We start from the raw sequence: 47,757 nt of genomic DNA on the forward strand, positions 1-47,757 counted from the left end.
GATAAGTGCTGAAAGCATCTAAGCATGAAGCCCACCTCTAGATGAGACTTCCCATCATTTTAAATGAGTAAGATCCCTCAGAGACGATGAGGTTGATAGGTCCGAGGTGGAAGCGTGGTGACACGTGTAGCTGACGGATACTAATAGATCGAGGACTTAACTATATATAGCAAACGGAGCGAGCATTTAGCCCGTGGAGCTAGACTGTATTGTCTTGAGACTTTCTTATCTAGTTTTCAAGGTATAATTAAAAAACACTTGCATTTTTAATGGATTTCATATATAATATATCTTGTCCTAATAAAGGATAATGTTTAGTGGCAATAGCGAAGAGGTCACACCTGTTCCCATGCCGAACACAGAAGTTAAGCTCTTCAGTGCCGATGGTAGTTGGGGCTTTGCCCCTGCGAGAGTAGGACGCCGCTAAGCTTATATAATATTCCACAGTAGCTCAGTGGTAGAGCAATCGGCTGTTAACCGATCGGTCGTAGGTTCGAATCCTACCTGTGGAGCCATTTTTATGGCCCGTTGGTCAAGTGGTTAAGACACCGCCCTTTCACGGCGGTAACACGGGTTCGAATCCCGTACGGGTCACTATTTTTTGCTAAAGTGAAAATAACTTCACTTAATATTCAACTATATAATAAACTAGCAATTAATATGGAGGATTAGCTCAGCTGGGAGAGCACTTGCCTTACAAGCAAGGGGTCGCAGGTTCGAGCCCTGCATCCTCCACCATTAAATTTTTAAACACTTTTTTATTATCGCGGGGTGGAGCAGTCTGGTAGCTCGTCGGGCTCATAACCCGAAGGTCGCAAGTTCAAATCTTGCCCCCGCAACCATTTTTTGTCTAACTACAATGGGGTTACTTTTTAGCTAGATAATAATTTGCTTTTAAATTATAAGTTTCAACTTTTTTGGTCCGGTAGTTCAGTTGGTTAGAATGCCTGCCTGTCACGCAGGAGGTCGCGGGTTCGAGTCCCGTCCGGACCGCCATATAATAAGCCGGCCTAGCTCAACTGGTAGAGAAACCGTAAACCTCTTTGAATAAGCATCATTGTAGGTTTTGCGAGGAGCGTAAACTTCTCCGATAAATCATGCAACGTGACGAGCACAATACATCTATTGATTTAACTTCTTGCTCAATTAAAATAATAATGTAAATATTTTATTAGCCGGCCTAGCTCAACTGGTAGAGCAACTGACTTGTAATCAGTAGGTTGGGGGTTCAAGTCCTCTGGCCGGCACCATTATTCATGTGAAAAAGAAAGTGAATTTATGAACTAATTTAAATTATATATGAGATATTAGCTCAGTTGGTAGAAAAATCGTAAATCTCATGGAATAACATCAGTGTAGGTTTAGCGAGGAGCGTAAACATCGCCGAATATGCTTCATTCTATTACTAGTATTTATACAAAATACTGCGAATGAATAAAACTAAATGATATTGCGAGCCATTAGCTCAGTTGGTAGAGCATCTGACTTTTAATCAGAGGGTCGGAGGTTCGAATCCTCCATGGCTCATCAAGGATGTTATGGTTATGGATTCTCACCCACGGTTCCCCTTGTTTCGTTAAATTTTAGTGGAAACAAGGACTAGCCTACGGCGTCGGAATCCTCCATGGCTCATCACTCAATCAAGCGGGTGTGGCGGAATTGGCAGACGCGCTAGACTTAGGATCTAGTGTCTTCGGACGTGGGGGTTCGACTCCCTCCACCCGCATCCTAAGGAACTTTGACTAAGATCGGTCACCTCCCATGACCGACGTTAAAGTCATTATATTCTGCACAAGTGCGGAAGTAGTTCAGTGGTAGAACACCACCTTGCCAAGGTGGGGGTCGCGGGTTCGAATCCCGTCTTCCGCTCCAATCAAATCATCAGCCATGCCGGGGTGGCGGAATTGGCAGACGCACAGGACTTAAAATCCTGCGATAGGTGACTATCGTGCCGGTTCGAGTCCGGCCCTCGGCACCATAAGCGCCCGTAGCTCAATTGGATAGAGCGTTTGACTACGGATCAAGAGGTTAGGGGTTCGACTCCTCTCGGGCGCGCCATTTGCGGGAAGTAGCTCAGCTTGGTAGAGCACTTGGTTTGGGACCAAGGGGTCGCAGGTTCGAATCCTGTCTTCCCGACCATTTAAAAATTATTATTATGGGGCCTTAGCTCAGCTGGGAGAGCGCCTGCTTTGCACGCAGGAGGTCAGCGGTTCGATCCCGCTAGGCTCCATTTTATTATTGTGGCGGCGTAGCTCAGCTGGCGAGAGCGTACGGTTCATACCCGTGAGGTCGTGGGTTCGATCCCCTCCGCCGCTATAATAGAGTTTTCATTAAATTAGATAAACAATTAATTAATGTTTTGTACTATTAGCAAAACGGAGGAGTACCCAAGTCTGGCTGAAGGGAGCGGTCTTGAAAACCGCCAGGGGCTTCACGGCTCGCGGGGGTTCGAATCCCTCCTCCTCCGCCATTTAAATATATAATGGCTCGGTAGCTCAGTCGGTAGAGAAACCGTAAACCTCAGTGGAATAACATCTATGTAGGTTTTGCGAGGAGCGTAGGCATCGCCGAATAAACAAGCAACGTGACGAGCACAGAGCATTATTGAAAAAACATCGAAGTAAGATGGAGAGCGAGAAAAAAACAAGAAAAAATTATACAGAATAAGGCTCGGTAGCTCAGTCGGTAGAGCAACGGACTGAAAATCCGTGTGTCGGCGGTTCGATTCCGTCCCGAGCCACCACTTTAAAATAGTGGAGGGATAGCGAAGTTGGCCAAACGCGGCGGACTGTAAATCCGCTCCCATCGGGTTCGTAGGTTCGAGTCCTACTCCCTCCACCATTTATTTACATAGGGGTATAGTTTAATGGTAAAACGAAGGTCTCCAAAACCTTTGATGTGGGTTCGATTCCTACTACCCCTGCTCTAATAAAACATGGCGGTCATGGCGAAGTGGTTAACGCACCGGATTGTGGTTCCGGCATGCGTGGGTTCGATCCCCACTGGCCGCCCCATACTATTTGTATAGGGATGAGTGACGAGCATTGTTTAAACGTGAATGATAATAAGATGAAAAAACAATTGTATATGCGGGTGTAGTTTAGTGGTAAAACCTCAGCCACGAGCAAAACTTCACCGAAATAACGACGAGTTGCGAGGAGCGTCTGCTTCGCCGAAATAACTTGCAACGAGACGAGCATGTCTGAACGTGAATGATAATAAGATGAAAAAACAATTGTATATGCGGGTGTAGTTTAGTGGTAAAACCTCAGCCTTCCAAGCTGATGTCGAGGGTTCGATTCCCTTCACCCGCTCCATTATTTAATATGGGCCTGTAGCTCAGTTGGTTAGAGCGCACGCCTGATAAGCGTGAGGTCGGTGGTTCAAGTCCACTCAGGCCCATCGGAAAAGTTACTTTTAGTAGCTTTTTTTCTCATATAAAAAAATTAGTGATTTGTAATAGTCTCTTTGTTTTTGATTAATACTACTGAATGGAATAAATTATATTGGATTATTATTCCACCGTAGCTCAGTGGTAGAGCAATCGGCTGTTAACCGATCGGTCGTAGGTTCGAATCCTACCGGTGGAGCCATGGAGAAGTACCCAAGTGGCTGAAGGGGCGCCCCTGCTAAGGGTGTAGGTCGCGTAAGCGGCGCGAGGGTTCAAATCCCTCCTTCTCCGCCATTATTGGGCTATAGCCAAGCGGTAAGGCAACGGTTTTTGGTACCGTCATGCGCTGGTTCGAATCCAGCTAGCCCAGCCATTTTTATTGTAATTTAAGGGGCCTTAGCTCAGCTGGGAGAGCGCCTGCTTTGCACGCAGGAGGTCAGCGGTTCGATCCCGCTAGGCTCCATATCAATTTAGCTTTACTCCAAAAAAGGTTGTACTTAATTATTATTAAGTACAACCTTTTTTTGTACTGATAAGAAAACATAATTTCGTCGTGGTTTTTTTTGGGGGAATCAGTCTAGTTATTTGCGCTAAAGTCGTTTGTCTTGTTGATGTCAAGTTTTTTTGAAAAGAAATGAATCTATAAAAATTCACAATAAATAATTCCTTTTTAGGAAAAGCCCAAGTCTAGGTTTTAAGGCAAATCTTTGTAGCAAAAGGCACTATGCCGAAGCTTGGTGGGATGACCAAGATGCTGTATGATTGGGTGATAACTTGCGAGAAATCCCCTGTCAACTAAAATGAATTGCATGATCACTTTTATGTCTCATCATAAATCTTAACAAAATGATCGTCCAAATAAATGGCGGTCCGGATGTAAGTCCAAGAATTATAATGACGTAGTCCATATACAATAAACTAATAATTATCCCTAATACACCAAGTAAACTACTCCAAACACCTGATAAACGGAACCATTTCGGAAACTTTTCTTTTTGTAGTGCTAAACTGTAAAGTAGTACTCCAATCCATGTGAAAATAAAGGCGAAATATCCAGCCAGTAATCCAAACCCAAATATAACAAACCAGAAAGTTAGTAATACTTCTGATTGGTGTTGTTCGATGGCATGTACTAGCATTGGTATGATTCCTATTTCAAATGTCATAATAATGATCCAAATACCAAGGGACAACAGAAACATTGATGACCCTACAGTTTTTAAGATACCATGTTCATGAATGACAACTTTAGCAGCAGAAAGTCCAACTAACCAGAAAACAAGACCAATTGTAATAAATATATGATCGATAACCCAAAATGAGTGATGGGAAACTTTTTCAAAAGTATCTGTCGAATTCCAAGGATTGAATGTAGGTGGGTGTAATATGGTGAAAAGTACAAATAACACACTTCCAATGATTCCTATGACCCCAAGTAATTTAATTTGTAAATGTCCCTTCATATATACCACCTCTACATTGGAATTTAATTGTTATGTTTTCCATTTAATGGATAGTTCAAACATCGTTATAAGTTTTTAAGTAATAGTTGAAAAAATATAAAATTTTTTCAATAAAATGATACAATAAGATAAGTAAAAGAGTTAGAGGTGAAGATATGGATCCGAACAAGATTATTAATCGGGTGAAAAATCATACGCCGACGATTTTAGGCATAGAGCATTTTTCAAAATCAGCTGTACTGATACCACTTGTTCAACAAAACGATGAGGTTCATGTATTGTTTGAAGTCCGTTCACAAGAGCTAAGACGGCAACCTGGTGAAATATGTTTTCCAGGTGGGAGGATTGACGAAGAAGATCCGTCAGAACAAGAAGCGGCGATACGGGAAACAATGGAGGAACTAAGGATTAGGAGAACAGAAATTTCAGATGTTTATCCGTTAGATTATATGATCTCCCCATTTGAGATGATCATTTATCCATATGTAGGGATCATTCACAATATCGATAAGATTGAACCTAATCCTGCTGAGGTTGAGGAAGTGTTTGTAGTGCCACTAACTTTTTTTCAGCAAACCAAACCGCAAATTCATCAAGTAAGTATAGATGTTCGACCTGAAGATGACTTTCCGTTTGAATTGATTATAGGTGGCGAGAATTATAATTGGCGCCAAAGAAAAATGGATGAATATTTTTATATTTATGAAGATAAAGTGATTTGGGGGTTAACAGCAAAAATCATGTCACATTTTGTTCAGATGATTTAGATAAGAAAACACCCAAAAGCTTTTCGACTGATGAGAAACATATTTTGAATGTTTGATTTTGCATATTATTTACTATTTATACTGACTCAGTGCAAGCAAATCATTGATAGGAGGTAGAGGTTATCATCATGACGCCTTTTACCGAGCAAGTAATAGGGATCATTCGAGCTATCCCACAAGGTAAGGTTATGACATATGGACAAATTGCTAAACTTGCTGGAAGCCCAAGGGGGGCACGGCAAGTTGTTCGTATTCTACATTCGATGAGTAAAAAATACCAGCTTCCGTGGCATCGAGTCATCAATGCAAAGGGACAGATTGCTATTCAAGATGATGCGGTGTATCAGGAGCAACTATTAAGTTTACAGGCAGAAGGGATAAGAGTAGATCGAAATGGTTCGGTTCATTTAGCTACTTATCAGTGGTATCCAAATCCCGAATAGAAATGGAAGCATGATTTATTGGATAAGGTGTGTGTAAAGATGTCAACGGAAAAATTATATTATCAAGATACCTATATGTGTAAGTTTACAGCTAAAGTGAACAAACGTGATATAGATGAAAAAGGCCAGTATGTTGTGTTGGAACAAACCGCTTTCTATCCAACTGGTGGTGGTCAACCATATGACACAGGAAACATCAGTGGTGTTAAGGTTTATGATGTGGAGGAAGTGGATGGTGAAATTCGTCATTACATTGAAAGTCCACTAGAACTGGGGGAAATCTATAGTGGAAAAATTGATTGGGACCGACGTTTCGATCATATGCAACAACATGCAGGTCAACATATCTTATCTGCAGCATTTGAAGACCATTTTGGATATAAAACGGTTAGCTTTCATCTGGGGAAAGAGGTATGTTCGATAGACCTAGCGATTGATAGCTTAAATGATAGAGAAGCTAATCAAGTGGAATCAATTGCAAATCAAATCACGATGGAAAACCGTTCAATAGAAACAAAGTGGGTATCTGAACAAGAGGCTGCCAATTATCCATTAAGAAAAGATCTTTCTGTGAATGAAAATATTCGATTAGTGATCATACCAAACTTTGATTATAATGGCTGTGGTGGCACACATCCAAATGCAACAGGACAGGTAGGTGCCATAAAAATATTAAATTGGGAAAAGCAAAAAAAGAAACTAAGGCTTTACTTTGTTTGTGGGAACCGCGTAATGCAGCAACTTGACCAAAACCATAAAGTGATGAGGCAGTTAACAGATCTGTTTAATGCCCCGCAGAAACAGTTAGTTGAGGTAGGAAGACAAACTCTACAACAAACGAAGGATCTAGAAAAATCAATTGATGAATTAAAGGCGCAGTTAATGGAACATGAAGCAGATGAGTTAATCAATGATGCAAAATCATACCCCCAATATCAATTAGTTCAAGCTATTTTTCAACAGCGACCAATGACTGAAGTCCAATATTTGGCAAAAACAGTGGCGATGAAGATGAAAGATTGCATCGTTACGATGGTTAATCAGACAGATCAAAAAACACAAATCGTATGTGCAACTAGTGAAGAAGTAACGATAGATGCCAATGTACTACTAAAAAATGTGTTACCACTGATTGAAGGTAAAGGTGGAGGAACAGCATCATTTGCTCAGGGTGGAGGTAATAAAAAAGTTTCATCTGAACAAATGCTACAAGCTTTTGCTGATCACCTTAGGGAAATGTAGTAGATTATCCCGGTGCAACCGTTCGTAAGACTCCCACTTTAAACATCAAATGAAATGGAGGTGTTTAAGTGGGAGTTAACTGTCGCTTTCAACCCGCATGGTTCAAGGGTCTGCTAGTCTCTCCTTGTGGTACTTACACTAGTGTGGGAGACCAAAAATCCCACTAAGTGAGGTTTCACTTTATAATGGTCAAACGCTCAGAATTATTCTGAGCGTTATTTTTATTGTTCTTTCACTAAATCTTGAATCGTTGTTCCTTTGGGAAGGGGAGCTAATGATAGGTTACCATCTTTACCAAGTTCAGCCGTTTTTTGACAACTAAGGTCAGGTTTTCCATTAATCATCATCATACAAGTAGTACATAACCCTGTACGACATGAATATCGATAGGCAATGGTTTCATCATGGTGGCGATAGATTTGTTCTAAAATATTAAGAACTGTCATTCCTTGATGATAGTCAACCTGATAGGTACTAACAGTATTATCCGTTCTCGTAATGTTAACATTTATCTTTTTCATGTAGGGCCTCCTTTGACAGGCTGAGATCGTGCTATAAGCTTACCACCCTTATTGTTGATAAACGTGTGCTGAATGGTTTCAGATTGTTGTGGAAAATCTTCAATATAATGAGCACCACGACTTTCCTGTCTTTGTAAGGAAGCTTTAATTATTGCTTTAGCTGTACGCAGCATGTGGCGTACTTCTATGGCATCGAGTAGTTCACGAGAATAAACATTTGTATTGGTAATCTTGATAGAAGCTAAGTTGTGTTCTACTCTTTTTAGTTGTTTTTCAGCTGTTTCCAGTCCTTCTGTGGTGCGAATTACACTAGCATGTTGTCCCATAATCGCTTGGATCTCGTCTTTTAATTGGAAGGGACGCACACGACCATTAGTTGCTGAAAAAAGGTGTGAAATATATTCACTAGATGCTTTCCACAATGATGGATCAACAGAAAGTATGGTTGCACGTTCTGCCTCTTTTACGGCATTCATTCCCGCAATTGCTCCAAATACAATACATTCCGATAAGGCGTTATTGCCTAGTCGGTTACCTCCATGCAAACCACCAGCTGTTTCCCCTGCAACATAAAGACCTGGAACAGAAGTGGCTGCTTCTTGATTGATCTGAATGCCTCCCATCATAAAATGGGCAGCAGGTCCGATTTCAGCTCGATCTATTGCTAGATTAACACCACGATCGTTACATACCTTATATTCATGTGGAAATTCTCTTTTCACTTGTTCTATAGCATCACGAGCATCAATCCAAACGGCTTGGTTGGGAGTTCCGTTGCCTTTTGCTATTTCTGAGGCAATCGCAATCGATAACTTATCCCGAGTTGAATCTTCTAACGTATCTGGTTGGTAGATTTCCATAAATCGTTGTTCCTTGTTATTAAATAGTTTTGCATAGTGATAAAAACTAATACAAAAACCAGCAATTGCTTGCGGTGCTATAATGCTGACAGGATAAAACTGTATTTGCTCCATGTCAATTAATCTTGCACCTACGCTTAACCCAAGTGAAAAACCATCACTTGTGGCTTGAACAGGGTTACTTGTAATAGGGAATAATTGACCAATCCCACCAGTGGTAAGAACGACCGCTTTGCTTTGGATAAAATAAGTTTTGTTGGTTGTTAAATCGAAGACAACAGCACCGATAACTCGTTCAGAAGCTTTAATTAAATCGACTGTGATGACATCACTCCAAGTTTGGATATGGGGAGAGTTCGTAGCTTTTTTTCTTAGGGTATGGGTAATGCCTAGACCAGTTTTTCCTTTTTTGGCACTCAAGGAACGTGGAACGGAATGTCCCGAGGTATGGGAGATCGCAACCTGTTTATGTTCGTCTTTGTCGAGTTTTAATCCCCAGTCAATCAGTTGTTTTAAACGTGGTTCAATATCTTCTGCTAATCTTGTTGTTAACTGTGGGTCACTTAGGCCACGGCCACTTACATTGATATCGTTTAGGTAGCTTTGTTTGTGATCGCCTGGGTCTGACCATTCACCTAATCCTGCAATTTGAACTGCCCCGGTTGATGATCCACTTCTTCCGATTACGCCCTTATCCAGGATTAATACATCTTTATTAGATTGTGCGGCATAAACAGCAGCTGATAATCCTGCTGCCCCAGAGCCAATAATTAATACATCTGTGGTTAACGTTTCCAAAAGTAACAGCCCCCTTTCTATATGAATGCAGTGGAAATGATGAGTTAGAGGTATTATACAATGCTATTGATTAGGATTAAAGGGGGATTTAAAAAATTCTAACGATTGTTAAATGAAATGAATATACTACAACAACCTGATGTAGAAAAAATTGTAATTATTATTGACACTAGTTTAGACTATCCCCTAGAATAAATTAAAAATTCAGAAAAATATATAGCGCCTTAAGTTGGAGGGATAGGAATGAAACAAAAGGATCAAATTATAAAAGTAGGGTTTTTGTACCCTGGTCATGCTGCAGAAGATGATTATCCACGCATAGGAAAAATGGTACAACCAGAAGTAGGCGTGGAGCTCGTTCATACTGACTTTAATCAAGATGCACATACAGTGGAAGCACTTAGTGAAATGGGGAGTGTACCACGTATTATCGACGGTACCAAACATTTGCAAGATCTAGGGATCAAGTCGGTATTATGGACATCTACAAGTGCAAGTTTTGTGCAAGGTATCAATGGAATAAAAAAGCAAATAAAAACGTTAGAGGAACAACTACATGTACCAGCTTCAACAACTGCAATGGCATTTGTCCGAGCAGCGCAAGCGATTGAGGTTAGTAGGGTAGCGATCGCAGCAACGTATCCAAAAGATATTGCGCTTTTATTTAAAAACTTTTTAGAAAGCTTTGGTATTGAAGTCGTTCAATATGCTAGTAAAGGGATTATAACGGCTGCAGAAGTAGGCACCTTGAAAAAGCAAGAAGTGCTTCAATTTGCAGTGGAGAATGATTGTGCCGGGGCAGATGCACTGTTCATTCCTGATACAGCTCTACATTCAGTTGAATGGATAGAGGAGCTAGAAAAGGCAGTTAATAAGCCTGTCTTAACGGCGAACCAAGTTAGTTTTTGGGAAGCGTTAAGGTTGACTGGTCACTATCAAGTACAACCAGGCCTTGGCACATTATTTAAACGACAGGCACCAACAGAAAGGGGATTAGCGGGTGATAATAAAAGCTAATAAAGGCCAAGTTAGCTATGGAGAGTCAGTTGGTATTTTGATGTTAGAAACCTTTACCCCATTTATTCCAGGGGATGTCGGTAATGCAACGACTTATTCTTTCCCGGTTCGTTTCCAGCGGGTAAAAGGTTTTACCTTTGATAAACTACTTCAAAAAGATGAGTCAATGCTCGAACCCATTTTAGAAGCTGGTCATGATCTTGTTCGCGAAGGGGTGAGGGCGGTGACAGGTGATTGTGGTTACATGCTGAAATATCAAGAGCAAATAGCAAATGAACTACAAGTACCTGTGTTTATGTCGAGTCTTCTTCAACTTCCATTTATTAAAACGATGCTTCGTACAGATGAGAAAGTCGGTATCATTTGTAGTAAGGCCACTGATTTTGATGACGATCTACTTGAAATAATCGGCATCAATTCTACCTCTGATTATTGTGTTCGTGGAATGGAAACCCAAGAACATTTTCGTAAAGCAGCACATCAAGAAATAGGTGAGATTGATCCAGATCTTGTCGAGCAAGAAGTTGTATCCGTTGCACAACAACTTGTAATTGATCACCCCGAAGTAAAAATACTCTTATTAGAATGCAGCAGTCTACCACCGTATGCGAAAGCGATACAAGCTGCCGTAAACCTACCAGTATTTGACTATATTACCATGATAAATTATGTCCATTCAGCCTTAGTTGCGAAACGTTACGATGGGTTTATGTAAGAGAGTGATAAATAAGTAACAGAACTTTAGAGGATATTAGTGAACGAAGTGGAAAGTAGTAAAAGTGTCTACTAATTTTTGCCTCTCACCTCACAAATATCCTCCGAAAGGAAACGAATGATGTTATTGAAACTCAGAAAAAACTTAAACAGTTCTGAATAAACTAGGAACAACGAAAGCAACAATCGTATTATTGCAGATGCTTATTGTTGGTGAGTTTCGTATGTTAAATCTCCCCCGAAAAAAAACTGCTGTTACAAGTGGGCGAGGGTTCTCTAATTAAAATATTAACAGAATTGTTAAATAAATAATCTTCGTTTAAATATGTAAGGGGTTACAATAAAAGGAAAGGAAAACTATTTTGGGGAGGTTTGGGTGATGAAATATGCTTTTATACTGTTGGTGTCGGTTCATGGACTTATTCATCTATTAGGTTTTGTTAAAGCGTTTAAACTCGTTGAGGTTAATCAACTTAAAGTAGAAATTTCAAAGTCTATTGGCCTGATTTGGTTAGTCACTACTTTTTTATTTATTGCTATTGGTCTTTTACTATTATTGAATAATAACTTGTGGTGGTTACCGGCCATTATCACAGTGGCATTTTCACAAACTGTTATCTTTTTTTCATGGCAAGACGCAAAGTTTGGAACAGTTGTAAACGTTATTATTTTAGTTGTAGCCTTTGTTGCAATGGGGGCGTGGCAATTAAGAACGGAAGCGAATCAAGATATTGAACAATTGTTAACAGAAGCTCAAACAGAACAATCCGTCGTTCCTACAAAATCAAGGTTAGCATCTGTGCCCCCAATCATTCGGCAATGGTTACAACAAAATAAGGTAATCGAAACGGAACCAATTGTGACAGTATCGTTTAAACAAAAGGGACAGATGAAACTTAAGCCAGATCAAAAAAAGTGGTACAAGGCAGAAGCGGAACAATATGTGTCAGTGAAACGACCAGGATTTGTTTGGAATGCATCGGTGGAAATGATGCCACTTATTCACGTTGCTGGAAAAGATGTTTTCCATGATGGGGATGGCAGGATGCAAATGGAACTATTGTCGATACTCCCTGTAGTTCACATAGCAAATAATAATAAGGTAGACCAATCAACGATGCAACGTTTTCTATTAGAATTACCATGGTACCCTTCGGCTGCGCTTGAGCCATATATAACATGGGAATCGTTAAATCCCACAACAGCGCAAGCAACAATGTCTTATAAAGGTAAAACCGGTTCTGCAATCTATTATTTTGATGAGGATGGTAACCTCGATAAGGTTAGTGCGATGCGTTATAAGGATCATGATGACAATGCAGAACCATTGGAATGCATTGGGGAAGTAAAAGAAATGAAAATGGTGGATGGTAAAATGATTCCAACCAAAATGGATGTTTCTTGGCTGGTTAAAGGAGAAAAATTTACCTGGTACCAACTAGAAATATATGATGTCGTGTATACAAGAGGGACAAGAAGGTTACAAGTAGTCAGTTAATGTCATATTGTGTCAAAAAATATTACTTCTTGCGCTTTCCTGGGAAATGATTGTGTGGTTAAATACAGGTGATAGGTATCCGCTTAGGTCTTGATCGAGTACCTACCACGATGCAGATTTTCAGTTGATTACTTAGCAACTTTCACTTGCTCGCCGTCAATCACAAACAGAAAATGGTTATTGGTATTTTCGATCATTTGTACATTACCATAATGTAGTTGGCGGTGGTGATTCGCGCAAACAGTTATGAGGTTATGTTGAGCTAAATACTTGGTCGCTCCGTTCGGTTTCGGCATGATATGATGGACTTCTGCATAATAGTCACCATTTGGTTGTTGGAATGTAACAACCTGTTTACCTTGTGCGTCACAAATTTGGCAAGAACAATTTAAACGTTGTTTATATTGTTGAGCAATTGGACTATGTTCAATCCACTTGCTCAGTCTTTCTTTAACTTCAGGTACAGCATGTTGGTATTTCTGTTCTATAACATGAAGCGAATTATCGTTTGTTAGATCAATCTTTTCTAACATTAGATCTGGTAATGGACCGATTTTCTGTATAATGGACTGAAAGGTTGTACGAGCTACTGGTATGGATGGTTGGATATTACTTTTTACTAGGTTGTCTATAAAAGTATCTGACAAAAAAATGTCGTTATCCTCTATACTCTTTATATAATTGATCGGAACTTGATAGTTATTTTCGTTTTTGCAATCAGTAGGTGTGTCTATTATTTCGATAAGTGCATGGATGGTAGGATTGTCTGCTTGTATAGATTGTTGGTCTATGTGAACGAGAGCACCTAATTGACCTGGAGCGAACCAGTCTTTCTGCCATGAAGGAATAGATAATAAGTCTTCAGTATTATCAATCGTTGGTTGGGAAGAGTTAACGAAAAAAAGCCAATAACCAGTTGGTTTAAAGTCCCTTATAGAGTTGCCCTGCTTTGATTCTTGGAAATATTTTTCATCAGTTTTTACATTTGTTGTAAATGTATATGTAGCACCATATATTTCCCAACCTTCTCCAAAATGAATTCCATTATATACTTGGCGGAGTGGTAAATTTTTGTAGCCAACATATTGTTTCAACCATTTGGCAGCTTTTTGGATAGATGGAAATTCTTCTAATTTTTGATCATTTTTAAATATCATGACGGTTTGAGTTCGATTGTTTATTCGTCGTATATTCATTTTACATTCACCCAGTTGTTATTATAATAAATCTTGATTTAATTATTAATATGTTCGCTTGAAGGCAAATTCATGAAGGGTAAAAATAACCAGCAGTCATCCTTATTTATAAAGATTCAAAAATAAAGGATAATTGGTCTAAAAAGATACCAATTATCCTTTGTTTTCTTGTATGAAATTAATAAACTTTATCCCCATTAAAGATCGAATTTTTAACAACAACGTAATCGACATTGCGAATAGCTTCAAGCTTTTTACCGCCAGCATAGGATATGGAAGATTGAAGATCTTGTTCCATTTCATCTAAAGTATCTTGAAGCGGACCTTTGTATTCCACGTACATTTTTTTACCTTCGACATTTTTCTTTTCACCTTTTTGAAATTCAGATGCAGATCCAAAATATTCTTTATATAGCTTCTCTTCTTTAACAACCGTTTCCCCTGGTGATTCTTCATGACCTGCAAATAAGGAACCAATCATTACCATCGAAGCACCAAAACGGATCGATTTTGCGACATCTCCATGTGTACGAATACCCCCATCTGCAATAATTGGTTTACTTGCTGCCTTTGCACACCAGCGTAATGCTGCTAATTGCCAACCACCAGTGCCAAAACCAGTCTTGATTTTTGTGATGCAGACTTTACCTGGTCCAATTCCGACTTTTGTTGCGTCTGCACCGGCATTTTCTAATTCACGTACGGCTTCAGGGGTACCAACATTTCCAGCAATAACAAATGTGGTAGGAAGGTTTGTTTTTATATGTTTAATCATTTTGATCACAGCATCCGAATGACCGTGTGCAATGTCAATTGTAATGTATTCTGGAACAAGGTTTTGTTCTGCTAATTGCTCAATAAATGGATACTCATCTTCTTTTACACCAACACTTATGGATGCGATTAGATTTCGTGCATGCATATCTTTAATAAAGCCAACTCTTGCTTCTGGTTCAAACCGATGCATGATATAGAAATAACTATTTTCTGCTAAATATAATGCAATTCTTTCATCTATAATGGTTTGCATATTGGCAGGAACAACCGGAAGCTTGAATGTTCGACCACCTAGAGTTACGGTAGTATCACATTCAGAACGGCTATTAACTACACATTTTGCGGGAATTAATTGAATATCTTCGTAATCAAATACATTTTCCATAAAGCACACTCCTAAAAAACGAATATTATCGTTTAAATATTTTCCAACGTTCGTTATTTTAAATGTACATGATTTCTAGTTATCTGTCAAATTATCCTGGGTAAGAGTTTGAGTGTCGTTTCATTTCATTTAAGATATACAAATTGAATGAGTAAAAAAAGGGATTTTTGTTCGAATTAATAAAAACAACTAACTTGGATATACTACAACTATTATCTTGTAAGGTGGGAGGACGATAGTTTGACTACAAATAAAAATGCTATTTCCGTTTTTGCCTTAGGTGGTTTACATGAGATCGGGAAAAATATGTATGCAATTGAGACAGAGCGAGACATTATTGTCATTGATTGTGGAAATAAGTTTCCTGACGAGAGTTTATTGGGCATTGATTTAATCATTCCTGATATGTCCTATCTACAGGAGAGAAAGGATAAAATAAAAGGGATTATTGTAACCCATGGTCATGAAGATCATATTGGTGGGGTTCCATATTTTTTGAAACAGTTTAATGTTCCTGTATATGCGACAAATTTCACTTTAGGATTGATTGAACTAAAGTTAAGAGAACATAAAATTTTAAGAGAATCTGAATTAGTTAAAATCGATGCAAGTTCAAACATCACGCTAGGTGATACCAGTATTGAATTTTTTAGGGTGAATCATAGTATTCCTGATTGTTTAGGTATTGTTTTTCATACACCAGAAGGCAAGATTGTACATACTGGTGATTTTAAGTTCGATTTAACCCCTGCGAATAATGAACATTCAGATATTCACAAAATGGCTGAGATTGGTAAACAAGGTGTGTTGCTATTGTTGTCGGAGAGCACAAATGCGGAACGACCAGGTGCTACACCGTCAGAAAAAATGGTTGGAGAAAATGTAGTTGAGGCCTTCATGAAAGCAGAACGAAAAGTTATTTTATCAACGTTTGCCTCCAATATTAATCGAGTTCAACAAGTAGTAGAAGCAGCAAAGAAAACCAATCGCCGTCTAGCGTTACTGGGGAGAAGTATGGTCAATGTTGTTGATGTTGCAATCAAACGTGGTTATTTAGATGTTCCAGATGATATGTTGATTGAACAGGATCAAATTCATGAACTACCACCTGAGAAAGTGGCCATTCTTTGTACTGGGAGTCAAGGAGAACCATTGGCAGCACTGTCGCGATTATCTACAGGTAATTTTCGAGGAGTTGAGATCTTACCTGACGATACAGTGATTTTTGCAGCAGGTCCAATTCCGGGTAATGAAAAAGCGGTTACCAAAATTATTGATAATTTATATTCGCTACGTGCTAATGTGATTTATGGATCTGGAAGTAGCTCTGGTATGCATGTTTCAGGTCATGGTTACCAAGAAGATTTGAAAATGATGCTAACCTTAATGCAACCAGCCTATTTTATTCCAATTCATGGAGAACTGAGGATGTTACACCATCATCGGATGTTAGCTGAGTCTGTGGGGATTGATCCAGACAATACATTTATTATGGGTAATGGCGATGTTGTCGATATAGAGAATTCCAGTGCTCGACAAACGAGAAGACTACCTGCTGGAAATACGTATGTTGATGGTATGGGGATTGGTGATGTCGGGGATATTGTTTTACGTGATCGCAAGCAGTTGTCAGAAGACGGTATGCTTGTGACGGTTTTGACAATGAGCAAGTCAGAAAAGAGATTGATTTCCAATCCAGATACAGTGACTCGAGGATTTGTATATGTAAGGGATGCGGAGGAATTATTAAAAGATGTCAATCGAATTATTGCTCGAGCTGTTAGTGATGTACAAGCGAAGAATAATCGAAGTCAATGGAGCGCAATTAAACAAGAAATAAAAAAGGCTGTTGGTCAATATATCTTTAAGCATACAAAGCGTAAACCAATGATACTTCCGATTATTATCGAAGTTTAAACAATCAGACGGGAAAAAAGTATGTAGTCATATAAAATCCGAACGATGGTTCAAAATTCTACAATTAGAATACCATTCGTTCGGATTTTTTAATAGATAAGGGGGCCTGTTTCGAAATTCAAGGGTGTGATTTGGTAAAAAAAGAAATGAGAACTGCATCAAGCCTTATAAAATAAATGAATTAGTTCGAGCTGTTTGCAAATGAATTATTATACGTGACCTGTTTTCAATAGTACAATATAAGGGAATATGAACTAAAAAGGAGAAGGAAATGATGGCAAATTCAAAAGAAGAGTTACTTTTACAAGCGGTAAAAACTCAGTGGTCGATTTTACAGTTGTTAGACCATACATTACATGATACATATAATTATCAAAAAGGGCTGCCGGAAGAGGAACAAAATGAAGAATTGATAAATCTTACTGAACGAGTCCGAACGATTGTAGCCAAGAAACCAAAATTAAAAGAAGTATATCGAGTATTGGAAGAAGAATATGGTGTGAATTTATCCCGGTTCAACCGTCCGTAAGACTTCCACTTCAAAACGTGAAGTGAAACGAGATGTTTGAGTGGGAATTAACGGACGCTAACACCCCGATTGGTTCAACTAACACTCAGTGGGGGGAGAGCAAAAACCCACACTGAGTGAAGTTTCACTTTATAGAAAAGACGAGTTGTGTATGAAATGATAAGGGAGAGAGACGATGATAACACTGCGATATTTTGATCCTTCTGATTATGATCAATTAATTAAATGGATTGATTCACCATCATTGTTAGTACAATGGGGAGGATCAAGTTTTGAATTTCCATTGACGAAACAACAACTCCAAAACTATCTTTTTGACGCCAATAAGGATCAGGCTAAATTATATGCTTATAGTGTGGTGGACCAGCAAACAGGGAATGTTATTGGACATATATCGTTAGGAGATATAGACCGTAAGAATAATTCTGGGCGGATTGGGAGAGTTCTAGTAGGAGATGAGACGATTAGAGGCAAAGGAATCGGGAAACAAATGATCAAAAGCATTCTCGAAATTGCATTTAATGACATGCGTTTACATCGAGTTAGTCTAGGTGTGTTTGATTTTAATACACCGGCCATTCGTTGTTATGAAAAGGTTGGTTTTGTAAAAGAAGGTGTAAAGAGAGATGCTCAGATCTTTGGTAATACATATTGGAATTTATGGGAGATGAGTATGTTAGAAGATGAATGGAAAGCAGAACAGAAGAACGAACTAGTTGATTATACAAATCGACAAGTCAATAATAATAGGAAAACTTGATTGGAGAAGGTTAACAAATGGAGTTTATAGGTGCACTATTATTTTTACTTTCAGGTATGTTAATTATCGGTGTGTTAGCAACCAAGTTCTCCTCTCGTTTAGGGCTACCTGCTTTGGTATTATTTTTGATTGCAGGTATGTTGCTTAACCGATTCATGTTTTTTGAGGATGTACAAATGACGCAATTCATTGGAATACTAGCATTAATTATTATTTTATTTGATGGTGGAACACAAACCAAATGGCATAAAATTCGGCCGGTTCTTGTGCCAGCATTCTCGTTGGCAACAATAGGTGTCCTAATTACTGCATTCATTACAGGTTTAGCCGCCATGTACATATTAGATTTTTCTCTCTTACAGGGCTTGTTGTTAGGTGCAATTGTTAGCTCAACAGATGCAGCAGCTGTTTTCTCGGTAATTGGAAACAAAAATTTTAATAAACGATTGACTTACACACTGGAAGCAGAATCCGGTTCTAATGATCCAATGGCTGTTTTTTTAACGGTTACACTCATTCAACTTATCCAACTGCCTAATATGTCAATTTGGAGTGCAATAGGTAGTTTCTTTTTACAAATGGGACTTGGTCTTGTCTTAGGGTTGTTGCTAGGTAAACTCACTGTTGCTGTGATTAATAACATTAAACTAGATATATCTGGTCTTTACCCAGTTCTTGCCATGGGAGCGGCTGTGTTCACCTATGCTATAACAGATTTTTTGGGTGGAAGTGGATTGTTAGCAGTTTATGTCATGGCAGTGTTTGTAGGGAATAGTGATTTAACCTACCGTTTTTCGATTTTGCGCTTTAATGAAGGCTTCGCCTGGATGATGCAGATCATTATGTTTACGCTGCTTGGATTACTCGTATTTCCAAGTGAATTAACGGCAGTGTTTTGGAACGGAATTTTCATTGCATTGATCTTGATGTTTGTTGCTCGACCTGTTGCAGTTTTTATCAGTATGGTAGGAATGAAAAATACTGTGAAACAAAAACTATTTATCTCTTGGGCCGGTTTGAAGGGAGCTGTACCAATTGTGCTTGCTACCTACCCAATTGTGGCAAATCTAGAAAGTAGTCATTTAATTTTTAACACAGTGTTTTTCGTTGTTTTTATTTCTGCATTAGTACAGGGGAGTACATTATCGATGGTTGCGGAAAAGTTAGGGTTAACAGGGGAAGAGGATGAGGATAATGCGAGTATTGATCTAATAAATTTAGGAAATACAGATCGTGATATTATGAAGGTGACGATGCCTAAACATTCTTCTGCTATTGGAAAATCATTGACCACATTACAACTACCTGATGAGACATTGGTTATTGGAATTACACGTGCTAAAGATCTATTGACCCCAACTGGGAATACTGTTATTCAAAAAGGGGATACCTTATATATTTTGTGTGATCATAAACATAGAAGCGGTGTTAAGGTTGCTTTGTTAGGGAATTCAGAAAAAGAACAAGCTGTGCAGTAAGTGAGAACTTCATGCACAGCTACTGTATAGGTTAAGTTGTTTGATCGGGTGCGATTTCAATCGTATATGTTCCACGATCCGTAATGAGAGAAAAACGTTGGTTATTGTAATGATATAAGGTTGAATCTTCAAGAGGTATTTCATAATAATCTGATGGTAAGGCTTGTGTTTGGTTTTGAATGGACTCTGTCTCGATTTGTCCAGTGCCATGAAGTAGTAAGGAATGCATTGGTTCGTAATCATCCATTCTTCGTGTATCTTTCGAATAGGAAATAGAATCCAGTTTCATAAATGTTTGATCTAGGTCTTTAATTTCTTGTTTACTAATGACTATTTGGTTGCCGATCCATTGTTGTAACAAATCGTTAAATTCTTCAACGGTTAAGTATTGTTGTGTCATGATTCATCCCTCCACTTCTTATGCTTTCCAATCCCTTGATAATGATACGAAATGAATAAGAAGTCTTCCTATATATCAAGCTAAGGGGGAACAGGTTCTGTTCTTTATTTGTGAAACTAATATTAAATTCCCGTTGGAGGTGCATGGTCATGGGTAAAGACCCAAAAGTCAAATTAAAAGGCGGCGTAAGTGACGAACAAGCCGTAAGAAAAAAGTTGTCGAAGAAATTTGATCATGAATTTGCTAATGAGCCACTAACTCCAAATGAAAAAGCCAATAATAAGAAAACGAAAAAACGACAATAACAATTTCAACGGGTGTGCTACGGCAAGGCACATCCGTTTTTTTACTGGAATTTAGTAAAGTGTAGCATGAGATCCAAAAGCTTCCTATCATGGCAGGTCTTTGTACAATTAGTGTGTGTATTAATCGAGAGAAATTCACACTAAGGGTATGCATTGGTGTTGAATTTTAATGGTCGTAGAGTACTTAACATGACAAACAGAAATACACTTTTTAGGGAATAAGCCTCAAAAATGAGGAGGGCGTGTTAGAATAATGGTAAGAATACAATTTACGAAGTGAGGGGGGGAAATATATGAAACATGTGGTAGCTATATTGGTGATCATCGGTTACGGGTTTGTTGGGATAATCGCCACTGTTATTGCTGCGATATCAAGGGATGCATCGTTCTATGTCCCATTCGTTCCCATTGTTACAGTAGGTTTCATAGTGGTAACGATTCTAGCAATCTATCAGCAAATGAGGAAGAAGCCTGCGAAAATAGTAGGCATTGTTTTCTTTTTAGTTGCAGTTGTTTCTGTTGTTAGTTACGAAGGCTATCAAGCATATCTGAAACGTCTTGAGATTGTTAGCACACAAGATTTTGATTTATCAGCATATCGCCCATTTACCGAAAATACCAAGGCTGTTAAATTAGATGAGGAATCAACCTATAAGATTGAAGATAACTTACCAAAATTAGACGGTGCAACAGCATTATATCCTGTTTATAGTGGATTTGTGCAAGCGGTATATCCAATAAAAGAATATCCGTTGCAGGAGAGTGAAGTGGTGTCCACGCAAACCGATACATCGTTTCATCGTTTAGTCAATGGGGATGTGGATATGACTTTTATGGCACACCCCTCAAAAGCGCAAATGAGAAGCGCTGAACGTCACGATTTAGAACTAACCCTTACCCCAATTGGGCGGGAGGCTTTTGTCTTTTTTGTTCATGCGAATAACCCTGTTTCATCGCTTACGACGGAACAGATTCAAAAAATCTATTCTGGTGACATAACAAACTGGCAAGAGGTGGGTGGAAAGGATGAAGAAATTCGTGCTTTTCAACGACCAGACGGTAGTGGTAGTCAAACAGCTTTGGTTAATGTGATGGACGGTAAAGCCTTGATGGATCCACCTTCAGAAGAAATTGTGTCAGGTATGGGGGGGATTATTCGCGAGACTTCTAATTATAAGAATAGAAGCAATGCTATCGGGTTTTCTTTTCGCCACTTTTCTAACGAAATGGTGAAAAATGGCAAGATAAAGCATATCGCAATCGACGGTTTCGAGCCAACTAAAGAAAACATTCAAAATGAAAGTTATCCATTTGTGGATCAGTTTTTTGCGATTACAGCAGGTAGTAATAACCCGCATGTTGATCCGTTTCTAGATTGGATGCAATCTGAGCAGGGCCAAGAAATAGTGAACCTAACAGGGTATGTCCCAGTAAAGTAACTGGGACTTGTATTAGTGTGAGCGGGATTTTGTTTTGGCAGTTTTATGGAAGAAAAATTGTATAAGTTTGTTAATAAGGATCTTACTCGATGAATAAATAATGTACGATAACGATGATAAAAACAAGAATGAAATCCCTATATTGATTAAGTTATTGGCTGGAAATGACATAGCAATAGCGAATAGAAGTATATTGGAAATGGCAATAAAGGATACTTTATCAATAAAGTTCCAGTTAGGGAATGAATGAATTTTTTTACATTGCTTAAAGTAAAAGCGAAACATGCTGATCACCTCATTAGTTTGTTAAGTATAGATTTTCCTATTTTTTGGTTGTTATACAAAAAAGATTGTTGGTTTTCACAATAAACATAGAATCTGACTTAACATTCAGGCTGAAGGAAAGTGGAATGAAATCCCGCTTCCACCCCACGGACAAAGTTATGTCGGAGTTTCTATTAAATCGTAAGTTTGGAAAAGCTATAAAACATACGAAAGTGTTCTGCTCTTAGGATAGTAAACAATATATTTTTCATAAAATGTAGAAGATTATATACTTAGGTTATTGAATGAAATACAATCATCAACAAAACATAAGTGAAATTACTGAAGGAGATGTTAATATGGATTTAAATATTAAATGGAATGGAGATATGGCTTTTTCTAATGTTACGCCATCTGGTCATGATATTAAAATGGATGCAGCGGAAGCAGTTGGTGGAAAAAATACTGGGGCAAGACCTACAGAACTATTACTTAACGCTGTTGCTGGTTGTACAGGAATTGATATCATTTCTATCTTGACAAAAATGCGCTTAGAACCTACGGATTTCCAAATGGATGTGTCCGGGGAACGTGCCGATGAGCATCCAAAACGTTTTACAACCATTTCCATTCATTATGCATTGGATGGAGATTTACCTGAGGATAAAGTAGTTCGTGCGATCAAGCTTTCTAAAGATAAATATTGTTCTGTTTCCCATACTTTAAATGCTGATATTTCTGTTAGCTATTCGATCAATGGTGTGAAGGGTGAACAAGAGCTATAAGACTCTAAGATATTTTTATAAAAAGCAAACGCATCCGCTCTTCTATGTAGCGGATGCGTTAATTTTTGTTCGTCCTTTCCGTAACTTAGTCGAAGGGATTTTTAATTGGTTGCGATATTTAGCAACTGTTCGCCGAGAAATTAGGATATCCTGTTCTTTTAGTATATTGGCTATTTTTTGATCGGAAAGTGGTACGTTTTTGTCTTCTTGTTCAATTAATTTGGCAATCAAATGCTTAATTTTATTGGAAGAAGTTGCTTTTCCATTGGCTAATGGAATTGAGGATGTGAAGAAATATTTTAATTCATATAAGCCAAATGGTGTCTGTACATATTTACTCGTTGTTGCTCGACTAATCGTTGATACATGCAGCTGACATTCGTTTGCGATTTGTTTTAATGTTAATGGCTGAAGGTGGGAAGGCCCTTTATAAAAAAAGTCAGATTGATGTGCTGCAATTGCCTGCATCACTTGTTGTAATGTGAGGTGACGATGGGCAATCGTTCGTTGCAACCACTTCAATCGCTTATATTTTTCACGTAAAAACTGACTTGTTTCCTGATCTACTTCTCCCTTCAATAAAGGTAAATAATCATCCGACAGCTGTACATTTGGTATGAGTTGATCATTTATTGCTACTGTAATATCATTTGTTTCCACATAAACAAATAAATCAGGTGTTACATAGTCACGCTCAGTCGGTGGATCTAATGCATTGGCAGGTTTAGGGTTAAGAGATTGGATAGAGGTCAATACCTGTTTAACCTTTCCCTCTGTAATATTTAAAATCTCAGCAATCACATCAAATTGACCTGAAGAGAGCGCTTCCAAATGATCTAACACTATTTGTTGAGCGACTAGATTATCTGGATCATTCCGAGCAATCTGGATGTACAGACATTCTTGTAAACTAGTTGCGGCAATACCAGCTGGTTCCAATTGTTGAATGGTTCTTACAGCCTGTTCCACCTGTTCGACTGTTACCTGTAACTGTTCCGCGACATCATCGAAAGGTTCTTTGAAATAGCCGTTATCATCTAACATTAAGATGATATAGTTGATCATCTTTTGTTGCTGTTCATTAAGGTGGAGGTGGATAACTTGTTCATGTAAATAGTCATAGAGATGATCCCCTTCAGACTGAACAAAATCTAATGCACCTGCTCCATCTGTCACATCGTTAGTAGCCAGGTTCTGATCATAATCGTTTGTTTCTAATTCTAATAATGGATTTTCTAAAGCTTCATTTTCAATGAAACCAACTAAATCAGTAGTCGAATAGTTTAATAGGGAAAGGGCCTGCCGCATTTCAGGTGTGATGTTTAGTTTTATTGTTTGTTCGGTCCTCATATCTAAGTGAATCATGTTCGTAAACCGCCTTCCATGTGCTGCAGTTAAAAGAAACCTACAATTATTATCTATGATTATGATTATTAGCTATTTTGATGAAAGTTCAGAATTTTAACATTTTAAACTAATATCTATTATAATGCAAATTTGATATAATTTGTAAAAATATGTTTCAGTTAAAGGTCTTGATAAGGGCCTGGAAAATGCAATGAAGAGGAGCTCGTAGATCATGTATGACTTATTACAGCATAGTTCTGAACGTTTTAATACGACATTTGATTTAAAAGTTTCACGTTGGATGTTGCCTAATCCATATTGTATAAAAGGAACTACATCGATAAAAAAAGCTGCTACGATGTTGCAACGTGTTCAAATAGATTGTTTGCCTGTCGTTGACGATGACATGTATCCAATAGGAGTGGTAACATTACGAACATTACTTGGGCGAATGTTGGATGGGAACCCAGATGAATCTGTGATTACCTATGCTACAATCAAAGCAGCTACCATCCATGCAGAACAGTCTATCTTAGATATCTTATCAACGGCACATACAAATTTTTCTGTGACGAATGATCAAGGAAAATTAGTTGGTATTCTATCCAAAAGTGAAGTCATGGATGGTTTTTCTCATTATATTCGATCGATGAACCATAGAGAAAATGTAGCAGAAACATTGAGTACTATTTTAGAAAGCGCATACGAAGGAGTAGCTGTCGTAGATGAAAATGCAGTTATTTTAGAATTTAACCAAGCTTACAGTAGATTTACAGGAATTGATCGCCAAGATGCGATCGGTAAACATGTTCAAGAGGTAATTGATAATACGAAATTACATCATACGATTAGGACAGGGATACCAGAACGAGGGGTAGTCCAATATATTCAAGGTCAGGCAATGATTGTTCATCGTATCCCTATATGGAATAATGATCGAGTTGTCGGGGCAATTGGTATGCTCATTTTTGAAGGCGTGTCGGAAGTGTATCAAATCTATGAACGTTTACAAGGTAATCCTAATCAAATGGAGCAGTATTCCTCGACTACAGTTCAAGATCAAACAAATACAACAACATTAGACCTAATTATTGGAAGTAGTGAAAGTATAGCAAATACGAAACGAATGGCGAGAAAAGTTGCGAAAACAAATGCAACCGTTTTAATTACTGGTCAAAGTGGCGCTGGTAAAGAATTGTTTGCTAAAAGCATTCATCATTTAAGTTTACAAGCGCAAGGTCCGTTTGTAAGTGTCAATTGTGGGGCGATACCTGAACACTTATTTGAATCAGAATTATTCGGCTATGAGCAAGGTGCATTTACAGGAGCGAAAAAGGATGGGAAACCTGGTAAATTTGAGATGGCACAACACGGGACCTTATTTTTAGACGAAATTGGCGAAATGCCACTGATGATGCAAACAAAATTGTTGCGTGTATTGGAGGAGCGCCAGGTGGAGCGTGTCGGTGGTTTGCAGAAGTATGATGTCAACGCACGTATTGTGGCAGCAACCAATCGGGATTTGAAGAAAATGGTGGAAGAAGGTAATTTTCGAGAGGACTTATATTATCGGATTAATGTAATCGAATTACCTATTCCACCATTAAGGGAACGATCCGAGGATATTCCGGCACTTGTTGCCCAGTACACAAAATCAATATGCGCCAAACATGCTTTGCCCGATAAAGGATTAACGTCTGAGGCGATGACAGTGTTTTTACAGTATGATTGGCCTGGGAATATTCGTGAACTTGTTAATACGTTAGAGCGATTAATCGTATTAGTGGATAAAGATTTGATTGGAGTAGAGGATTTACCTGATGATATGACAAATATGTTAACAAACGATGCAGAACAAACAGAAGGATTTGCACCGATAAAACAACTACACGTTCAAGGTAACGATAAAGAAAGACAATTAATTCAACATGTACTGAAGCAAGTTAATGGAAATAAATCGAAAGCTGCAAAACAACTTGGTATTCATCGTACCACGTTGTATCAAAAAATGAAAAAGTATCATTTATATTAAGGCTCTTTTCTAAGATATTGACGCTCTTCGCTTTTGGGCAGTTAGAAAGGCAAACGCTGATAGGTGAATGAATTTACCAAATTAGCGTTTGCCTTTACAAAAAAACTTTTTCAAAAGCAACCATGTTTACGAAACCAGCCTAATTAAACAATCTTAAAAAAAGTGTAGTGATAACACTACAAAATGACGTGTTTTAATGTAGTGATCACGCTACATAACAACAATCTTGTGAACGAATAGTACAAGGGATTAGAGTTGGCACGGTTTTTGCATGTATAAGGGTGAGAGATAAAAAAAGGGGTGAGCTAGATGGAGAATTACGCAGTATTTCAAATGCCGCAGACAATTAATTATGGTCGCCATGCTTTTAAAAAGTTAGGGGAAGAGGCTGCTACAAGAGGAAAAAAGGCGCTTGTTGTTAGCGATAAAGTGATGGATAGTCTCGGCTATGTCAAGAAGGGACTTGATTATTTACATGAAGCTGGAGTTGAAGGCGCTGTTTACTTAGGGGTAGAGTCAGAACCAACCGACGTGTATGTAGACGAAGCGATGAAGTTATTCGAACAAGAATCATGTGATTTGGTCATTTCCATCGGTGGAGGGAGCTGTCTTGATACAGCGAAGACAATTGCTGTCCTTCAAACGAATGGTGGATATATCGGGGATTACATGGGGAATCAAAAAATAGCAACAAAAGCTGCAATTCCTCATATTGCCGTTCCGACAACAGCTGGTACTGGATCAGAGGCTACAGATGTAACCGTCATCACGAATACGTCAAATGATGTCAAAATGATGATAAAACAGCCTGCGTTTTTACCTGAGGTAGCAATTGTAGATCCACTCTTAACCATTTCGTCGCCAAAACATGTAACCGCTGCCACTGGAGTGGATGCATTGAGTCATGCGGTGGAAGCTTACATTTCTAAGAAAGCACAACCGATGACAGATATGATGGCACTATCCGCAATGGAGTTAATTGTGAAGAATTTACAAACAGCTTATCAAGATGGGGATGATGTTGATGCGAGGGAAGGAATGTCCCTAGCAGCATTACAAGCGGGTGTGGCATTCTCAAACGCGTCAGTATGTTTGGTTCACGGCATGTCAAGACCTATCGGTGCAATGTTCCATGTCCCACATGGTTATTCAAATGCGATGCTACTACCTGCAGTATTAGAATATAGCAAAGATTATGCTTTAGAAAGGTTAGCAGATTTAGGAAGGTTTTTCTCGGCAGAAGCAGAAAATTATTCGCACAAAGAAGCAGCAGACTTCGCTGTTCAATCTGTTAAAAAATTGTGTCTTGATTTAAATATTCCGAACTTACAAGGGTGGGGTATTGACAAGCAAGAATTTGACATCGCAATCCCCAAAATGGCAAAGGATGCATTAGCGAGTGGTAGTCCAGGTAACAATCCACGCGTTCCTACTCAAGCAGAAGTAGAAGAATTATATCGAATTTGTTATTCCTATGATTTTACAACCGATGTTTCGACTAAAGAATCAAAGGTAAGATAAAGGGGAGTATAGGGAGGAAGTAACATGGACGTCATTGGTATGCTAGGGCTTATTGCATCGTTGATTCTACTAATCTATTTAACAATGAGAGGTACCAATATCATTATCGCAGCCATTTTGAGTTCGATTTTGGTGGCGGTCACAGGAGGGCTTAACCTCGAAACGGCTTTACTTGATAATTATATGGATGGATTTACCGGTTATTTTGCTTCGTGGTTTTTAGTGTTTTTACTTGGAGCCATTTTTGGTAAATTCATGCAAGAGACAAAATCAGCAGAGAGTATTGCACAATGGATTAAAAAAACATTTGGTGCGAAGCGAGCGGTGTTTGCCGTGGTAGCTGCAGCGGCCATTATGACGTACGGGGGAGTTAGTTTATTCGTTGTTGGTTTTGCTGTCTATCCAATTGCTGTTTCATTATTCAGAGCGGCAGACTTGCCACATAGATTTATTCCTGCTGCCCTTGTATTTGGGTCTATCTCATTTACGATGACGGCACCGGGATCACCAGAGATTCAAAATATTATTCCAACTGAGTTTTTCGGTACAACACCAACTGCTGGTGGTTTTATAGGGGTTTTTAGTGCAGCGTTGGTAGCGATTGCTGGGGGATTGTGGTTAGGGAGAATGGTGAAGAAAGCTTCTGCCAATGGGGAGACTTTTTCACCACCAAATGAATCAATAGCTGCGAAAGAAATGGCGGCAGCGATTGCGGAAGAAAAAGAGGAACCATCCGGGTCTAGCTCGAAACCAGAAGAAGAGGCATTACCTAATGTTATTGTTTCGATCTTGCCACTTACAACCGTTATTGTATTGTTGAATATACTTGGACAATTTATGAATCCGACCACCGCATTGTTAATTGCGTTGACAGCAGGGATCTTCTTAGCTTGCACAACAATGAAATCGTTCCTAACTGAATTTTGGGAATCGCTGTCTGTTGGTACACAAAATGCGCTAGTTGCACTTGCTAACACTTGTGCGGTTGTTGGTTTTGGTAGTGTAGCCGCTCAAGTGTCTGCATTTAATAGTGTAGTAGATGCACTTGTGAATATGCCTGGTCCTCCTTTAATGGGGCTAGCAGTTGGTGTAACGGTCGTTTGTGGTATTACAGGTTCTGCATCTGGGGGATTAGGTATTGCGTTGCCAATATTGGCACCAATTTATTTAGGGCAAGGCCTTGATAATGGATCGATGCACCGAATATCAGCGTTGGCATCAGGTGGTATTGATTCCCTGCCACATAATGGGTATGTGGTAACGACGGTTCGAGCAATTTGTGGTGAATCACATCGTCGAGCCTATAAACCTATCTTTTTAGTTAGCGTTATCGTGCCGTTAATTGTCATGTTCTTAGCAGTATTCTTATATTCAATTTTCTAAAATAACTAATTCATATTGGGAGGAATTTTTCATGATTAAAACAGAAGTAAAACAACTAAAAAACTATGTTGGGGCTAAATGGATTGAAGCAAAGTCAGATAAAACAGAAGAAGTAGTAAATCCAGCAACAGGTGAAGTGATTGCCCATGTACCAATTTCTTCAAAAGAAGATATCGATCAAGCCGTAAACGTAGCGAAAGAAGCATTTGAATCTTGGAAAGAGGTTCCAGTACCAAAGCGTGCACGTATTATGTTTAAGTATCAGCAATTACTTGTAGATCACTGGGATGAGTTAGCAGAAATTATTACAATTGAAAATGGTAAAAGCTTTAAAGAAGCAAAAGGAGAAGTACAACGTGGGATTGAAAATGTAGAATTTGCTGCTGGTGCACCATCCTTGATGATGGGGGAACAACTACCTTCGATTGCATCTGGACTAGAGTCTAGCGTCTATCGTTATCCGATCGGTGTTATTGGTGGCATCACACCATTTAACTTCCCAATGATGGTACCGTGCTGGATGTTCCCTATGGCAATTGTTACCGGTAATACATTTGTATTAAAACCATCAGAACGAACGCCGCTACTTGCAAATCGTTTGGCTGAATTGCTAGAACAAGCCGGGTTACCTGAAGGTGTCTTCAATATCGTTCATGGTGCACATGATGTGGTGAATGGTATCTTGGATCACGAAGATATTGCAGCAATCTCTTTTGTTGGTTCTCAACCAGTTGCGGAATATGTCTATAAGCGTGGTACAGACAACTTGAAGCGTGTGCAAGCACTTGCTGGTGCGAAAAACCACTCGATCGTATTAAATGATGCGAATCTTGACAATGCAACAACGCAAATTCTTAATGCAGCATTCGGTTCTGCAGGAGAGCGTTGTATGGCTGCATCTGTTGTAGCGGTTGAAGAATCTGTTGCAGATGATTTCATTGATCAATTAGTGACCAAAGCAAATGAAATTCAAATTGGTAATGGTCTAGATGAAGGGGTGTTCTTAGGGCCAGTTATCCGTGACAGTCATAAGGATCGTACATTACAATATATCGAAACAGGTGAAAAAGAAGGGGCAGAACTAATTCGTGATGGGCGTAAAGACGTAGAAGCACAAAAAGAAGGTTACTTTGTTGGTCCTACCATCTTTGATAATGTAACGTCTGAAATGAAAATTTGGCAAGATGAAATCTTCGCACCTGTCTTGTCAATCGCTCGCGTGAAAGACTTAGGTGATGCAGTGAAACTTACGAACAAATCACGTTTTGCAAATGGTGCTTGTATCTTTACCAATGATGGTGGAAGTGTACGCCAGTTTCGTGAAACCATTGACGCGGGTATGCTAGGTGTCAATATTGGTGTGCCAGCTCCAATGGCATTCTTCCCATTCTCTGGCTGGAAAGATTCCTTCTATGGTGATCTTCATGCCAATGGTAAAGATGGTCTTAGCTTCTATACGCGTCAAAAAGTGATTACTTCCCGCTGGGTATAATCTAATATAAGTAGAAAAAAGAGCCTGCTTCGGTGAAATGGAGCAGGTTCTTTTGTTTATCCCGATGCAATCGTCCGTAAGACTCCTACTTCAAAACATGAAAGAAAACGGAAATGTTTAAGTGTGATTATACTTTCGCTTTCACCTCAATTGATTCAAAAGCCTTTGGGTCTCTCCTTGGTACTTATATTCAGAGGGGGGAGAGCAAAAATCCCCCTCTGAATGAAGTTTCACTTTGTGACTTAAAGAATATTACCCTCAAGCGAACGTTGCAGTCATCCATTTGCTAAATGGAATGAAAGTAGATTTATAGGACAGAGCTTTGCTATAATTCTTGCACAGGACAGATGCCTAGTGCATAGGTTACTATATATTACAGTCATAAGGGTGTCTAGTTCATGCAAGATTTTTATTCATTATGTTATCGGTATGGGGTGATATTTGGTAGAGAACCTCATGTGGAGAATGGTGTTTGTACGGTGGAATGGGACCGTGATTTGTCCGTGATGATCCAAGGTCGTCCCAGTCATGGTGAACTTCATGCAGAAGTTATGTTTGAATCTCTAGATGAAGTAGGGTTCGCACTTAATTTAGGGGAATCTGTCATGTTGGAGGAAGAGGTTCCTTTATTTACTAACATGTTGGCTAGAAATGGAGTACAAATAAGTGCGATTCATAACCATTGGATGTATACCGAACCAACAATCTTATATGTGCATTTTCAATCGGTTGAACCACCACTGGCGTTTGCTCGTAAGGTAGCGGATGCTTTTGCAGTATTGCGTTAAATGAAAAGTGAAAATTGATCATAGGGCAAGCATTATTTCACTAATGCTTGCCTTTGACTATTCCGAAGTTACTTTCAGATATGTTTCGATTTTATCGGGTAAAACTTCCGTATCCCAAGGGTGCCAATACCATGTACCCCCATCATAAGAGAGCGTATATTGTTGGGCGATGACTTGATCGGTATAAAAAACGACAGTATATCGATCGGGATCTCCATTTTCAATGCTTGGTCGAAAGGATGGTTTTGTTTCCCTTTGGTCTAAAATAGTAAGAATCTTTTCAATCTCGGAAGGATTTTCTATTTTATTTAGGCGTTGTGGTGGGGGACTAGATGTATACATTTCTATTTTGTTAATTGCACGTTTATCTAGATCTTGATAGTGCCAATTTGATTGATTCCCAGTTTGGTATAACCGATAGCCATTAATGGTATTGTTGTTTTTAACGGCAAGCATATCAGGTTTATTTTGAACAGCATGTAGTTTTGTTCCTTCATCTAAAAATGCCGCATCCCCGTCTTTAATTTGATATCCAGGATTTGAAACGTTGTCAGAAATATGAAATGCTACTTCACTGATTTCTTCTCCGATGAATGTTGGATCTGCTATTATCGCTGAATAAACGGACTCGTACTGTTTGCCATTAATCTTTACAAAATCAACCCAATCGATGATGGTATGCGCATTCGAGTCCGTTTTGTCTATTGATTGACAGGCTGCTAAAAAAGGTACACTAAGAATGATGATTAAAAATTGTTTCATGATAGGTCCCCCTCTTTATATAGGACGTGTGCTTTCGTAAAAGGTTACAAAATTGTTCTATTAAATGTATCTTGTAGCGACACTGTTTTTGTTGGAATGGTTGTTGAATCGACAGACTTGCTTCATACTATTATAGTATGTACGCTTTGTTAAGACATTGCATTGTACGATTGAAGCTAGGGGGATAAGAATGGGGAATCAAAAGGTGTTAGCACTAAAACACTTAACCAAAAGTTTTGGTCAGAAGCATATTTTGCAAGGTATAACTCTTGATGTCTATCAAGGAGAAATTATTGGCTATATTGGACCAAATGGGGCCGGGAAAAGTACAACAGTCAAAATTATGTTAGGACTTGTCGATGATTTTGAGGGAGAAGTGGAACTGTTTGGTTACAATATCGCTGATGGAGATCCAACCTATAAGCAAAGAATTGGCTATGTTCCGGAACATGCTGAGGTGTACGATAATTTAACCGCAAGAGAATATTTGACGTTTGTCGGTGAGTTATACGGGATGGAACGTGATCATGCCGAAGAAAAAGCGAAAGACTTAATGGCAATTTTCGAATTGACGGATGTGTTCGATGCAAGACTATCCTCTTTTTCGAAAGGGATGCGGCAAAAGGTATTAATCATTGCTAGTTTACTACATAATCCTGATTTACTATTTTTAGATGAGCCACTAAGCGGATTGGATGCGAGTAGTGTCATGATCGTCAAAGAAGTATTGGCGCAATTGGCGGAACAAGGGAAAACGATTTTTTACTCGTCACACATCATGGATGTGGTAGAGAAAATTAGTAACCGAATTGTATTGTTACATGATGGTCAGATTGTTGCAGATGGTAGTTTCGAACAGTTACAACAACAGAATAAAGAAGGAACATTAGAGCAGATTTTTAATGAGCTAACCGGTTTTAATCAACATGAAGCAATTGCTTCCTCGTTCGTTTCCGTTGTTCAAGATGGTGACACAACATGAGAGAATTCCAATCCTTAAAAATCTTAGATACTTTTAAAAAAGGATTTGAAGTATTTGGTGTCGATTATGAAGTGATGCGGAAAATCTTAGAGGTCAAATTGACGATGGATCAACGAAGAGTGCCGACGATGTTTAATCAGTCAACAAAGAAAAAGGAAGATAATAATCAATTTTTAAAATCGTTAGGGATGTATCTGCTCATGAGCTTGATTTTGATTCCGCTTGTTCTAGGGGATCACTATTTTTTTCAAATGAGTTTAGTATTTGGAATTGTGATGTTTATTGTGATGACGTCGATGATTTCGGATTTTTCTACCGTATTGTTGGATGTGCGAGATAAGGTGATTATTGGAACAAAACCAGTGAACGCTAGGACCATTAACACAGCAAAAGTGATTCATGTGACGATTTACTTGTTTTGTATCACTGGTACATTGACAGCACTTCCATTAATAGTCAGTTTAGTTCAACAAGGTTTTTTATTTTTTATTGTTTTTGTAGTTGAGTTAATCCTATTGTCTTTTCTAATTATCATGTTTACAGCGCTTATTTATATTGGTGTGTTGCGTTTTTTTGACGGTGAAAAGTTAAAAGATATGATTAATTATGTGCAAATCATGCTGACGATGATGATGCTTGTTGGCTACCAATTAGTAATACGCTCCTTTGAATTTGTTGATTTTCAAATGAATATCACGATTCATTGGTGGCAATATCTGATTCCACCAATGTGGTATGGGGCAGCATATGAATGGTTATTGCAACACAATCAGGGTCAATCGATTATGGTATTGTCGATCCTCGGATTGGTGGTTCCTATTCTAGCATTACTTGTTTATTTGCGACTGATCCCATCGTTCGAACGTAATTTAGACAAGTTATTGTCACAAAATACAAAAGCAACAAAACGCGGTACCTTTTACCGGGAATGGTGGGCAAATATATTATGTCACACGAAAGAAGAGAAAACCTTTTTTCTTTTTGCCAACCAGATGCTAAGTCATGAGCGAGAATTTAAACTAAAGGTTTATCCAACGATTGGATTTGCTTTATTTTTCCCATTTTTGTTTCTATTTAATGATTTACGTTTACGTTCGTTTGCAGAGATGAGCAATAGTAAGCTGTTTTTAACGATTTATTTTTGTATTTTGATCATTCCAACTGGAGTGCAAATGATCAAGTTCTCGGAAAATTATCAGGGAGCGTGGATTTTTAAGGCAACACCGATTAAGTATGTTGCAAATATGTATCGAGCAGCGACAAAAGCGTTACTTATTAAGCTATTCTTCCCAGTATTTTTGTTATTAAGTGTTGTATTTATTTTCATTTTTTCAATTCGCATTATAGTATCATTGTTGGTTGTTGGATTAACAGCATCGTTATTTTCAGTAATTTGCTATAAGGTGTTAAACAAGTCTGATTTACCATTTACCGACTCGTTTGCTGCTGCACAGCAAACAGAAACAGCCAAACACTTTGCGTTATTTGCCGTAATTGGTGTGTTTGTTGGAATACATTTTTTCTCTTTAAGTGTGCCATACGGTGAGTATGTTTATTTCGGTGTTTTAGCAGTAACGAATTGGTTCATATGGAGGCGGGTTTTTTAAAATGATTTATGTTCGTGATATTTGCAGAAATGTATGAGTGTGGTAAATGAAATAAATAAGAAAAGAGCAACAACAGAATATGGCATTTAATTGGTTAATGTCTTTTCTGTTGCTCTTTTAGCATTGATCTCCAAATGGTTATGTGCTTTTGTCTTACTAATTATATGTTGTTGTAGTTTACTCATAAATAATAGCTATGCATTTCAAGTAAGATCAAATCCTTTATTATTGGTTTTCTAAAGTATCGATTGGAATTTCTGCATGCTTTCGAGCGTAATAATACCAGATAATGATCGCGCAAAGCACATAATAACTTATAAAAATATATAGCGCCAGATTAACATTTCCTGTATGTTGGATAGAAAATCCGAATAATTGTGGTATAAAGAATCCACCAAATGCACCGATTGCAGATGCGAACCCAATTGCAGCAGGTGATTCTTGTGGCCCGAAGATAATTGGGAACATCGTAAAGATAGAGCCGTTGGCAATGCCACCAGTTGCAAACAATAAAAGGAAAGAGACAAAGAAACCAATAAAGCTTCTGGAGTTTTCATCAATAAAGAAAATAACTCCTATAATCCCAATGACCATAAGAATAATATCAATAATCGATACTTTTGCGCCCCCAAATTTATCTGCAAAATAGCCACCAAGTGGTCGTCCGAGTGCACCTAATAATGGTCCAATAAAAACGAATTGTACTGCATTAATTTCTGGAAATTCCCCATCTATTAGCAATGGAAAAGCCGCGGAATACCCGATAAAAGAGCCGAAAGACATAATATAAAGGATTGTGATCAAATACATATGTTTTCCCTTAAATACTTCTAGTTGACTTGCTAATTTAGGTTTTTCCAAAGGTAAATTGGTCATTCCAAAAAAAGCTAAAAATGCAAAAGCAATAATAGGGATAACCCAAATAAGTGCCCCATTTTGTAGCCAAACTTGAGTGCTTTCGGTACCGTTTTGAATCGTTTGCGGCTCTCCACCAAGTGCCCCAAATAACGGAATAGAAATAACAATCGGAATGAGAAATTGTGCTAAACTGACTCCAAGATTTCCAAGTCCACCATTAATACCAAGTGCTGAGCCTTGTTTAGTTTTCGGAAAAAAAGGTCCAATGGCAGCCATGGATGATGCAAAATTTCCTCCACCAAACCCGCAAAGAGCAGCAAGTAGTGCCATTGTTGTGTATGGTGTATTTGGGTTGTTTAATGCTATGCTTATTCCTAAGACTGGTAGGAGTAAGATTAACGTGGATAAAACCGTCCATGTTTTTCCGCCGGTATAGGTAACCCCGATCGAGTAAAATATTCTCAATAATGCTCCTGTTAACGCAGGAATAGCGGTTAGGGAATAGACTTGTTCTGTTGTATAGTTAAATCCAGCATCAATTAATTGAAGAGATAGAACTGACCAAATTTGCCATACGCTAAATGCGATCAGTAAATTTGGGATTGATATCCATAAATTGCGGCTGGCAATTTTTTTGCCTTTAGATTCCCAAAATTGCTGATCATTTGGATTCCAGTAATTCATACCTCCCAATGGTAATTCACTCCTTTCATTTTCGACATAAGTTACATATTCGTTAGCATTTGTAACTACTGAGTAACTATGCTTAACTATTAAATGATTTTTTTTGCAGTTAGGATTGGCTTCTAATTAGTAAATAAGAAAGGGGGGGCTGCGCTTGGAGTTTACTTGTCCTCAGTCCAGCCTTTGTCTTCACTTAAGGGCTTGCTAGTAGGAAGTATTCTTTAGGCAGGAAAATATGTGAATACCCCCTAATTTCTAAAAATATAGGGGGCTACGTTTTACTTTATTTCATTTTAATAACTATTTTTCCTTTTGCATGGTGAGTTTCACTTAATTTATGCGCCTCTCTTAGTTCGTTTTCAGAAAAATTAAATACATGACCAACTTGAGGTTTGACAATTCCTTTTTCTAATAGCTCTCCAATCTGACTAAGTTGTTGTCCATTTGGGGTGAGCCAGTAAGATGTGGCTTTTACTTGATGTTGTGTTGCAAGTTCTTGTTTTGGTTGGCCAGCAATCGTAACGATTCTGCCACCAGGTTTTAGTACCTGAAAGCTTTTATCCAAAATCTCTCCACCCATCGTGTCAACAACGGCATCAACTTTTTCTAATTCTTCTTCAAATTGCTGGGTTCGGTAATTAATGAACTGATCGGCACCAAGCTCTTTGACATATATTTCATTTTTCTCACTTGCAGTGGTTGCCACATGAGCGCCTATATGTTTAGCAAATTGAATCGCTAAACTCCCGACACCGCCAGCTCCAGCATGGATAAGTACATGCTCTCCGTGCTTTAACTTAACTTCATCAACAAGACATTGCCATGCGGTTAAACCTGCTAGTGGAATTGATGCTGCTTGTTCATAGGAAATATTGGTAGGTTTTTTTGCTAATAAGTCTTCGTCGACGGCGGTGTATTCTGCATAAGTACCATTTGCTGTCGTGTCTGGTCGAGCAAACACTTCGTCCCCAACCTTAAATTTTGTTACGTTGCGTCCTACTTCGGTAATGACACCTGCTACATCCCAACCAAGGATAATAGGAAATGAGAAATCGAGCATTTGTCTTAAATAACCTTCCCTCAATTTCCAATCAATTGGATTAATTGATGTAGCATATACTTCCACCAAAACTTGGTTATCTTTAATTTGTGGTGTAGGCACTTCCTGTTCTTTTAATTTTTCTTTGCTTCCATATTCATTAATCACAATTGCTTTCATTTACATTAGCTCCTTTTTGCTTGATGTAAAATTAGTATGAGCAATTATAACCGAAGTAAAATGACGATTACAAAGAAATAGTTTCTCTTATCAGTTTACTTCCGGGGTGTTGGCTACATTTTATGTATGTTTCGGTCTGTAATGTTCCGAAATGAACAATTTTAGATTGCAGATGAGTAACTCACAGTTGTTCACAAAATAGTAATATTTAAAATTTCATTGTTAGAAAGATGAAGGTTTGTTGTTTCGAAGGCTTGATTTGAAAGGTTATATAAGGTTTATTTAGCTTTTAAAAGACAGGAGTGAGACACTTAATAGTATCCTTTTTGATACTAGGTAACTTTAAAGTGCGTAGTTGTAATTCTGTTTATTTTTTTACATAATAATATATATCTTATGATGATAAGTAAATGAAGGAAATGGATATTAGATGGAGGATTATGAACATGAATGTATTAGTTGTAAAAGCAAATAACCGCCCGGCATCGGAGGGGGTTTCTAGTAGAATGTATGAGACATTTATGGAAGGTGTCTCTAAACTAGAAAATATAACTGTTTCTACTTATGATGTGTTTGCAGAAGACACCCCATATTTTGGCCAAGAACTATTTGATGCTTTTAATAAGCTTGCAAATGACGAGGAATTAACAAGTGGTGAACAGCGCCTTTTAGATGCCAAGCAAAAGGCAAAGAGTATATTCGCAGCTGCTGATATAGTGGTGTTTGCATTTCCACTATGGAACTTAACAATCCCGGCTAAATTACAAACATTTGTTGATTACATCAATGAAGCAGGCTTTACGTTTAAATATAGCCCTGAAGGAAATATTGTTCCCCTAAAGCCAGAGAAGAAAGTGGTATTGTTAAACGCACGTGGAGGTGTTTATTCCACAGCTGAAATGCAATCTATGGAAATGTCTGTTAATTATATGCGTAATATTTTTGCTGGCATGTTTGGTATGGAAATCATAGATGAAGTGGTCATTGAGGGACATAATGCAATGCCAGATCAAGCAGAACAAATTATTGAAGAAGGATTGCAAAAAGTGACAGAAGCAACTTCTAAAATAGCTTCTCTTTCTGTTACTATGTAATGTTATTAATCAAAAGCAGTACATTCTTTATTGTTGAATGTACTGCTTTTTTAGTTGTCAGGAAATTATAAAAATGTGACGCTGTGGATTACTAATTGCAGTGTAAGCCACGTCCGCGAAGCGCTAAAGCTGTAGCGCAACTTCCCTCACCTCGGGCCTACAGGACAAGGAAAACTACGACAGCGAAACTTCGCACGAAGAAAAAGCGATTTTTCTTTTTCGAGGAAGTAGGTCAGTTCGACGTTGTCACAGGACGTGACGTTCTTAGTCGAACATCCTTTGTGTAAGTCAACATCGATTCACTCTTGGAGGAAGGACGACTAAAAACGGGCTTTGCGCCCAACTCACGTCTACCCCTTTTGCAGGGGCATGTTTCCTTTATCTCCTGCGGAATGAATGTTCGGTTAAGTCCGCCGCTCCTGAGCGGCAACACCGAACCACCTGCGATGCGCAGGCGCAGTTCGTACGTCGCTAACCGGGCGACCCGAGCCTTTGTTCTTTATAAAACTATAATAAAACAAAGCGATAACCTCTTTGCTTGATTGCTTGTATAAGAGCAAGAAGTATTTGGACAGTCTGCGGCAGTTCATGTAATAAGATAATTGCCCCGTTTTCGAGTTGATTTACTACATTTTCAATGATTTGTTCTGGATTATGGGTGAGTTCCCAATCGTATGATGGAATTTGCCACATAATGGTACTTAAGCCGAGCTGATTGGCTATTTTCAATGTATTCGAGTTGTATTGACCGTATGGTGGGCGAAAGAAGGTAACTTTTTGTTGTGTAATACGTTCAATTTTATTACTACTGTCTTTTATTTGATCATATTGTTCATCAAAAGATAGTTCGCTCAAATTCGGATGATCAATCGTATGAGAACCGATGACATGTCCTTCCGTTAAGACACGCTGCCAAGGTTTGTGGGTCTCCACTAGTTGTGATTGCCAAAAAAACAGTGCAGGGACATTTTCACTTTTTAATATATCTAGTATTTTAGGTAGGAACTCACTTGGACCATCATCAAATGTTAAGACAACTGTTTTTTTATGATTAGTTTCTTTATGTGTTATAACGATTGGAATTTTCATATTGTTTGGGTGGTTCGGCTGTTTATTACTGGTCATTTCGGAACACCTCACAATTGATAGTGTATAAAAGGACTCATGGATGAGTACTTTTATACACTGATAAGAAAGTGAAAATTTTAAGACATTAGACAAGCCTATATTGCCAAAGCTTTGCCAGCCGACAAGTTTTCTTTATTTAACCGTGATAATACCTGGTGTTTCTTTCGTTACCTCACCAATCGTAGCTGCTGTTAGGTTATGTTCATGAAGAGAATGTAATAATGAATCTGCTTCTTTTTCTGGTATACAAATGAGTAGACCGCCAGAAGTAATGGCATCAGACAATATTAGCTGACTTAGTTCACTAACATTATCACTATATGTAACACTATCTTTTAGCCATTGATGATTTTTCTTTGACCCACCTGGGAAGACATTTTTCTCTAGAAGATCCTTTGTTTTTGGTAAAACAGGAACATCGCTATGATAAATAGTGATACCAACTTGACTTCCATCGGCGATTTCATGTGTATGACCTAGTAAACCAAAACCAGTCACATCCGTACAAGCTGAAATATTAAAATCGGCCATTACTTCTGCTGCATATTTGTTTAACTGTGCCATAACTTCCATAACTTGTTTGGTTGTCTGCGGATCAAGTAAATCTTTTTTAATGGCTTGAGTTAGAATACCAACTCCAATTGGTTTGGTTAGAATCAATTTATCACCTGGTTTGGCACCAATATTCGTACGGATTCGTTCTGGATGTACCGTTCCTGTTATAGATAATCCGAATTTTGGTTCTTGATCATCAATCGAGTGTCCCCCGACTAATGCTGCGCCAGATTCCTTCACCTTATCGGATGCTCCGGATAAAATGTCTGCTAAGATAGATTTATCTAATGTATTAATAGGAAATCCTACAATATTCATTGCGGTTATCGGTGTCCCACCCATCGCATAGACATCACTCAATGCGTTAGCAGCAGCAATTTGGCCAAACATATATGGGTCATCCACAATAGGAGTGAAGAAGTCTAATGTCTGAACCAATGCTGTTTGATCGTTGATTTTATAAACACCAGCATCATCAGATGCATCTAACCCAACGAGTAAGTTGGGATCTGTAGTGGATTGTGGTAAGTGACGCAGCACCTGCGTCAGGTCTCTAGGACCAATTTTGCATCCTCAGCCACCTTTGGATGACAAAGAAGTTAACTTTATAATTTCTTCTTTAGACAATTGTCTCCCTCCTTTTAGAGAAAAAGCTTGACTATTATTTTATCATACATTTTTTGAAATATTTTATTTATTTGTTTGTAATACTATAAATCGCGCTGCAATCTGTCCGTTCAAAACATGATAGGAAACGGAGGTGTTTAAGTGGGAGTAAACGGTCGCTAACACCCCAATTGATTCAAGGGCCTAGATTTCTTGTGGCGCTATGTGAGGAAATAGGAAAACTCATTTGAGTGGAATTTCATTATATTTAAGCCACTTCAACATTCGCCTCAGAATGAATGCACATCTATGATTGATGATGTCACTATTAAGAGTAATACGTAGGTTAATCATTTGTCGTCTGAAAGAATGAATTCATAGTAATTTGTAAGATGGGGGATTGTTCATGAATTGAGAGACAATTATGTCTCTAGATGAAATCTGATATTCTAAAATTAGGTGTTTATGCTGTTTTTTAAGGAAAAAGGAATGAGGGGATTGCATGATGGCGGGATTGTGTGAGAATCGAACTCACCGGAGACGGCACGCGCCTCCCTCAGGGTTTTGAAGTTCTATATGGGTTGTACTTTATGGTAACTCATAAGACCTCAAAGTGCGTTGTTATAGGACTTCCATAATCGCCAATGTTTTTAAGTATCTGCTTATTATTAAATTTGGGCACCAAACTCGGCACCAATTTAAAAGTTATTTTAACATAAGAATTTACCTACAAAAAATGATTTGTCTTATTCTTTGACTTTTTTTATATAAAAACATGTATATAGTATAATTGAAGCAACTGCTGTGACTCAGATACGAATAATAATAAGACGCTTATCATGATGTGTAGTGTTTTGTAATCTGACAAAAAGTGGCTATACCCATATAAGGGAGTAGCCACTTGGATATCGAGTTGATGGAGTATTAGACCTTGCAGTACATTCTCTTAAAGATTTAATGAACGAGATAAAGAGATGATCGAGAGAGGGAAAAATGAAATACGACGTAATGCAATTCGGGTATTGTCAGAGTTAGAAATTTCAGTTGAAGTGATTTCTGAGGCACTAGAAATGACAGTAGCAGAAGTAAAAGAAGTGTTAAAGAATTAATTCTTTTTAAAAGACTTAAAACTGTGTATGTTGAAGGTGCAATAGAGGTGTAGATTTACTTTATATTTTATTAGACCTTACCTTTTGAGGTCGGTTGATTAATCAAATGTTAGAAAATAAGAAATATAAATTAAGATTAATAACTTTTTAAGGTCCTCTTTAGGTTAACAAGAACTATTTATTATACAGTAGGATTTTTTGCTACGTAGCACAATCATACTGCGTAACTGTTCTAGAAGTAGAGAATAAGTTTATTCCATTAAAGGGCGCATTTCCAGTATAGGAGATGTGTCTTTTGTTATGTGAGAGCCGTATTGAAATGGAACTTTTTTAATTGCAAAAGGATATTTATGGTAAAATTAAAATGGTCTTCTACATTGTCGAACTCTTCCTAAATATCAGATATCCGAAGAAGAAATGAGAATAGATAAATAGAGGTGTAATAGATATGAGTCATACCCACGTTGGTCTTGATAATGATTTCACGAACTATATAGAAAATAATAATTTTGAAATGACAATTTTCACTGAATTTGCTTTACCTTACTATCTTTTAATCAATAGTGGATTTTTTACATTTGAAGCAGATGAAAACTTCATAATCTCCGAAAGCAATAAAAAAAGAAAGGTTGCTTTTCGTATTCAAAGTTTCTATAGAGACGAGCAAAAAATTCCACTGAGAGAATCTACATTTACAATTAAACCAAACAAACTAAGTACTGAAAGTTATACATATGGAGTTTTCAATTCTATAATTCAAGTGGCCATACAATCTTTTAACTCAGAAAAGGAACTAATAAACACCAAATTACAAGAGAAAGGAAGTGATTTTACTACTGATATTAACCAAGCATTTTTAGAATATATTTTATTTAGATACAATGAAACTACTGAAGGAAATCATGCAATAAGCCCTTCAGTTTATGATTGCAGTCATTTATCTTTTTATTATATCTACAGTAATTTTTTATTAGCAAACGCAATGATAACAACAAATTTGAATAATATAAACCAAATAAATGATTCTAATTTTAGAAGTTCATTAAATAGAGAGGTAAATGTAACAAACGCATTTTATGGAGAAGCAAAGTATGCTTGTAAAACTTATGATTATAAAAAAGCTATCATCTATTCAGCTATCACAATAGAGACATATATAAATAATATAATCGATAAGATACCTAATAGTGAAGAGTTTGAAATGAATTCAAATGGTAAGTTTAGATCTATTTTTTCTAAAACCAAAATGCTCATTAGAGCTGGATATTTAACTTCTAAAATAGAAATAATTGATTTAACTGAAAATATGAAAAATATAACTGATACTAGAAATGATATTATGCATGGAAAACTAAAAAGCTTTGAATTACTTAAAGTTAAAGCCATTAGGTCTATAGAGTCATTAGATAAAATATTAACAAATTTATTCGAGTAAATTTTTTTAAGAAATATTCGATAACTCTTTTGTAACGGAGTTTAATAAAACAAATTCATTTACTGCACAGTACATCGATACTATTCAACAGAAAAGGATATTCAACAATCAGGCGCGAATGCTGAATATTGCTCTTCTGTTATTAATGCAGGCTAATGAAAAAAGAGAAATAAGTGCATTTTTGTACGATCGAAATAGAGGAAAGATACTAGTTTTAATTATTTACTTAAAGAAGGAGGTGCCTTGAACAAGAAACAAGCATTAAATGTTATATTCATTTATTATACGAATTCCACTTGTTCTAAGCTTAAATTCTATAGTTAGAGCGAAATTTAGATTGCTATTAAACGGTGATATTCATGCAATTTCGAATCGGACCTCGGGTTAATTAGTATATTTCCATGAGATTCCACTCCAATAACTAAATGACCTTTTTGTAGTAATTGTATATAGCAAGTTCTAAAGGTCTCTCCTATTAAATATTGTGGTGTAGATATGACTTTATAATCTTGCTGTACTAATTGTTGTAAAGGCGATTTTTCTAATTGATTACCAAAAACTTCGTGGAACATTAATTTATACAGGAACTGGTTAGTATTTAATACTCTATTAGCCCCTACTCTTTCAGCATTATCAATATTCTTTTTCATTAATAGTTCAGTGAAAACTTCAATATTTGGATTTAAAGTCTTGGCTATTAAGGAAACTTGCAAACAGAATAGATCGGAATGTTCCTCATCTATATGAATATTTGATGTAATAATCAACTTTTTCGTATTTTTAATATGTGCTTCATTTAATACTGAAACATTGGTAGCGTCACCTTGTACAAATTGAATATTATATATATCTTCGGGTTTTCTTTTTAAAGTAGAGTCAACTAGTGTTATATTTATGCTTGGATCGTGCTTGTTGAACAGTTGAATTAAATTTTTAGACCTTTCATTCCAACCAATTAGAATATAGTTATGTTTCATGTAAGTCACCACTTTATTGTTATACTTTTGACTATTATATCCAAAATGGATCGGAAGTATAATCCAACATAATGAATTAGGTATTTTGAATTGAATGATAGGTTTTTTTGTCACAAATAATGTATAAACCAACGTCTTTAGGTATTTCATCGTCAATTCTTCTAATAATCCCTAGATCATTATCAGCTGAAATTAGGTTAGCGCCTTTGTCTCTTAAATCATTAAAAGCATCACGGTACGTTTTCCAAGAAGGATTAGGGTTAATCTTCCATAAATCATCTCCATACCTCTTGCTCAATAATTGCCTAAATAATTGACTGGAACCATGATGCAACGTAGATTTTGCCATTAAAAATGGAAAAGCATCATTTGAAGGGATAAATTCATCAATTTTTACATGATTGAACATTTTTACATGCTTTTCACGCACCATCTCAACGATCGTATAAATATCTCTATTATGTTCGATTCCATAGCTTTCAATTGCTGAAGCAACCAAGAGTGATTTTCCATCCAAAAAAAGTTCATCCTCACTTTCTGACGCAAAAATGATAACCGAATTTGATTTCAAAATATTTGCTTTATTAAGCACCTCATAGCTTGTAGGATCACCATGGATGTAGTGAACTTTTTCGTGATCGATAGGTGTTTTATCTAACTGATCTATTAATACAATGTTATTATTTTTGTGCTCATTCAGCAAAATTTCGTCTAGAGTTTTCTTAGCTTTTGACGACCATCCAACTAAAACATAATGGTTTTGTCCGTTGTAATTCAATTTCCCTTCCCCCTTAAGTCTATTATACAAATTAAAAGCATTCACAACTTTCCCAAGTATAATTCCAATTAAGCCGATCCCTGTTAAATAAAGAAACAACCCAAATACCTTTCCAGCATTTGTAACGGGTGAATAATCACCGAATCCTACCGTTGTAACAGTAGTCATCACCCACCAAAAACCTATAAATGGGTTTTCAAAATTATTCGGTTCTATGAAATAAATAATAAAAGCACACAGAGTGTAGAAAATGGATGCGAAGATAATTAGTTTTAAGGTATTTATATTTACTGTTTTTTGAATGATTTCAAACATTAAATCTATCCCCCAATAAATTAACATTATCTTTGTTGCTAAACCTTTTGTTATTTGCTATCTTTAATAAATATTCCATATATTTACTTATAATAAACAGCACATATGAAAAAATATATACTCATATGTTTACGATTCAGTAAAATTTGTGAATTGAAACTGTCCATAAAATAGGAGAGATAGAAATGAGTTTTTTTAATAGAATTTTTAAAGTTAGTCATTTATCAACTATCCGTATTATAGTCTTGTTTTATATTTTGGCAGTAATCGTTTCTATGGTGATCCTTGGACTACCTATTTTTCACCAACCTACTGTCGATCTAACTTTTATTGATTTATTATTTACTGCAGTAAGTGCGGTAAGTGTAACGGGTCTTACGGTAGTTTCGACAGCTGATACGTTTAATGCAGCAGGCAAAATTGCACTAACAGTAGTTTTGCAATTTGGTGGAATTGGGATTATGACTCTTGGGACCTTTATTTGGATTATTTTAGGAAAAAAGATTGGATTGCGTGGTAGACAACTTATACAAGTTGACCAAAATAGAGTAACTTTGGCAGGGCTCGTTAATTTAATGTTAAAAATCCTGAGTATAATAATAATAATTGAAACAATAGGTACAATTGTTTTAAGTACATATTTCCTGAACTACTTTGATACATGGCAAGAAGCTCTGTTACAAGGCTTTTTTGGTGCTGTAAGTGCTACAACAAATGCAGGTTTTGATATAACAGGTTCTTCTTTAATTCCATTTGCTGATGATTATTTTGTTCAATTTATAAATATTGTCCTATTAATACTAGGGGCAATTGGATTCCCTGTATTAATAGAGATAAGAGAAGTGCTTAGTGGGAAAAATAAAAGTGTAAATAATAAATATTACTTTTCATTATTCACTAAATTGACGACATTAACTTTTTTTGCTCTTATTGTTGTTGGATGGGTTTTAATCTATTTATTAGAGCGTAATGCTTTTTTTGCCGACAAACTGTGGCATGAACAGTTTTTTTACAGTCTTTTTCAATCTGTCACGACTAGGAATGGTGGCTTGGCAACCATGGATGTTAGTGAGTTCACTTCGCCAACTTTAATTGTATTGTGTGTGTTAATGTTTATAGGTGCTTCTCCAAGTAGTGTGGGTGGGGGAATTCGGACTACTACATTTGCAATTATGTTGTTGACGATATTTAATTATGCAAAAGGAAATACAGGTATCAAGGTTTTTGGAAGAGAATTGGATGATGAAGATGTGATTCGTTCGTTTATTGTAATAACAACTGCATCTATGTTATGTATATCTGCAATTGTATTACTTAATTATATAGAACCTTTTCCAGTTCTTCCGATTATATTCGAAGTTAGTTCTGCATTTGGAACAACAGGTCTCTCAATGGGTATCACCCCAGAATTAAGTACAGCAGGTAAATGTGTGATTATATTTTTAATGTTTGTAGGTCGGATAGGGATCTTTTCTTTCTTATTCATCATGAGAGGAAAAGCAACGAAAGATATTTATCATTATCCAAAAGAGAAGGTGATTATTGGGTGATGGCTAAAACCACTCTACAGGGCGGGATGATTGGCTTCTTTTTTGGGATTATAGTTTCAAGGGTATCGCTCTATGTTTTGATAAGCGTGTTTGAAATTCATCTGTTAGAAATTCATCCGAACATTTATACTCTTATTGTTTGTTTGCTATTTTTCTTGTTAGGTATTAACATTTCACGAAGTTACTAAGAAAAAACCAGCACATATGAGTTTTCACTCCTAGTATGTTCTGGTTTTTTTCCTATAAAATTGCTACAGTTTATTTAAATTTGGCCCCAATATCGTGCCTACCAAGCCTTGCTCCAAGTAAAATAATGCAGTACCTAAACGACCACCTGCTAAAGCAGGTGGTCGTTTAAGGTTCGGGTGATTTTAATATCCAAGTTTTTTTAAGCTAAACGGGGGTTAAGTAAATTAAGTGATAGCAAGAACCTCAGCATCTTTGCTGCGTAGTACAAGAATACTATGCATTAAAAATATATTAAACAATCAGGCATCACTGTTACATAATGATATTTAAAATTCTAGTCTAAGTCCCTATCAAAGCAGTCCTATGACAGGGACTCAGACTTACCCCCAAACTTTAC

General features: G+C 37.5%; 38 protein-coding genes, 25 tRNA genes and 2 rRNA genes. 51 read left to right on the top strand and 14 right to left on the bottom strand.

Annotation, left to right across the window (positions count from 1 at the left end; translation table 11 throughout):
- The 27 genes from FCI53_RS17615 to FCI53_RS17745 form a co-directional block, all read left to right on the top strand.
- Window positions 1-164, top strand: a 23S ribosomal RNA gene (locus FCI53_RS17615); the annotation flags it as partial.
- Between the two features lie 149 nt (window positions 165-313).
- Window positions 314-429: ribosomal RNA gene (rrf, locus tag FCI53_RS17620) — 5S ribosomal RNA — on the top strand.
- 11 nt (window positions 430-440) lie between these two features.
- A tRNA-Asn gene (locus FCI53_RS17625) sits at window positions 441-515 on the top strand.
- A 7-nt stretch (window positions 516-522) separates the two neighbouring features.
- Window positions 523-594: transfer RNA gene (locus FCI53_RS17630), tRNA-Glu, on the top strand.
- A 68-nt stretch (window positions 595-662) separates the two neighbouring features.
- Window positions 663-738, top strand: a tRNA-Val gene (locus tag FCI53_RS17635).
- Window positions 739-765: 27 nt separating this feature from the next.
- Window positions 766-842 (top strand) — tRNA-Met (locus FCI53_RS17640).
- A gap of 77 nt (window positions 843-919) precedes the next feature.
- A tRNA-Asp gene (locus FCI53_RS17645) sits at window positions 920-996 on the top strand.
- A 178-nt stretch (window positions 997-1,174) separates the two neighbouring features.
- A tRNA-Thr gene (locus tag FCI53_RS17650) sits at window positions 1,175-1,250 on the top strand.
- Window positions 1,251-1,454: 204 nt separating this feature from the next.
- Window positions 1,455-1,527 (top strand) — tRNA-Lys (locus tag FCI53_RS17655).
- A gap of 117 nt (window positions 1,528-1,644) precedes the next feature.
- Window positions 1,645-1,726, top strand: a tRNA-Leu gene (locus tag FCI53_RS17660).
- Between the two features lie 71 nt (window positions 1,727-1,797).
- Window positions 1,798-1,872 (top strand) — tRNA-Gly (locus tag FCI53_RS17665).
- A 17-nt stretch (window positions 1,873-1,889) separates the two neighbouring features.
- Window positions 1,890-1,978, top strand: a tRNA-Leu gene (locus FCI53_RS17670).
- Between the two features lie 3 nt (window positions 1,979-1,981).
- A tRNA-Arg gene (locus FCI53_RS17675) sits at window positions 1,982-2,058 on the top strand.
- A 4-nt stretch (window positions 2,059-2,062) separates the two neighbouring features.
- Window positions 2,063-2,139, top strand: a tRNA-Pro gene (locus tag FCI53_RS17680).
- Window positions 2,140-2,157: 18 nt separating this feature from the next.
- A tRNA-Ala gene (locus FCI53_RS17685) sits at window positions 2,158-2,230 on the top strand.
- Between the two features lie 12 nt (window positions 2,231-2,242).
- Window positions 2,243-2,316 (top strand) — tRNA-Met (locus FCI53_RS17690).
- Between the two features lie 61 nt (window positions 2,317-2,377).
- A tRNA-Ser gene (locus FCI53_RS17695) sits at window positions 2,378-2,470 on the top strand.
- 197 nt (window positions 2,471-2,667) lie between these two features.
- Window positions 2,668-2,743, top strand: a tRNA-Phe gene (locus FCI53_RS17700).
- Between the two features lie 12 nt (window positions 2,744-2,755).
- A tRNA-Tyr gene (locus tag FCI53_RS17705) sits at window positions 2,756-2,841 on the top strand.
- 11 nt (window positions 2,842-2,852) lie between these two features.
- A tRNA-Trp gene (locus tag FCI53_RS17710) sits at window positions 2,853-2,923 on the top strand.
- Window positions 2,924-2,938: 15 nt separating this feature from the next.
- Window positions 2,939-3,014 (top strand) — tRNA-His (locus tag FCI53_RS17715).
- 229 nt (window positions 3,015-3,243) lie between these two features.
- A tRNA-Gly gene (locus tag FCI53_RS17720) sits at window positions 3,244-3,317 on the top strand.
- Between the two features lie 11 nt (window positions 3,318-3,328).
- A tRNA-Ile gene (locus tag FCI53_RS17725) sits at window positions 3,329-3,402 on the top strand.
- 116 nt (window positions 3,403-3,518) lie between these two features.
- A tRNA-Asn gene (locus FCI53_RS17730) sits at window positions 3,519-3,593 on the top strand.
- A 1-nt stretch (window position 3,594) separates the two neighbouring features.
- A tRNA-Ser gene (locus FCI53_RS17735) sits at window positions 3,595-3,685 on the top strand.
- A gap of 4 nt (window positions 3,686-3,689) precedes the next feature.
- Window positions 3,690-3,764, top strand: a tRNA-Gln gene (locus FCI53_RS17740).
- 17 nt (window positions 3,765-3,781) lie between these two features.
- Window positions 3,782-3,854 (top strand) — tRNA-Ala (locus FCI53_RS17745).
- A gap of 328 nt (window positions 3,855-4,182) precedes the next feature.
- Here the strand turns inward: FCI53_RS17745 and FCI53_RS17750 are convergent.
- Window positions 4,183-4,854, bottom strand: a complete 672-nt coding sequence (locus tag FCI53_RS17750; RefSeq protein WP_138420362.1) for a hypothetical protein — start codon at window positions 4,852-4,854, stop codon at window positions 4,183-4,185.
- A 155-nt stretch (window positions 4,855-5,009) separates the two neighbouring features.
- On the opposite strand from FCI53_RS17750, the gene FCI53_RS17755 reads away from it, so the two are divergent.
- The 3 genes from FCI53_RS17755 to FCI53_RS17765 all read left to right on the top strand — a co-directional run bounded on the left by FCI53_RS17755 (window position 5,010) and on the right by FCI53_RS17765 (window position 7,306).
- On the top strand, window positions 5,010-5,621 hold the full coding sequence (locus FCI53_RS17755) for an NUDIX hydrolase (RefSeq protein ID WP_138420363.1): 612 nt from the start codon (window positions 5,010-5,012) through the stop codon (window positions 5,619-5,621).
- Window positions 5,622-5,749: 128 nt separating this feature from the next.
- Window positions 5,750-6,064 (top strand): MGMT family protein, encoded by a 315-nt coding sequence (locus FCI53_RS17760; protein ID WP_138420364.1) that lies wholly within the window; start codon window positions 5,750-5,752, stop codon window positions 6,062-6,064.
- Between the two features lie 39 nt (window positions 6,065-6,103).
- The gene (locus FCI53_RS17765; protein WP_138420365.1) at window positions 6,104-7,306 is read left to right on the top strand and encodes an alanyl-tRNA editing protein; all 1,203 of its coding nucleotides are present in this window, start codon (window positions 6,104-6,106) and stop codon (window positions 7,304-7,306) included.
- Between the two features lie 221 nt (window positions 7,307-7,527).
- On the opposite strand, the gene FCI53_RS17770 is transcribed toward FCI53_RS17765, so the two are convergent.
- Both FCI53_RS17770 and FCI53_RS17775 read right to left on the bottom strand, forming a co-directional pair.
- Complete coding sequence (locus FCI53_RS17770; RefSeq protein WP_138420366.1) at window positions 7,528-7,827, bottom strand: 2Fe-2S iron-sulfur cluster-binding protein; 300 nt, start codon at window positions 7,825-7,827, stop codon at window positions 7,528-7,530.
- Window positions 7,824-9,485, bottom strand: a complete 1,662-nt coding sequence (locus FCI53_RS17775) for an L-aspartate oxidase (RefSeq protein WP_138420367.1) — start codon at window positions 9,483-9,485, stop codon at window positions 7,824-7,826. Before FCI53_RS17775 ends, FCI53_RS17770 begins: the two co-directional genes overlap by 4 nt.
- A gap of 243 nt (window positions 9,486-9,728) precedes the next feature.
- Here FCI53_RS17775 and FCI53_RS17780 point away from each other — a divergent pair, with 243 nt between their 5' ends.
- The 3 genes from FCI53_RS17780 (at window position 9,729) to FCI53_RS17790 (ending at window position 12,714) form a co-directional block, all read left to right on the top strand.
- A complete protein-coding gene (locus FCI53_RS17780; RefSeq protein WP_138420368.1) occupies window positions 9,729-10,502 on the top strand; it encodes a maleate cis-trans isomerase family protein in 774 nt (257 codons plus the stop codon).
- Window positions 10,486-11,217: an aspartate/glutamate racemase family protein gene (locus FCI53_RS17785; protein ID WP_138420369.1), complete on the top strand. Its 732-nt coding sequence runs from the start codon at window positions 10,486-10,488 to the stop codon at window positions 11,215-11,217. The genes FCI53_RS17780 and FCI53_RS17785 overlap by 17 nt, the downstream gene beginning before the upstream one ends.
- A gap of 378 nt (window positions 11,218-11,595) precedes the next feature.
- Window positions 11,596-12,714, top strand: coding sequence for a DUF6920 family protein (locus FCI53_RS17790; protein WP_138420370.1), 1,119 nt, complete (start codon window positions 11,596-11,598; stop codon window positions 12,712-12,714).
- A gap of 128 nt (window positions 12,715-12,842) precedes the next feature.
- On the opposite strand, the gene FCI53_RS17795 is transcribed toward FCI53_RS17790, so the two are convergent.
- Both FCI53_RS17795 and guaC read right to left on the bottom strand, forming a co-directional pair.
- The gene (locus FCI53_RS17795) at window positions 12,843-13,910 is read right to left on the bottom strand and encodes an HNH endonuclease signature motif containing protein (RefSeq protein ID WP_138420371.1); all 1,068 of its coding nucleotides are present in this window, start codon (window positions 13,908-13,910) and stop codon (window positions 12,843-12,845) included.
- A gap of 178 nt (window positions 13,911-14,088) precedes the next feature.
- Entirely contained in the window at window positions 14,089-15,072 is a 984-nt protein-coding gene (gene guaC, locus FCI53_RS17800; protein WP_138420372.1) for a GMP reductase, read from the bottom strand.
- 240 nt (window positions 15,073-15,312) lie between these two features.
- On the opposite strand from guaC, the gene FCI53_RS17805 reads away from it, so the two are divergent.
- From FCI53_RS17805 to FCI53_RS17820, 4 genes are all read left to right on the top strand, one after another.
- Window positions 15,313-16,989, top strand: a complete 1,677-nt coding sequence (locus FCI53_RS17805) for a ribonuclease J (RefSeq protein ID WP_138420373.1) — start codon at window positions 15,313-15,315, stop codon at window positions 16,987-16,989.
- A 274-nt stretch (window positions 16,990-17,263) separates the two neighbouring features.
- The gene (locus tag FCI53_RS17810; protein WP_138420374.1) at window positions 17,264-17,518 is read left to right on the top strand and encodes a hypothetical protein; all 255 of its coding nucleotides are present in this window, start codon (window positions 17,264-17,266) and stop codon (window positions 17,516-17,518) included.
- Between the two features lie 175 nt (window positions 17,519-17,693).
- Window positions 17,694-18,278, top strand: a complete 585-nt coding sequence (locus FCI53_RS17815; protein ID WP_138420375.1) for a GNAT family N-acetyltransferase — start codon at window positions 17,694-17,696, stop codon at window positions 18,276-18,278.
- 17 nt (window positions 18,279-18,295) lie between these two features.
- Complete coding sequence (locus FCI53_RS17820) at window positions 18,296-19,756, top strand: potassium/proton antiporter (protein WP_138420376.1); 1,461 nt, start codon at window positions 18,296-18,298, stop codon at window positions 19,754-19,756.
- Between the two features lie 31 nt (window positions 19,757-19,787).
- On the opposite strand, the gene ymzB is transcribed toward FCI53_RS17820, so the two are convergent.
- Window positions 19,788-20,156, bottom strand: a complete 369-nt coding sequence (ymzB, locus tag FCI53_RS17825; RefSeq protein ID WP_138420377.1) for a protein YmzB — start codon at window positions 20,154-20,156, stop codon at window positions 19,788-19,790.
- A 149-nt stretch (window positions 20,157-20,305) separates the two neighbouring features.
- On the opposite strand from ymzB, the gene sspO reads away from it, so the two are divergent.
- The 3 genes from sspO to FCI53_RS17840 all read left to right on the top strand — a co-directional run bounded on the left by sspO (window position 20,306) and on the right by FCI53_RS17840 (window position 22,949).
- A complete protein-coding gene (gene sspO, locus FCI53_RS17830; RefSeq protein ID WP_138420378.1) occupies window positions 20,306-20,461 on the top strand; it encodes a small acid-soluble spore protein O in 156 nt (51 codons plus the stop codon).
- A 293-nt stretch (window positions 20,462-20,754) separates the two neighbouring features.
- A complete protein-coding gene (locus FCI53_RS17835) occupies window positions 20,755-21,900 on the top strand; it encodes a PstS family phosphate ABC transporter substrate-binding protein (RefSeq protein ID WP_138420379.1) in 1,146 nt (381 codons plus the stop codon).
- A gap of 623 nt (window positions 21,901-22,523) precedes the next feature.
- Window positions 22,524-22,949: an OsmC family protein gene (locus FCI53_RS17840; RefSeq protein ID WP_138420380.1), complete on the top strand. Its 426-nt coding sequence runs from the start codon at window positions 22,524-22,526 to the stop codon at window positions 22,947-22,949.
- A 42-nt stretch (window positions 22,950-22,991) separates the two neighbouring features.
- Here FCI53_RS17840 and rpoN read toward each other — a convergent pair whose 3' ends face one another.
- Window positions 22,992-24,314 (bottom strand): RNA polymerase factor sigma-54, encoded by a 1,323-nt coding sequence (rpoN, locus tag FCI53_RS17845; protein ID WP_138420381.1) that lies wholly within the window; start codon window positions 24,312-24,314, stop codon window positions 22,992-22,994.
- A 214-nt stretch (window positions 24,315-24,528) separates the two neighbouring features.
- Between rpoN and FCI53_RS17850 the strand changes: the two genes are divergently transcribed.
- From FCI53_RS17850 to FCI53_RS17870, 5 genes are all read left to right on the top strand, one after another.
- Complete coding sequence (locus tag FCI53_RS17850; RefSeq protein ID WP_138420382.1) at window positions 24,529-26,328, top strand: sigma-54-dependent Fis family transcriptional regulator; 1,800 nt, start codon at window positions 24,529-24,531, stop codon at window positions 26,326-26,328.
- Window positions 26,329-26,637: 309 nt separating this feature from the next.
- Window positions 26,638-27,849 carry an iron-containing alcohol dehydrogenase gene (locus FCI53_RS17855; RefSeq protein WP_138420383.1) on the top strand — a complete coding sequence of 404 codons (1,212 nt, stop codon included), beginning with the start codon at window positions 26,638-26,640 and terminating at the stop codon, window positions 27,847-27,849.
- Window positions 27,850-27,873: 24 nt separating this feature from the next.
- Complete coding sequence (locus FCI53_RS17860) at window positions 27,874-29,232, top strand: GntP family permease (protein ID WP_138420384.1); 1,359 nt, start codon at window positions 27,874-27,876, stop codon at window positions 29,230-29,232.
- 31 nt (window positions 29,233-29,263) lie between these two features.
- Window positions 29,264-30,724: a CoA-acylating methylmalonate-semialdehyde dehydrogenase gene (locus FCI53_RS17865; RefSeq protein WP_138420385.1), complete on the top strand. Its 1,461-nt coding sequence runs from the start codon at window positions 29,264-29,266 to the stop codon at window positions 30,722-30,724.
- A gap of 398 nt (window positions 30,725-31,122) precedes the next feature.
- Window positions 31,123-31,512 carry a DUF1259 domain-containing protein gene (locus tag FCI53_RS17870; protein ID WP_138420386.1) on the top strand — a complete coding sequence of 130 codons (390 nt, stop codon included), beginning with the start codon at window positions 31,123-31,125 and terminating at the stop codon, window positions 31,510-31,512.
- Window positions 31,513-31,569: 57 nt separating this feature from the next.
- Here the strand turns inward: FCI53_RS17870 and FCI53_RS17875 are convergent, their stop codons facing one another.
- A complete protein-coding gene (locus FCI53_RS17875; RefSeq protein ID WP_138420387.1) occupies window positions 31,570-32,274 on the bottom strand; it encodes a hypothetical protein in 705 nt (234 codons plus the stop codon).
- 190 nt (window positions 32,275-32,464) lie between these two features.
- Here FCI53_RS17875 and FCI53_RS17880 point away from each other — a divergent pair, with 190 nt between their 5' ends.
- Both FCI53_RS17880 and FCI53_RS17885 read left to right on the top strand, forming a co-directional pair.
- Window positions 32,465-33,256: an ABC transporter ATP-binding protein gene (locus FCI53_RS17880; protein ID WP_138420388.1), complete on the top strand. Its 792-nt coding sequence runs from the start codon at window positions 32,465-32,467 to the stop codon at window positions 33,254-33,256.
- The gene (locus FCI53_RS17885) at window positions 33,253-34,863 is read left to right on the top strand and encodes a hypothetical protein (RefSeq protein WP_138420389.1); all 1,611 of its coding nucleotides are present in this window, start codon (window positions 33,253-33,255) and stop codon (window positions 34,861-34,863) included. Before FCI53_RS17880 ends, FCI53_RS17885 begins: the two co-directional genes overlap by 4 nt.
- 225 nt (window positions 34,864-35,088) lie before the next feature.
- On the opposite strand, the gene FCI53_RS17890 is transcribed toward FCI53_RS17885, so the two are convergent.
- Together FCI53_RS17890 and FCI53_RS17895 are read right to left on the bottom strand one after the other, a co-directional pair.
- Window positions 35,089-36,405, bottom strand: a complete 1,317-nt coding sequence (locus FCI53_RS17890) for an MFS transporter (RefSeq protein ID WP_138420397.1) — start codon at window positions 36,403-36,405, stop codon at window positions 35,089-35,091.
- Window positions 36,406-36,688: 283 nt separating this feature from the next.
- Window positions 36,689-37,624 (bottom strand): NADP-dependent oxidoreductase, encoded by a 936-nt coding sequence (locus FCI53_RS17895; protein WP_138420390.1) that lies wholly within the window; start codon window positions 37,622-37,624, stop codon window positions 36,689-36,691.
- Window positions 37,625-38,070: 446 nt separating this feature from the next.
- On the opposite strand from FCI53_RS17895, the gene FCI53_RS17900 reads away from it, so the two are divergent.
- The gene (locus tag FCI53_RS17900; RefSeq protein ID WP_138420391.1) at window positions 38,071-38,718 is read left to right on the top strand and encodes an FMN-dependent NADH-azoreductase; all 648 of its coding nucleotides are present in this window, start codon (window positions 38,071-38,073) and stop codon (window positions 38,716-38,718) included.
- Between the two features lie 507 nt (window positions 38,719-39,225).
- Here the strand turns inward: FCI53_RS17900 and FCI53_RS17905 are convergent.
- Window positions 39,226-39,843, bottom strand: a complete 618-nt coding sequence (locus tag FCI53_RS17905; RefSeq protein WP_246050145.1) for a polysaccharide deacetylase family protein — start codon at window positions 39,841-39,843, stop codon at window positions 39,226-39,228.
- A gap of 135 nt (window positions 39,844-39,978) precedes the next feature.
- Window positions 39,979-41,013, bottom strand: coding sequence for a selenide, water dikinase SelD (gene selD / locus FCI53_RS17910; protein WP_425457195.1), 1,035 nt, complete (start codon window positions 41,011-41,013; stop codon window positions 39,979-39,981).
- Window positions 41,014-41,981: 968 nt separating this feature from the next.
- Between selD and FCI53_RS22080 the strand changes: the two genes are divergently transcribed.
- Together FCI53_RS22080 and FCI53_RS17915 are read left to right on the top strand one after the other, a co-directional pair.
- A complete protein-coding gene (locus FCI53_RS22080) occupies window positions 41,982-42,116 on the top strand; it encodes a hypothetical protein (RefSeq protein ID WP_281279560.1) in 135 nt (44 codons plus the stop codon).
- A gap of 448 nt (window positions 42,117-42,564) precedes the next feature.
- Window positions 42,565-43,551, top strand: a complete 987-nt coding sequence (locus tag FCI53_RS17915; RefSeq protein WP_138420393.1) for a hypothetical protein — start codon at window positions 42,565-42,567, stop codon at window positions 43,549-43,551.
- Between the two features lie 332 nt (window positions 43,552-43,883).
- On the opposite strand, the gene FCI53_RS17920 is transcribed toward FCI53_RS17915, so the two are convergent.
- Both FCI53_RS17920 and FCI53_RS17925 read right to left on the bottom strand, forming a co-directional pair.
- A complete protein-coding gene (locus FCI53_RS17920; RefSeq protein WP_171038224.1) occupies window positions 43,884-44,528 on the bottom strand; it encodes an NAD-binding protein in 645 nt (214 codons plus the stop codon).
- Window positions 44,529-44,604: 76 nt separating this feature from the next.
- Window positions 44,605-45,621: a potassium channel family protein gene (locus FCI53_RS17925; RefSeq protein WP_171038225.1), complete on the bottom strand. Its 1,017-nt coding sequence runs from the start codon at window positions 45,619-45,621 to the stop codon at window positions 44,605-44,607.
- A 185-nt stretch (window positions 45,622-45,806) separates the two neighbouring features.
- Here FCI53_RS17925 and FCI53_RS17930 point away from each other — a divergent pair, with 185 nt between their 5' ends.
- The gene (locus FCI53_RS17930; protein ID WP_138420396.1) at window positions 45,807-47,171 is read left to right on the top strand and encodes a TrkH family potassium uptake protein; all 1,365 of its coding nucleotides are present in this window, start codon (window positions 45,807-45,809) and stop codon (window positions 47,169-47,171) included.
- The last annotated feature ends 586 nt before the right edge of the window (window positions 47,172-47,757 follow it).

The sequence above is a fragment of the Aquibacillus sediminis genome (genome assembly GCF_005870085.1).
GTDB lineage: Bacteria > Bacillota > Bacilli > Bacillales > Amphibacillaceae > Aquibacillus_E > Aquibacillus_E sediminis.

Coding starts and splice junctions, on each gene's coding strand:
- FCI53_RS17750 (WP_138420362.1), bottom strand. CDS start 4,854: ATGAAGGGACATTTACAAATTAAATTACTTGGGGTCATAGGAATCATT.
- FCI53_RS17755 (WP_138420363.1), top strand. CDS start 5,010: ATGGATCCGAACAAGATTATTAATCGGGTGAAAAATCATACGCCGACG.
- FCI53_RS17760 (WP_138420364.1), top strand. CDS start 5,750: ATGACGCCTTTTACCGAGCAAGTAATAGGGATCATTCGAGCTATCCCA.
- FCI53_RS17765 (WP_138420365.1), top strand. CDS start 6,104: ATGTCAACGGAAAAATTATATTATCAAGATACCTATATGTGTAAGTTT.
- FCI53_RS17770 (WP_138420366.1), bottom strand. CDS start 7,827: ATGAAAAAGATAAATGTTAACATTACGAGAACGGATAATACTGTTAGT.
- FCI53_RS17780 (WP_138420368.1), top strand. CDS start 9,729: ATGAAACAAAAGGATCAAATTATAAAAGTAGGGTTTTTGTACCCTGGT.
- FCI53_RS17790 (WP_138420370.1), top strand. CDS start 11,596: ATGAAATATGCTTTTATACTGTTGGTGTCGGTTCATGGACTTATTCAT.
- FCI53_RS17795 (WP_138420371.1), bottom strand. CDS start 13,910: ATGAATATACGACGAATAAACAATCGAACTCAAACCGTCATGATATTT.
- guaC (WP_138420372.1), bottom strand. CDS start 15,072: ATGGAAAATGTATTTGATTACGAAGATATTCAATTAATTCCCGCAAAA.
- FCI53_RS17810 (WP_138420374.1), top strand. CDS start 17,264: ATGGCAAATTCAAAAGAAGAGTTACTTTTACAAGCGGTAAAAACTCAG.
- FCI53_RS17815 (WP_138420375.1), top strand. CDS start 17,694: ATGATAACACTGCGATATTTTGATCCTTCTGATTATGATCAATTAATT.
- FCI53_RS17820 (WP_138420376.1), top strand. CDS start 18,296: ATGGAGTTTATAGGTGCACTATTATTTTTACTTTCAGGTATGTTAATT.
- ymzB (WP_138420377.1), bottom strand. CDS start 20,156: ATGACACAACAATACTTAACCGTTGAAGAATTTAACGATTTGTTACAA.
- sspO (WP_138420378.1), top strand. CDS start 20,306: ATGGGTAAAGACCCAAAAGTCAAATTAAAAGGCGGCGTAAGTGACGAA.
- FCI53_RS17835 (WP_138420379.1), top strand. CDS start 20,755: ATGAAACATGTGGTAGCTATATTGGTGATCATCGGTTACGGGTTTGTT.
- FCI53_RS17840 (WP_138420380.1), top strand. CDS start 22,524: ATGGATTTAAATATTAAATGGAATGGAGATATGGCTTTTTCTAATGTT.
- rpoN (WP_138420381.1), bottom strand. CDS start 24,314: ATGATTCACTTAGATATGAGGACCGAACAAACAATAAAACTAAACATC.
- FCI53_RS17850 (WP_138420382.1), top strand. CDS start 24,529: ATGTATGACTTATTACAGCATAGTTCTGAACGTTTTAATACGACATTT.
- FCI53_RS17855 (WP_138420383.1), top strand. CDS start 26,638: ATGGAGAATTACGCAGTATTTCAAATGCCGCAGACAATTAATTATGGT.
- FCI53_RS17860 (WP_138420384.1), top strand. CDS start 27,874: ATGGACGTCATTGGTATGCTAGGGCTTATTGCATCGTTGATTCTACTA.
- FCI53_RS17865 (WP_138420385.1), top strand. CDS start 29,264: ATGATTAAAACAGAAGTAAAACAACTAAAAAACTATGTTGGGGCTAAA.
- FCI53_RS17870 (WP_138420386.1), top strand. CDS start 31,123: ATGCAAGATTTTTATTCATTATGTTATCGGTATGGGGTGATATTTGGT.
- FCI53_RS17875 (WP_138420387.1), bottom strand. CDS start 32,274: ATGAAACAATTTTTAATCATCATTCTTAGTGTACCTTTTTTAGCAGCC.
- FCI53_RS17880 (WP_138420388.1), top strand. CDS start 32,465: ATGGGGAATCAAAAGGTGTTAGCACTAAAACACTTAACCAAAAGTTTT.
- FCI53_RS17885 (WP_138420389.1), top strand. CDS start 33,253: ATGAGAGAATTCCAATCCTTAAAAATCTTAGATACTTTTAAAAAAGGA.
- FCI53_RS17890 (WP_138420397.1), bottom strand. CDS start 36,405: ATGAATTACTGGAATCCAAATGATCAGCAATTTTGGGAATCTAAAGGC.
- FCI53_RS17895 (WP_138420390.1), bottom strand. CDS start 37,624: ATGAAAGCAATTGTGATTAATGAATATGGAAGCAAAGAAAAATTAAAA.
- FCI53_RS17900 (WP_138420391.1), top strand. CDS start 38,071: ATGAATGTATTAGTTGTAAAAGCAAATAACCGCCCGGCATCGGAGGGG.
- FCI53_RS17905 (WP_246050145.1), bottom strand. CDS start 39,843: ATGACCAGTAATAAACAGCCGAACCACCCAAACAATATGAAAATTCCA.
- FCI53_RS22080 (WP_281279560.1), top strand. CDS start 41,982: ATGATCGAGAGAGGGAAAAATGAAATACGACGTAATGCAATTCGGGTA.
- FCI53_RS17915 (WP_138420393.1), top strand. CDS start 42,565: ATGAGTCATACCCACGTTGGTCTTGATAATGATTTCACGAACTATATA.
- FCI53_RS17920 (WP_171038224.1), bottom strand. CDS start 44,528: ATGAAACATAACTATATTCTAATTGGTTGGAATGAAAGGTCTAAAAAT.
- FCI53_RS17925 (WP_171038225.1), bottom strand. CDS start 45,621: ATGTTTGAAATCATTCAAAAAACAGTAAATATAAATACCTTAAAACTA.
- FCI53_RS17930 (WP_138420396.1), top strand. CDS start 45,807: ATGAGTTTTTTTAATAGAATTTTTAAAGTTAGTCATTTATCAACTATC.